Here is a 57671-nt window from a genome sequence, read left to right as displayed (position 1 = left end):
GACCCCGCCGCAGGACGACACGGGCCACGAGGGTGGCGCCGACGTCGTGATCGACGCGGTCGGCCGACCCGAGACCTGGAAGCAGGCCTTCTACGCACGCGACCTGGCCGGCACCGTCGTCCTCGTCGGCGTGCCCACGCCGGACATGACGATCCCCGAGATCCCGCTCATCGACGTCTTCGGCCGGGGCGGCTCGCTCAAGTCCTCCTGGTACGGCGACTGCCTGCCCTCGCGCGACTTCCCGATGCTGGTCGACCTCTACCAGCAGGGCCGGCTCGACCTCGACGCCTTCGTGACCGAGGAGATCGGCATCGGCGACGTCGAGGCGGCGTTCGAGAAGATGCACCACGCCCCCGACGGGCAGAGCGTCCTCCGCTCGGTGGTGGTGCTCTGATGACCGGGCCGCGTGGCGTGCGGGTCGACCACGGCGTGGTCTCGGGCACGTTCTCACTCGACGGTGAGACCTACGACGTCGACAACAACGTGTGGGTGATCGGCGACGACGAGCAGTGCCTCGTCATCGACGCACCGCACGACGTCGACGCGATCCTCGAGGTCGTCGGCGGGCGGACCGTGAAGGCGATCGTGTGCACGCACGCGCACGACGACCACGTGCGGGTGGCGCCGGAGCTGCGCCGCCGCACCGGGGCGCCGGTGCTGCTGCACCCCGACGACCGTCCGCTGTGGGAGCTCACCCACGGAGGCGACGAGGAGGGCGCCGAGCTCTGGGACGTCGACCTCGCCGACGGCCAGACGCTCACGATCGGCGGGGCGGCGGTCACGGTGATCCACACGCCGGGCCACGCCCCCGGCGCGGTGTGCCTCTACGTCCACGACCTCGGCTGCGTCTTCACCGGCGACACGCTCTTCCAGGGCGGACCCGGGGCGACCGGTCGGTCCTACTCCGACGAGGACCTGATCAAGGAGTCCATCCGGTCGCGGCTCCTCGAGCTGCCCGACGAGACGGTCGTGCACACCGGGCACGGACCCGACACCACCATCGGGGCCGAGCGGGAGGGGCTCGCCGGCTGAGGTCCGGCGCCGCCGGCAGGGGTCCGGCGCCGCCGGGGGTCAGGCGGCCCGCCACTGCTGCCGGCGGGCCTGCCTCACCTCGTCGAGGTGCTCTGCCTCGGCCACCAGCTGGTGGGATGCCGGATGGTCGACGGGTGTGCCGAAGAAGTGTCGCCGGACCCAGCGCCAGTAGGGCGAGGTGTGGTGCAGCACGAGCGGGTCCTTCCGGGCGCGCGAGGCCCGGCGCCACCGCGCGGGCTCGGACGTGCACTCGAGCCCGCGCGGGACGTACCACCCGGTGGCCCTCAGGTCGACGTGCGCCGGGTAGCGCCGACCGCCCCGGTCGCGCGCCCCGTCGTCGCGCATCGGCTCGACCACCTCACCGCTCTCGGTGTCGTGGACGGTGCTGCCCAGCCCGGCGAGGCCGAGCAGGTGCTGCATCATGCTCACCCTCGGGCTCGTGCGGCCGGTCTCCCACCTCGCGACGACCGACTGGGACACCCCGATCAGGGCCGCCAGCCCGCGCTGCGACACGTCCAGGATCCGCCTGATGCGGCGCACGAGCCCGGGCACCCCGCCGTCGAACGGGCCCATCAGGTACCACTCCACCTCCTCCTCGGTCCACTGGCACTCGGGGTCCCACTCGTCCATCGTCCGCATCACTCAGCCCCTTCCATCGGTCGTGGACGTCCTCTCGCCCTCGGTCCTGCCATCCCAGTCGTAGGCACCGACAACCGGCGACCGCTCCTCCACAGGCCAGGTCCGTCCACCCTGCGCCCCCTGCCGCACTGGCACCTGAGTCGCGGGGAGACTCAGTCGCCAAGGCGGCGCGGGTGGGTGTGCGGGGCCGCCTCCGCGGGGCCGACCTGACACCTGAGTCGCGGAGAGACTCAGGTGCCAGTGCCGGGGAGGGTGGGGGAGCGAGGAGCGGGCGGGCGCCCCAGGGCGTGCCACCATGGCCGGATGCGCTCGCGTCCGGCAACCCGTCTGGCGAGCCTCGGTGTCACCCTCGCCCTGGCCGCCTCGCTGGCCGCCTGCGACGGGGCGGGTCCGGGGGAGGACGAGGAGCGCTCTGCCGGGAGCCCGGCTGCGACGAGCACGCCCCCGGTGCCACCGACCGCCTCCGAGGAGCTCGGGCTGGTGGAGGGCTGGGGGCCGGACCGGGCCGAGCTCGACCGGGCGGCGCGGATCGTCGGCCGGATGCGCCTGCCCGACCTCGCCGGACAGGTGATCGTCGCCGACTGGGCCGGGACGGCGGCGCCCGTGCGGATGGTGCGCGACCTCCACCTCGGCGGGGTCATCGCCTTCAGCGCCAACGTCGCCTCCGCCGCCCAGGTGAGGTCGGTCAACCGGACGCTCACCCGGCAGGTCCCCCGGACGTGGCCGCTCTTCCTCGGCGTCGACCAGGAGGGTGGGGTCGTCGAGCGGCTGCGCGGTGCCGCGACACGCTTTCCTGCCTTCATGAGCACCGGCGCCGCGGACGACGCCTCGCTGACCGAGCAGGCGTACGCCGCCGCCGCGGCGGAGCTGCGCGGGCTCGGGTTCACCGCCGACTTCGCGCCGGTCGCCGACGTCACCTCCGGGCCGGGCGACCCGACGATCGGGTCGCGCTCGGCCTCGTCGCGACCGGTCAGCGTGGCCGAGCAGGTCGTCGCGACCGCCGACGGGTTCAGCTCGGCCGGCGTGCTGCCGGTGATCAAGCACTTCCCGGGCCACGGGTCGGTGCCCGCCGACAGCCACCTCAGCCTGCCGGTGCAGACGAAGTCGCTGGCCGAGCTGAGGGGCACCGACCTCGTCCCCTTCGCGCGCAGCGTCGAGGCCGGGCTGCCCGCGGTCATGGTGGGGCACCTCGACGTGCGCGCCGTGGACCCGCGCGTCCCGTCGTCGCTGTCGCGCAAGGTCGTCACCGGCCTGCTGCGCGGCGATCTCGGGTTCGAAGGGCTCGTGGTCACCGACTCGCTCCAGATGGCCGCGGTGACGCGCGGCCGCGACCCGGGGCGGACCGCCGTGCAGGCGATGCGCGCCGGCTCCGACGTCCTGCTCATGCCACCGTCGCCGGCCACCGCCCGGGCCGCGCTGGTCCGCGCCGTCCGCCGCGACGACCTGCCCCGCCGGCGCCTGGAACAGGCGGCGGCACGGCAGATCGCCCTGCTGAGGCACCTCGCCGACGTGGGAGCCGAAGGGGGCGGGGAAGCGCCCCCCAGCACCGCGCGGGCCGCCTCACGACGCCTGTCGGCCGCCGCGGTGACCCTCACCGACGGGGCGTGCTCGGGACGTCTGGTCGGCGACACGGTGCACGCGTACGGAGACGCGAGCGCGGTGGGCGCGTTCACCACGGCCGCGCGGGCAGCGGGCATCACGGTGCTGGCGCGCCGCTCGCCGCCGGCCGCGCTGGCCACCGCGGAGCCGCGCCCGGAGCGCAGGAAGAAGGAGCGCAAGCGCTCCTTCAGGAAACGGGTGCGCGCCTGGAAGGCGGCCGAGGCGAGGCGCACGAAGCGGCTCGACGCCTGGACCGCCCGCGAGGACGCCCGCCTCGCGGCGGGCACGCAGGTGGGCTTCACCGGCTACCGCGACGCCCCCGTCGACGGTGAGGTCGCGGTGGCCACCGACAGCCCGTGGGTGCTCGGCCGCGTGAGTGCCCCGACGCGGCTGGCCACCTACGGGGACACACCCGCGGCGATGGAGGTGCTGGTCGACGTGCTGACCGGCACGCAGCCCGCGAAGGGCCGGTTGCCGGTGGTGGTGCAGGGCGTGGCGCGCGAGGGCTGCTGAGCCCGCCCGCCGCCTGGCACCTGGCTCAGAACGGCTGGACGAGCAGGGCGGTGCCCTGCCCCGACACGCGCGTGAGCACCAGCGTGGCCTCGTCGTCGCCCTTGAGGGCCAGCCGCTTGCGCAGCTCCTCGGGCACGACCTGCACCCCGCGCTTCTTGATCGTCAGCCGCCCGATGCCGCGCTCCTGCAGGGCCGCCCGCAGCTGCTTCTCGCGGTAGGGGAGGTGCTCGACCACCCGGTAGCTGCGCGCGAACGGCGTGTGGAACGACGCGTCGCTGGTGACGTAGGCGATGTGCGGGTCGACCAGCCCGCCCCCGACGCCGGCGGCGACCGCGGTGACCAGCCCGGCGCGGATGACGGCGCCGTCGGGCTCGTAGAGGAACGCGCCGACCTCCCGGACCTCGGTGCCGGCCTCGCCCTCGGCGGGCGAGTCCTCGTCGGTGAGGCTGGCGAGCCCGCCGTCACCGATGACGGTGGCGCGACGGCCGGTGGTGGCCAGGTCGGGGGACCACAGCACGGCCTCCTTGACGTCGCCGGCGTCGCTGACCCACTCGGCCTCCACGCCCGCGGGCACGAGGTCGTGGTCGATGCCGGGCGCGACCTTGACGAGCGCGCGGCGCTGCAGCAGGTCGAGCACCCACGACCAGGGCGGGGTCCACCCCTCGACGTCGAAGATCCGGCCGCGGCCCCCGCGTCGCGCGGGGTCGGCGAAGGCGACGTCGAACGCCCGCGGGTCGATCGCGGTGGCGTCGCCCACCTGGACGGCTCCGGGGAGGCCGAGGGCCTCGAGGTTGGCCCGCGCCATCGCCACCCGGACCGGGTCCTGGTCGATGCCGCCCGCGACCAGCCCGGCCCGGGCGAAGGCGAGGAGGTCGCCGCCGATGCCACAGCCCAGGTCGACGACGCTGCCGCCGGGGATCGCGGCGGCGAGCCGGGCCGCCCGGTGGTCGGCGACCCGCGCCCGCGTCGCCTGCTCGAGCGCGTCCGGGGTGAAGAACATGTGCTGGGCGGCGTCGCCGAACTTCGCGATGGCCCGCTCCCGCAGCTGCGCCTGGGTCGTGGCCGCGGCCGCCTTCTCGGGGTCGGGCTCGAGGCGGCGGACCGCGGCGGTGACCCGCACCGGGTCGCCCCGGTGGTCGGCCCACGCCTGCGTGGCGGTGGCGAGCAGACGGGCGCCGTCGGGCGTGCGCAACCAGTCCAGCGTCTCGATCTCCACCCCGTCATCCTGTCAGCGGCGGGACCGGCTAGCACTCGTGCGGGCAGAGTGCTAGCGTCTGCATTGGCACTCTCGCCTTGAGAATGCCAACGCTCGTGAGCCAGGCACGACCCCCGCGACGGCGTGCCGCGGTCCGCGAGCCCACGTCCTGGGAGCCCCGGGCAGAAATTGGTCCGGGCTCCTGAAGATCTCTTGTTTTGAGAAAGTGGAGGTTGATCCGAAGTGTCGGTCAACATCAAGCCCCTCGAGGACCGCATCGTCGTCCAGACCCTCGAAGCCGAGCAGACCACCGCCTCCGGCCTGGTCATCCCGGACACGGCCAAGGAGAAGCCCCAGGAGGGCGAGGTCGTGGCGATCGGTCCCGGTCGCATCGACGACAACGGCAACCGCGTCCCGCTCGACGTCGCCGTGGGTGACAAGGTCATCTACAGCAAGTACGGCGGCACCGAGGTCAAGTACGCCGGCCAGGAGTACCTGATCCTGTCTGCCCGCGACATCCTCGCCGTCGTCTCCTGATTCCCCTTCGCCCGGCACGTCATGGCTGCCGGTCGCTCCGGCGACCAGCGGCCATGACGTCCGGGCGAACCCCTTTCACCTGTTCCTAGGAGCACAGCAATGCCCAAGATCCTGGAGTTCGACGAGAACGCCCGCCGCGCCCTCGAGCGCGGTGTCGACGCCCTCGCCAACGCCGTCAAGGTGACGCTCGGCCCCAAGGGCCGCTACGTCGTCCTCGACAAGAAGTGGGGCGCCCCCACCATCACCAACGACGGCGTGACCGTCGCTCGCGAGATCGAGCTCGACGACCCGTTTGAGAACCTCGGTGCCCAGCTCACCAAGGAGGTGGCCACCAAGACCAACGACATCGCCGGTGACGGCACCACCACCGCCACCGTCCTGGCCCAGGCCATGGTCCACGAGGGCCTGCGCGCCGTCGCGGCCGGCGCCAACCCGATGGGCCTCAAGCGTGGCATGGACGCCGCGGCCGAGGCCGTCGGCGACGCGCTGCGCGAGGCCGCCCGCGAGGTCGAGACCCGCGAGGACATGGCGTCCGTCGCGACCATCTCCAGCCGCGACAGCCACATCGGCGACCTGCTCGCCCAGGCCTTCGACAAGGTCGGCAAGGACGGCGTGATCACGGTCGAGGAGTCCAACACCATGGGCACCGACCTCGAGTTCACCGAGGGCATGCAGTTCGACAAGGGCTACATCTCGGCCTACTTCGTCACCGACCCGGAGTCGATGGAGACCGTCCTCGACGACCCCTACATCCTGCTCCACCAGGGCAAGATCTCCGCGATCCAGGAGCTGCTCCCGCTGCTGGAGAAGGTCATCGGCACCGGCAAGCCGCTCTTCATCCTCGCCGAGGACGTCGAGGGCGAGGCGCTGTCGACGCTGGTCGTCAACAAGATCCGCGGCACCTTCAACGTCGCCGCGGTGAAGAGCCCGGCCTTCGGCGACCGCCGCAAGGCGATGATGCAGGACATCGCGATCCTGACCGGCGGCCAGGTCGTCGCCCCCGAGGTCGGCCTCAAGCTCGACCAGGTGGGCCTCGAGGTCCTCGGCCAGGCGCGTCGCGTGGTCATCACCAAGGACCACACCACGATCGTCGACGGCGCCGGCGACAGCACCGCTGTCGAGGGCCGCGTCAACCAGATCAAGGCCGAGATCGAGAACACCGACTCCGACTGGGACCGCGAGAAGCTCCAGGAGCGCCTCGCCAAGCTCGCCGGTGGTGTCTGCGTGATCCGCGTCGGCGCCGCCACCGAGGTGGAGCTGAAGGAGAAGAAGCACCGCATCGAGGACGCCGTCTCCGCGACGCGCGCCGCGATCGAGGAGGGCATCGTCCCCGGCGGTGGCTCCGCGCTCATCCACGCCGTGTCGGTGCTCGAGGACAACCTCGGCCTGACCGGCGACGAGGCCGCCGGTGTCCGCGTGGTCCGCAAGGCCGCCGACGAGCCGCTGCGCTGGATCGCCGAGAACGGCGGCATCAACGGCTACGTCGTGACCACCAAGGTCCGCGAGCTCGGTGTCGGCAACGGCTACAACGCCGCGACCGAGGAGTACGGCGACCTGGTCGCCCAGGGCGTCCTCGACCCGGTCAAGGTCACCCGCTCGGCGCTGGTCAACGCGACCTCGATCGCCGCCATGCTGCTCACGACGGAGACGCTCATCGTGGACAAGCCCGAGGAGGAGGAGCCGGCCGCCGCCGGACAGGGTCACGGCCACGGCCACTGATCCACCTCGTCCCACCTGCACGACCCGACAGGCCCGCACCGGACTCCGGTGCGGGCCTGTCGCCGTCCCCGGGCCGGGCCGGCCCAGAGGGTCAGTGACCCCAGATCGTGCGGAAGGGCGTCGTGCAGTCGACGTCGAGGCGGATCGGCTCGACGGTGTTGAGCCGGTAGACCCGGTAGCGGTCGCACGCGGTGCCCACGAACTCGTACTTGCGGATCAGCGACCGCTCGACGGGCCGGGTGCCCTGCTCGTCCCACGCGTTGATGTGCGCCGCCTCGACGAACCACGTGGGTGGGTTCGGCCCGGTCAGCACCGCCCGGAGCTGCGCGAGGTCCGGGTCGCGCGTGCGCATCGGCAGCGACCAGAGGTACGGGTAGGGCGACGGGGCGCCGCTCGCCCACTGGATGTCGGCCCGGCCGCCGTAGACCAGCACCCGGTCGCCGGGCCGCGCGGCCGCGGCGATCGCCTCGCCCGTGCGCACCTCGACCGGCACCCGGCCGCGCACCCACGCGCCCGTCCAGACCAGGAGCGCGACCACGCTGGAGACGACCAGGACGCCCACGGTCACCGGCGTCGCCCAGCGCCGCACCCGATCGTCGACCTGGTCGTCGGCCTGGTCGTGGGCGGCCAGGGCGGCCACGGCGAGCACGAGGCCGGGGATGGGCACGAAGAGGTACGGCGCCCAGAAGCTCCCGCTCAGCGCGACCCCGAGCAGATCGGCCCCGATCGTCGCCGCGATCGCGACGACCACCACCGGGTCGCGCCGCAGCAGCCCGCGCAGGCGCAGGGCGAGCAGCACGAGCACGAGCACCATGCCCGTGCCGACGAACACGAGAAGCACGTCCACGCCGCGGCTCACCGTGGCGGGGGAGTCCTGCGCGGCGAGGACCTGGCTGGCGTCGGAGCGGAACGTCACGACCGTGTACCAGAGCTCGTCCAGGCGTACGCCCGCCCCGACCGCCCAGACCACGACACCCGCCACCGGGACCGCCGCGCCCGCGACGGCGGACGCCGCGCACCGCAGCCCGGCGCGCGCGTCGAGCCGCCCGGCCACCAGCGACCCGACGAGCAGCACGGCCCCGAACACCAGGCCGCCGACGATGCTCTGCTTCATCCCGACCGCGAGCATCGCCAGCAGGCCCGCGAGGAACGCGTCGCGGCTCGACACGCGGCGCACGGCCCGCAGGGCGAGCCAGCACGAGCCCATCACCAGCGGGATGCCGAAGAGCTCGCCCTTGGCGCCGACGGGATCGATGTCGGCGTTGCTGACGAGCGCGGCCGCCGCCACAGCCGTCCAGCCGGCCACCCGCCGCACGGCGGACGGGTCGCGCACCCCCGCCCGGGCCGCCACCTCGCGGGCGGCGGCCGCCGCGGCCAGCACGAGCAGCGCGCACCCGACGGCACCCACCAGCCGGTGGGCGTACGCCCCCCCGACCGCGTCGACGGCCCGCATCAACGCGATGACCACCGGCGGCCGGTCGACCCAGTAGCGGCCGTAGACCGAGTCGGCCTCGGGCTGCCAGCTCTCGGCCACCATGAGGAAGCCCGCCTCGTCGGGGCGCAGAGGCCAGAGCAGCGAGGGGAACCGCGCGAGGAAGGCCAGCGCAGCCGCCGCCCAGACCATGCGCCCCGAGCGCCACGTGTCTCCCCCCACGCCCACACTGTCCCAGAGTCGTCGCCCCCGCCCGTAGAATGGAGGTGTGGAGATCCCGGAGAAGTTCGCTGCGCTCGGCCTCACCTACGACGACGTGCTGCTGCTGCCGGGGGAGTCCGACCTCGCCCCGAGCGACATCGACACCACGACGCGGCTCACCCGCGAGATCTCCATCCGGGTGCCGCTCATCAGCGCCGCGATGGACACCGTGACCGAGGCGCGGATGGCGATCGCGATGGCCCGCGAGGGCGGCATCGGCGTGCTCCACCGCAACCTCTCGATCGACGACCAGGCCCGGCAGGTCGACCTGGTCAAGCGCACCCAGACGGGCATCATCTCCAACCCCGTCACCATCGGCCCCGAGGCGACGCTCGAGGAGCTCGACCGCATCTGTGGCGAGTACCGCGTCTCGGGCCTGCCCGTGGTCGACCTCGACAACCGGCTGCTCGGCATCATCACCAACCGCGACCTGCGCTTCACCCCGGTGGCGGAGTGGGCGACCACCAAGGTCGACGAGGTGATGACGCGCGAGGGCCTGATCACCGGCCACGTCGGCATCTCCCGCGACGAGGCCACCACGCTGCTGCGGGCCCACAAGCGCGAGCGGCTGCCGCTCGTCGACGACGACGGCCGACTCGGCGGGCTCATCACGGTCAAGGACTTCGTCAAGGGCGAGCAGTTCCCCCACGCGTCCTACGACGCCGACGGCCGGCTGCTGGTCGGCGCGGCCATCGGCTACTTCGGCGACGCCTGGGAGCGCGCCACCACCCTGGTCGAGGCCGGCGTCGACGTGCTCGTCGCCGACACCGCGCACGGGCACGTGCACCTGCTGCTCGACATGGTGCGTCGCCTCAAGTCCGACCCGGCGACCAAGCACGTCCAGGTCATCGGCGGCAACGTCGCCACCCGCGAGGGCGCCCAGGCGTTCGTCGACGCAGGCGCCGACGCCGTCAAGGTCGGTGTGGGACCCGGCTCCATCTGCACCACCCGGGTCGTCACCGGCGTCGGCGTCCCCCAGGTGACCGCGGTCTACGAGGCGTCGCTGGCCACCAAGCCGGCCGGCGTGCCGCTGATCGCCGACGGCGGCATGAAGCACTCCGGCGAGATCGCCAAGGCGCTGGTCGCCGGCGCCGACGCGGTCATGGTCGGCTCGATGCTGGCCGGCTGCGAGGAGTCGCCCGGCGACGTCGTCTTCGTCAACGGCAAGCAGTTCAAGTCCTACCGCGGCATGGGCTCGCTCGGCGCGATGAGCAGCCGCGGCAAGAAGTCCTACTCCAAGGACCGCTACTTCCAGGCCGAGGTCGCCAGCGACGACAAGATCGTCCCGGAGGGCATCGAGGGCCAGGTCGCCTACCGCGGCCCGCTGTCCGCGGTCGCGCACCAGCTCGTCGGCGGGCTCACCCAGTCGATGTTCTACGTCGGCGCCCGCACGATCCCCGAGCTGCAGGACAAGGGCCGCTTCGTGCGCATCACCTCGGCCTCGCTCAAGGAGAGCCACCCCCACGGCGTGCAGATGACCGTCGAGGCGCCCAACTACACCGGCGCCTGAACGCGTCCCTCCCGGCCCTTCCGCAAAGCGGTCGTGCGGGCTTACGTTGGCTCGCGTCAGGGGATCGGGCCCCACGACGACGATGTGATCCATCGCCCTTGGGCGCTCGATCCCGATTTCTCTCGGGAGGAGCGCTTCAGTGCGCAGAAATTTCCTGGTCGCGACCGGCTGTGCCGGGCTGCTGGCCGTCGTCACCCCAGCCCTGTCCGTCGCCGCACCAGCCGGCGACGACACCGTCACGCCGTCGCAGCAGGAGGCCCTCGACCTGGGCATCCAGGTGGCCCCCAAGGACTCCGACGCCGCCGCGCTGACGGCCCGGACCAACCCCAACCCCTACCTGGCCAACCTGCCCGACCTCACCGACGCCAACTACTTCGCCTGGAACAAGGTGATGCACGAGCGCGCCGAGCGGCGTGCCGACTCCGCCAAGCTGGCGGCCAACCGCCGCGCCGCCTTCGGCGCCAAGGCCGGCGCCGTCAACGCCCGCGCGGTGCCCACCCCCTTCGTCCACGACGAGGAGGAGCCCGCCGGCCGGTCGGGGTCCAACGACACCCACCCCAACGCCGAGCCGATCCCCGGCTTCGGCACGGCGGCGGCCCGCATGCCCGCCGTACGCATCCTGGGCGAGCTCGCCGCCCCTGCGGCGGTCACCCCGCGCACGGTGACCACCACCGAGGACCAGGGCTCCATCCCGCTCGCCACGTCCACCGGCATCGCCGGCAACGGCGCGTCGGTCACCGACTCGGTGCTCGGTGACGGCCCCCACGGCCCGGTCGCCTCGGGCGGCTCGGGCAGCAACGACTTCGACTTCTACTCCGTCCAGGTCGGGGCCGGCGAGACGTTGACGGCCAACACCGAGGGCAGCGCCGCCGGCACCGACACGATCCTCGTCGTCTGGGCCGCCGACGGCACGCCGCTCGTGGCCGACGACGACAGCGGCACGGGCCTGCTCAGCTCGCTGTCCTACAAGCCCGAGACGGCCGGCACCTACTACGTGATGGTCGGCGGCTACGCCTTCGACCCGCTCCCGGCCGACCCGTTCGACTCCGGCAGCGGGGCCGGCGGTGCCGACACCGGCGCCTACCGCGTCTCGATCGCGAGCCGCACGCTCGACGCCGACTTCTACTCCCTGCGGCTGCGCCCGGGCGACGTCATCGGCTCCAGCGCGCAGGGCGGCGCCACCGGTCTCAAGGTGCGTACGCCCTCGGGCGAGGAGCGCGTGGGAGGCGTGGGCACGGACGCCTCGTCGCTCTACCCGCCCACCTCGCCGCTGATCGGTGGCGGCAACACCACCATCGCCTACGTCGCCGAGGAGGCCGGCTGGTACTCCGTGCAGGTCAGCGGGGGCACCGGCGCCTACGACGTGACGGTGGAGGGCTACCGCCCCGGCACCCAGGGTGACCGCGGCCGCCAGCAGACGGTCCTGCTCGACTTCGCGCCCGGCCGGGTCAACACCGGCACCTGGGGCGGCCCCGGCACGCGCTCGGTGTCGCCGTTCTCCTCGTTCGTCCCGCTGTGGGGCATCGCGCGCGCCGACGCGCGCCGCCTGGAGAACCGGATCGTCAACCAGGTCCGTCGCAACCTGCAGGACGAGATCGCCGGCACCAACCCGGCCGTCAACGTGCAGGTGCTCAACGCCCGTGACAACCAGGAGCTGATCGGGCAGGAGAACGTCTCGCGCATCTACATCGCCGGCACGATCGCCGAGACCGGCATCAACACGATCGGCATCGCGCAGTACATCGACCCGGGCAACTTCGGGCACCAGGACGAGGCCATCGTCCTGCTCGACGTGCTGAGCAACCCGGCCGGGCCGGCGTCGTCGCTGAACACCTACATCAACGCCAGCAGCGACCGGTTCACGTTCGTCTCCAACGCGGTGGCCAACGTGACCGCGCACGAGGTCGGGCACACGATCGGCAACTACCACACCGACAACGCCAACGAGATCCACAACATGATGGACTCCGGCGGTGCCAACTTCGGGCAGAACCTCTACGGGGTCGGCCCGGACAACGTGGGCGGCACGGCCGACGACGAGAACATCCAGTTCCAGACCGACACCTACTCGCCGGTCGAGGGCTTCACCGGCCTCGAGGACACCGAGAACGTGACCTCCTGGGCCTACGCGGGTCGCTGACCCGCAGCGCACCGATCGGCGGCGCGGTCGTCCCCACCCGGGGCGGCCGCGCCGTCGTACGTCCGGCGCGGGATCGCCGATAGGCTGGCCCGGTGAGCGAGATCGAGATCGGCCGAGCGAAGCGCGGACGCCGCGCCTACTCCTTCGACGACATCGCGATCGTGCCCTCGCGGCGCACGCGCGACCCCGAGGAGGTCAGCACCGCCTGGCAGATCGACGCCTACCGCTTCGACATCCCCGTCCTGGCGGCGCCGATGGACTCGGTGATGTCGCCCTCCACCGCCATCGCGCTGGGGCAGATGGGCGGGCTGGGGGTGCTCAACCTCGAGGGCCTGTGGACCCGCTACGACGACCCCAGCGGCCTGCTCGAGGAGGTGGCCGCCCTCCAGGGTCCCGAGGCGACCCGGCGGATGCAGGAGATCTACACCGAGCCGATCAAGCCCGATCTCATCACCGCCCGGCTCGAGGAGGTGCGCGCCGCGGGCGTGCCCGTCGCGGGCTCCCTGTCGCCGCAGCGCACCAAGGACCACGTCAAGGCGGTCGTCGACGCCGGCGTCGACATGTTCGTCATCCGCGGCACCACCGTCTCCGCCGAGCACGTGAGCAGCAAGTCCGAGCCGCTCAACCTCAAGGAGTTCATCTACGAGCTCGACGTCCCCGTCATCGTCGGCGGGTGCGCGACCTACCAGGCCGCGCTGCACCTCATGCGCACCGGCGCCGCCGGCGTCCTGGTGGGCTTCGGCGGCGGGGCGGCCCACACCACCCGCACCGTCCTCGGCGTCGCGGTGCCGATGGCCAGCGCGGTCGCCGACGTCGCCGCGGCCCGCCGCGACTACCTCGACGAGTCGGGCGGGCGCTACGTCCACGTCATCGCCGACGGCTCCATCGGCAGCTCGGGCGACATCGCCAAGGCGATCGCCTGCGGTGCCGACGCCGTGATGATCGGCTCCCCGCTGGCCCGCGCGAGCGAGGCCCCCGGCCTCGGCTTCCACTGGGGGAGCGAGGCCACCCACGCCGAGCTGCCCCGCGGGCAGCGGGTCGGCTTCGAGCCCGTCGGGTCGCTGCACGAGATCATGTTCGGCCCCTCGCGCGTCGCCGACGGCACGATGAACCTGATCGGCGCCCTGCGCCGGGCGATGGCGACCACCGGCTACACCGAGCTCAAGGAGTTCCAGCGCATCGAGGTCGTCGTCCAGCACTGACCCGTTCGGTGGCGCCTGCGACACTGGAACCATGCCGCTCGCCAAGGCCCTCGACGCCGACCAGCGTGCCGACGCGCTCGACCAGCTCGGCTCGGGCGAGCTCGACGTGCTGGTCGTGGGCGGAGGGATCGTCGGCGTCGGAGCCGCGCTCGACGCGGTGACGCGCGGGCTCAAGGTCGGCCTGGTCGAGCAGCGCGACCTCGCCTCGGGCACCTCGTCGCGCTCCTCCAAGCTGGTGCACGGCGGGCTGCGCTACCTGGAGATGTTCGACTTCGCGCTGGTCAAGGAGGCGCTCGAGGAGCGCGGTCTCCTGCTCACCCGGCTCGCGCCCCACCTCGTGCGGCCGGTGCCGTTCCTCTACCCCCTCGAGCACGCGTGGGAGCGGCCCTACGTCGGCGCCGGCGTCGCGCTCTACGACGCCATGGCGATGGCCGGCAAGTACGACATGGGCGTGCCGAAGCACAAGCACGTCTTCCGCAGGCAGCTGGCGCGGATCGCGCCCGACGTGCGCACCGACGACCTGCACGGCGCGATCCGCTACTACGACTGCCAGGTCGACGACGCGCGGCTGGTGATGACCATCGCCCGGACCGCCGCCAACAACGGCGCCCACGTGGCGACGCGGACCAAGGTGACCGGATTCCTGCGCGACGGCGAGGGCGACGACGCCCGCGTGGTCGGCGTACGCGCCCGCGACCTCGAGGGCCAGCGCGACCTCGAGATCCGGGCCCGGGTGGTGATCAACGCCGCCGGCGTGTGGACCGACGAGGTGCAGGACCTGCTCGGCGGCCGGGCGCAGCTCGACGTCGACGCCAGCAAGGGCATCCACGTGGTCGTGCCCAAGGACCGGATCCGGTCCGAGTGCGGCTTCATCACCAAGACCGAGAAGTCGGTGCTCTTCATCATCCCGTGGGACCAGTTCTGGATCATCGGCACCACCGACACCGCGTGGGACCTCGACCTGGCCCACCCCGCGGCGAGCAAGAGCGACATCGACTACCTGCTCGAGCACGCCAACCGCCTGCTCAAGGACCCCCTCGACCACCGCGACGTCGTCGGCGTCTACGCCGGGCTCCGCCCGCTGCTCAAGCCGATGCGCAAGGACGGCGAGATGGGGGAGACCACCAAGCTCTCCCGCGAGCACACGGTCGCCAACCCCGTGCCGGGCCTCGTGCTCGTCGCGGGCGGCAAGCTCACCACCTACCGGGTGATGGCCCGCGACGCCGTCGACCACGCGATCCGCGACTTCGACACCACCCCCGCCTCGATCACCGACCGGGTGCCGCTGATGGGGGCGTGGGGTCACGAGGCGCGCACCAACCAGCGCGTGGCCCTCAGCCGTGCGTCGGGCCTGGCCGTCGGGGTGGTGGACCACCTGCTCGGCCGCTACGGCGGCCTGGTCGACGAGCTGCTGGCGCTCATCCACCAGCGGCCCGAGCTGGGCGAGCCGCTGCCGGGTGCCGAGCACTACCTGCGCGCGGAGGTGCTCTACGCCGTGACCCACGAGGGCGCGCGCCACCTCGACGACGTGCTGGCCCGGCGTACGCGCGTGTCGATCGAGACCTTCGACCGTGGGATCGGGGCCGCCCGTCCGGCCGCGGAGCTGATGGCCGAGGCGCTCGGCTGGGACCGGGCCCAGCTCGACGACGAGGTCGACCACTACCTGCGGCGCGTCGAGGCGGAGCGGCAGAGCCAGCTCATGCCGACCGACCAGGAGGCCGACGAGGCGCGGGTCAAGGCGCCCGACATCGTCTGAGCAGTCGGGCTGAGACGTCGGGCGACGTCGGGAGGCGGCACGTCCCGACGCGGAAGTGACCGACCAGTAGCGGGCGCTTCGGGGGGCGATCTACGCTTCAGGGATGACCGAGCAGACGCCCGCCCGCGGCCCCGTCACCGAGGGCCCGGCGGACCCCGAGCACGACGCCACCGCCACCTACGGCCTCGACCGCTCCTACGTCGCCAGCCTGACCCGGCGCCTGGTCAGCACGACCGGGGAGACGGCCGCCGTGGTGTCCCCGATCGGCGGCACGCCGCTGGCGCACGTGCCCCGGTCGAGCCCGGCCGACGTGGCCGAGGCCTTCGCCCGCGCCCGCCGCGCGCAGGTGTCCTGGGCGGCCACCTCCATCGACGAGCGGGCCGCGGCACTGCTGCGGCTGCACGACCTGCTGCTCGACCGGCAGGAGGAGCTCATCGACCTCGTCGTGTGGGAGTCGGGCAAGGCCCGCAAGGACGCCTACCTCGAGGTCGCGCACCTCGCGCTGACCGCGCGCTACTACGCGCGCACCGCCCACGAGCACCTCGACACCCGGCGGGTGGCCGGCATGTTCCCGCTGCTGACCCGGGCCGAGGTCAATCGGGTGCCCAAGGGCGTCGTCGGCATCATCTCGCCGTGGAACTACCCCCTCACGATGGCGCTGTGCGACGGCATCCCGGCCCTCCTCGCCGGCAACGCGGTCGTGTCCAAGCCCGACGCGCAGACCGTGCTGACCGCCCTCCTCGCCGCCCAGCTGCTCGAGGAGGCGGGCTTCCCGCCCGAGACCTGGCAGGTCGTCGCGGGTCCCGGCGCGGAGGTCGGCGGCGCGATCGTCGCCCACGCCGACTACGTCTGCTTCACCGGCTCCACGGCCACCGGGCGGATCATCGCCAAGGGGTGCGCCGAGCGGCTCATCGGCTGCTCGCTCGAGCTCGGCGGCAAGAACCCGATGCTCGTGCTCCGTGACGCCGACGTGCACCGCGCCGCGGAGGGCGCCACCCGCGCCGTCTTCTCCAACGCCGGCCAGCTGTGCGTGTCGATGGAGCGGCTCTTCGTCGCCGACCAGGTCTACGACCGCTTCGTCGACGCGTTCGTCGGGCGCACCGAGGCGATGACCCTCGGCGCCAGCCAGGACTGGTCGGTCGACATCGGCTCACTGATCTCCCAGGCGCAGCTCGACACCGTGACCGCCCACGTCGAGGACGCCGTCGCCAAGGGCGCCCGGGTGCTGACCGGGGGCCGGCACCGCCCCGACCTCGGCCCCTTCGTCTTCGAGCCCACCATCCTCGAGGGCGTCACCGCCGACATGACCTGCTTCGGCAAGGAGACCTTCGGCCCGGTCGTCTCGCTCTACCGCTTCCACGGCGAGGACGAGGCCGTGGAGCGCGCCAACGACGGCACCTACGGCCTCAACGCCTCGGTGTGGACCCGCGACACCGCCCGCGGGCGGGCGATCGCGCGGCGCATCGCCTGCGGCACGGTCAACGTCAACGAGGCCTACGGCGCGACGTTCGGCTCGCTCGGGGCGCCGATGGGCGGCATGCGCGAGTCGGGCCTCGGCCGCCGTCAGGGCGCCGAGGGCATCCACCGCTACACCGAGGCGCAGTCGGTCGGGACGCAGCGGCTGGTGCCGATCGCGCCGATGTTCGGCATGTCGGAGGAGACCAACGCCACGGTGATGACGCTCGCGCTGCGCCTGCTGAACAAGCTCGGCCGCGCATGAGCACCACGCCGGTCACCCACTACGACGTCGTCGTCGTGGGGTCCGGCTTCGGAGGCTCGGTCACGGCCCTGCGGCTGACCGAGAAGGGCCACCGGGTCGGCGTGCTGGAGGCGGGCGCCCGCTTCGCCGACGACGACTTCCCGGCGACGTCGTTCGACGCCAGGCGGTGGCTGTTCGCCCCCGCCGCCGGGATGTACGGCATCCAGCGCATCGACATGGTCAAGGACTGCCTGATCCTGGCCGGGGCCGGTGTGGGCGGCGGGTCGCTGGTCTACGCCAACACGCTCTACGAGCCGCTCGACGCGTTCTACACCGACCCGTCGTGGGCACGGATCACCGACTGGCGCAGCGAGCTCGCCCCCTACTACGACCAGGCCAAGCGGATGCTGGGCGTGGTGGAGAACCCCCTCCACACGCCCTCCGACGAGGTGATGCAGCAGGTCGCCGAGGACATGGGCGTCGGCCACACCTTCCGCCACACCCCGGTCGGGGTGTTCTTCGGCGGCCCCGACGCAGCGCCCGGCGAGGAGGTGGCCGACCCGTTCTTCGGGGGAGCCGGGCCGGCCCGCAACGCCTGCCTCAACTGCGGCGAGTGCATGACCGGCTGCCGCCACAACGCCAAGAACACGCTGGTCAAGAACTACCTCCACCTCGCCGAGCAGGCGGGTGCCGTCGTCCACCCGCTGACCACCGTGACGCGCGTACGCCCCCGCGACGGCGGCGGCTACGAGGTCACCGCGCGGTGGACCAAGGCCAAGCTGTCGCGTCGCACGGCCACCCGCACGTTCACCGCCGACCAGGTGGTGTTCGCCGCGGCGTCGCTCGGCACCCAGAAGCTGCTGCACCGGCTCAAGGGCGAGGGGCACCTGCCGCACATCAGCGACCGGCTCGGCGTGCTGACCCGCACCAACTCCGAGGCGATCCTGGGCGCCGTGGCGCGCGACCGCTCGGTCGACTACACCCGCGGCGTGGCGATCACGTCGTCGTTCCACCCCGACGAGGTGACCCACGTCGAGCCGGTGCGCTACGGCCGCGGCTCCAACGCGATGGCGCTGCTGCAGTCCGTGCTGGCCGAGGAGGTGCCGGGCACGTCGCGGGTGCGCACCTGGCTGCGCGAGCTGTGGGCCCAGCGCCGCCACGCGCTCGAGTTCTACGACTTCAAGCACTGGTCCGAGCGCGCCGTCATCGCGCTGGTGATGCAGTCGCTCGACAACTCGATCACCACCGTCGGCGTCCGCGGCCGCTTCGGGTGGCGGATGAGCAGCAGGCAGGGCCACGGCGCTCCCAACCCCACCTACATCCCGGTCGGCCACGAGGCCGTGCGCCGGGTCGCCGACCTCATCGGGGGCACGCCCGGGGGCACCATCGGCGAGCCGTTCAACCGCCCGATGACCGCGCACTTCATCGGCGGCTGCACCATCGGCGACTCCCCGATGACCGGGGTGGTCGACCCGTGGCAGCGGCTCTACGGCCACGACGGCCTGCACGTCGTCGACGGGTCGGCCATCTCGGCCAACCTGGGCGTCAACCCGTCGCTGACGATCACCGCCCAGGCCGAGCGCGCGATGGCGTTCTGGCCCAACAAGGGGGAGGCCGACCCGCGGCCGGCCCTGGGCTCGGCCTATCGCCGCCTCGCCCCCGTCGAGCCGAAGAACCCGGTGGTCCCCGAGGCCGCCCCCGGCGCCCTGCGCCTGCCCATCGTGGGCGTCAGCTGACTCCTCCGTAACCCGCACCCGAGGGCGTCGTTGGGCGGGGTACGGAGTCCGGCAGCACGCTCCCTCCCAAGGGCCGGGCTCCGAAGCTCCAGGGCCCGGTCACCCTCCCTCCCCGATCGGGCCCTGGAGCGACTCCCGGGGGCCCGCGCCGATAGACTTCACGCGTGACGCAGCCTGGAGAGCACGACCTGGTCCTCGTCGTCGACTTCGGGGCGCAGTACGCCCAGCTCATCGCGCGGCGGGTCCGCGAGGCGCGGGTCTACTCCGAGATCGTGCCGCACACGATGCCGGTCGCCGAGATGCTGGCGCGCAAGCCCAAGGCGATCATCCTGTCCGGCGGCCCGGCGAGCGTCTACTCCGACGGCGCACCCGGCATCGACGACGACGTCTTCACGGCCGGCGTCCCGGTGTTCGGCATGTGCTACGGCTTCCAGCTCATGGCCAAGGGCCTCGGCGGCGAGGTCGCCCACACCGGGGCGCGCGAGTACGGACGTACGCCGGTCAGCGTCAGCGAGCCGGGCACCCTCCTCGAGGGCATCCCCGCCGAGCACCGGGTCTGGATGTCGCACGGCGACTCCGTCGCCCGGGCGCCCGAGGGCTTCACCGTGCTGGCCTCGACCGCCGACACCCCTGTGGCCGCCTTCGAGGACGTCGGCCGCGGCCTCGCCGGTGTGCAGTGGCACCCGGAGGTGCTGCACTCCGAGCACGGCCAGAAGGTGCTCGAGCACTTCCTGCACCACATCGCCGGCGCCCGCCAGACCTGGACGATGCTCAACATCGCCGAGGAGCAGATCGAGCGGGTGCGCGAGCAGATCGGCGACACCGGAGTGGCGATCTGCGGCCTGTCCGGCGGCGTCGACTCCGCCGTGGCAGCGGCCATCGTGCAGCGCGCGATCGGCGACCGGCTCCACTGCGTCTTCGTCGACCACGGCCTGCTCCGCGAGGGCGAGGCCGAGCAGGTGGAGCGCGACTTCGTCGCCGCCACCGGCGTCAACCTCCACGTCCACGACGCGCGCGAGACGTTCCTCTCCGCCCTCGCCGGCGTCACCGACCCGGAGGAGAAGCGCAAGATCATCGGCCGCGAGTTCATCCGCGCCTTCGAGGCCGCCGAGGTGCAGGTGCTGGGCGAGGCGGCCGAGTCCGGCGACAAGGTCGGCTTCCTCGTGCAGGGCACCCTCTACCCCGACGTGGTCGAGTCTGGCGGCGGCGCCGGCACCTCCAACATCAAGTCGCACCACAACGTCGGCGGCCTGCCCGAGGACCTCGAGTTCGAGCTCGTCGAGCCGCTGCGCACCCTCTTCAAGGACGAGGTGCGCCTCGTCGGCGAGCAGCTCGGCCTGCCGGCCGACATGGTCTGGCGCCAGCCCTTCCCCGGCCCCGGTCTCGGCATCCGCATCATCGGCGAGGTGACCGCCGAGCGCCTCGACATCCTGCGCCGCGCCGACGCGATCGCCCGCCAGGAGCTGACCCGGGCCGGCATGGACCGCGACATCTGGCAGATGCCGGTCGTGCTGCTCGCCGACGTCCGCTCGGTCGGCGTCCAGGGCGACGGCCGCACCTACGGCCACCCCGTCGTGATCCGCCCGGTCACCTCCGAGGACGCGATGACCGCCGACTGGGCCCGCCTGCCCTACGAGGTGATGGAGCGCATCTCCACCCGCATCACCAACGAGGTGGCCGAGGTCAACCGGGTCACGCTCGACATCACCTCCAAGCCCCCGGGCACCATCGAGTGGGAGTGAGGCCAGCGCCTCGGTGACGGCACGAGCCGTGCTCCCCAGGACCTTCCGCGGGGTGGTCGCGCGGAGCCGCGCGCGGGTCTAGGTTGCTGAGGGCCGCACTGGATCACCGCCGACACTCGGGAGGCACCCGTGTCCGACACCCTGATCGACGCCAACTGGCTCGACTACCTCCTGGTCGCGATCTACTTCGGCTTCGTCCTCGGCATCGGGGTGATGGCCCGGCGGTCGGTGTCGGACTCGATCGACTTCTTCCTGTCCGGGCGGTCGCTGCCGGCGTGGGTGACCGGCCTGGCGTTCATCTCGGCCAACCTCGGCGCCGTCGAGATCATGGGCATGTCGGCCAACGGCGCCCAGCTGGGCCTGCCGACGTTCCACTACTTCTGGGTCGGGGCCGTCCCGGCGATGCTCTTCCTCGGCGTCGTGATGATGCCGTTCTACTACGGCTCCAAGGTCCGCTCGGTGCCGGAGTTCATGTTCCGGCGCTTCGGGACCGGCGCCCACCTGGTCAACGCGATCAGCTTCGCGGTCGCCCAGCTGCTGATCGCGGGCGTCAACCTCGCGCTGCTGGCGGGCATCGTGCGCGCCCTGCTCGGTTGGCCGATCTGGGTCTCGCTGATCGTGGCCGGCGCGGTGGTGCTGTCGTACATCACCCTGGGCGGCCTGAGCGCGGCGATCTACAACGAGGTGCTGCAGTTCTTCGTCATCGTCGCCTCGCTGACCCCGCTCACGCTGATCGGCCTGCACCGCGTCGGCGGCTGGAGCGGCCTGACCGACAAGATCACCGCGGCCTCGGCGGGCGCGTCGTCGGCGTCCGACGCGCCACCGGCCTCGGAACAGCTGAACGCCTGGCCGGGCCAGGCGCTCTCCGGCTTCGACTCCCCGCTCCTGTCGGTCATCGGCATCGTCTTCGGGCTCGGCTTCGTGCTGTCCTTCGGCTACTGGACGACCAACTTCGTCGAGGTGCAGCGCGCGATGGCCTCCGACTCGATCTCGGCGTCCCGCAAGACCCCGATCATCGGTGCCTTCCCCAAGATGTTCGTGCCGTTCATCGTCATCGTGCCGGGCATGGTCTCGGCCGTCCTGGTCACCGAGATGATCGACCTCAAGAACGGCGGCAGTCCCGAGGGCGGGGCGTCGGGGGAGGGGGTCGCCTACAACGACGCGCTCCTGCTCCTGATGCGCGACGTGCTCCCCAACGGGCTGCTGGGCCTGGCGATCGCCGGCCTGCTCGCGGCGTTCATGGCCGGCATGGCCGCCAACATCTCGGCGTTCAACACCGTGTTCTCCTACGACCTGTGGCAGCGCTACATCCGCAAGAACCACAGCGACGACTACTACCTCCGGATCGGCCGGCTGGCCACCGTGGGCGCGACGGTCATCGCGATCTTCACCGCCCAGATCGCGCTCGGCTACGACAACGTCATGAACTACCTCCAGACGCTGTTCGGGTTCTTCAACGCGCCGCTCTTCGCCACCTTCATCCTGGGCATGTTCTGGAAGCGGATGACCCCGACCGCCGGCTGGGTGGGCCTGGTGGCCGGCACGCTCTCGGCGATCGCGGTCGACCGCACCGCGGCGGCCGGCGTCTTCGAGCTGGCGGGCCAGGGGACGGCGTTCCTCGCTGCGTCGGTCGCCTTCGTGGTCGACATCGTGCTCAGCGTCGTGGTGTCGCTGGTGACCAAGCCCAAACCGGCCGAGGAGCTCCGCGGCCTGGTCTACTCCGAGACGCCCCGCGCTGACCGCACCGACCCGAACGAGGCGTCGTACCCCTGGTACCGGCGCACCGCACCGCTCGCCGGCATCGCGCTCGCGATGGTCATCGTCCTCAACTTCGTCTTCTGAGAGGGAGCGCCATGTCCACCACGACGCCCGAGACCGACGGCAAGCCCAGGAAGGCGGGCCTCTTCGACATCCGCAACATCATCGGCGGCCTGTTGGCGCTGTACGGCGTGATCCTCGCGCTGGCCGGGCTCCTCGGTGAGCACGAGCCGGAGAAGACCGGCGGGATCAACGCCAACCTCTGGACCGGCCTGGCCCTGCTGGCGGTGGGGCTGGGCTTCCTGGCGTGGGCGCGGCTGCGGCCCATCGTCGTCCCCGCCGACGTCGACCGCCCCGACGACGACCCGACCCGCCCGGCGCCGCAGCGCAAGCGCCCCCCAGCACACTGACCCGGGTCTAGGGTCGGCGCATGGAGAGCCTGGCGCCCGGACTCGACCGCCTCGTGGGAGGGCTCACGGGCGAGCTCGACGCGCGGCTCGCGGACGTCGACGCCGCACTGGCCCAGCACTACCCGGGCGAGCGGGCGGGGCGCCAGCCGGTGCACACCGTGTACGTCCCGGCCGACCGCTTCCACGCCGGCCTGGTCGCCGAGCACGGCGCCGCGGCGCTGCGTGCGGTCGACGCGCACGAGGAGCGACTGCTGGCGCTCGTCGGCGGCGACGACGACCTGGTGTCGCGGGTGCGCGACAAGCTGGCCCGCGAGCCCGTCGAGGACCTCCGGATCGACCTCGAGGACGGCTACGGCACCCGGCCCGACGCCGAGGAGGACGCCGACGCCCGCCGCGCGGCCGGCGAGCTGCGCGCGGCGCTCGACGCGGGCGCCGCGGCGCCGTTCACCGGCATCCGGTTCAAGGGCCTCGAGGCCCCCACCCGCAGCCGCGGGGTGCGCACGCTCGCGCTGTTCGTCTCCCGCCTCGTCGAGGACGGACCACTGCCCGACACGTTCGTCGTCACGCTGCCCAAGGTGACCGCGGTCGAGCAGGTCGAGGCGCTCGTGCACGCCGCCGGCCGGCTCGAGTCGGGTCTCGGCCTGGCCGACGGCGCGCTGCGCTTCGAGATCCAGGTGGAGACGCCGCAGTCGATCCTGGGGCCCGACGGCAGCGCGCTGGTGGCGCGGATGGTGCACGCCTCCGCGGGCCGCTGCATCGGGCTGCACTACGGCACCTACGACTACTCCGCGGCGTGCGGCATCGCGGCGGCCCACCAGAGCATGGAGCACCCGGTGGCCGACCACGCCAAGGCGGTGATGCAGGCCGCGGCGGCCGGCACCGGCGTACGCCTCTCCGACGGCTCCACCAACGTGCTGCCGGTCGGCGGGCCCGACGAGGTGGCCGCCGCCTGGGCCACCCACCTGCGGCTCGTGCGCCGCTCGCTGGCGCGCGGCTACTACCAGGGGTGGGACCTCCACCCGGCCCAGCTGCCGACCCGCTTCGCGGCGACGTTCGGGTTCTACCGCGAGGGCCTGGACGCCGCGGCGGGCAGGCTGCGCACCTACGTCGAGCGCCGCGACTCCGGCGTCCTGGACGAGCCGGCCACCGCACGCGCCCTCGCCGACTTCCTGCTGCGCGGGGTCGACTGCGGTGCGCTGTCGCCCGACGAGGTGGGCGCCGGCACCGGCCTGGACGCCGGCCGGCTCGCCGGGCTGGCGCACCGCGCCGTGGAGGGTCGCGCGTGACGGCGACGACGAGATCACCGGGAGCAGGGGCAGGAGCAGGAATGGGAATCGTGCTGGGACCGAACCGCTACGGCAAGGCCGAGTCGCGCGTGGTGCGGATCGTGCGCGACACCGCGCGCCACGAGATCCGCGACCTCACCGTGTCGACGTCGCTGCACGGCGACTTCGCGGCCGCGCACACCGACGGCGACCAGTCGCAGGTGCTGCCGACCGACACGCAGAAGAACACCGCGTTCGCCCTCGCCAAGCGTCACGGCGTGTCCTCGCCCGAGGACTACGCGATCGCGCTCGGCGCCCGGCTGCTCGAGGCCACCCCGGCCGCCGAGGGCGCGGTCGTGCGGGTCGAGGAGCACGCCTGGGACCGGATCCCCGTCGACGGCCACGGCCACGACCACGCGTTCGTGCGGCGCGGCGGCGAGGTGCGCACCGTCGTGGCCGAGCTCTCGTCGCCCGGCACCACGGTGACGTCCGGGCTGGAGGACCTGGTGGTGCTCAAGTCGACCGGCTCGGAGTTCAAGGGCTTCCTCCGCGACGACTACACGACGCTGCCGGACGCCGACGACCGCATCCTCGCCACGGCCCTGCGTGCCGGGTGGCGCCACCGCGACGGCGCGCAGGTCGACTGGAACGCGACCTACGACGCGGTGCGTGCCCTGCTGCTGTCGACCTTCGCGACGACCTACAGCCGCGCGCTGCAGGAGACCCTCTACGCCATGGGGCGCGCGGTGCTCGAGGCGCACGAGGAGATCGCCGCGATCTCGTTCGCGGCCCCCAACAAGCACCACGTCCTCGTCGACCTCGAGCCCTTCGGGTTGGACAACCCCGGCGAGGTCTTCCACGCGGCCGACCGCCCCTACGGGCTCATCGAGGCCACCGTCGTGCGGGAGGGGGCGTGATGGACCTCGACGCCTTCAACGCCGCGCCGCAGGGGGACGCCCGCGCGGTGCTGCTCACCTGCCTCGACGCCCCGCGCTGGGCCGACCGCGTGCTGGCCGGGCGGCCCTACGCCGACCTCGGCGAGGTGGAGGCGGCGATGCTCGCCGCGTCGGCCACCATCGACGACGCCGACCTCGACGCCGCGCTGGCCCGGCACCCCCGGATCGGCGAGCGCGCCGACGCCGTCCGGCACGACGCGGCCCACTCCACCCGCGAGCAGTCCGGCGTCGACCGCGACGACGCCGACCTCGCCCGCCGCCTGGAGGAGGGCAACCGCGCCTACGAGGAGCGCTTCGGCCGGGTCTTCATCGTGCGCGCGGCGGGCCGCAGCGGCCCGGAGATCCTCGAGCACCTGCGCCGGCGCCTCGACAACAGCGAGGAGCTCGAGCGGGCCGCGACCGTCGACCAGCTCACCCAGATCGCGGTGCTGCGGCTGCGCGAGCAGCTGGCGAGGACGGTGGCCTGATGGCGTCACTGAGCACCCACGTCCTCGACACCTCCGCGGGCCGCCCGGCCGCGGGCGTCCGCGTCACGCTGGAGGCGGCCGACGGCGCGGTCCTCGCCTCGGCGGTGACCGACGGCGACGGACGTGTCGGCGACCTCGCCAGCGACCTGCCCACGGGCGAGGCCCGGATCCGCTTCGACACCGGCGCCTGGTTCGCCGCGGCGGGCGTCGAGGCGTTCTACCCCGAGGTCGTGGTGACCTTCGCCGTCGGCGCCGACGAGCACTACCACGTCCCGCTCCTGCTCAACCCCTACGGCTACTCCACCTACCGTGGCAGCTGAGCTGCTGGTCCGCGCCGGCCGCGCGGTCGTCGGGGGCAGCGAGCGGTCGGTCTCCGTACGCGTCCGCGACGGCGTCGTCGTCGACGTCGGTGCCCGCGACGCCGACGCCGCGGGCGCCACCGAGGTCGTGCTGGCCGACGACGAGGTGCTGCTGCCCGGCTTGGTGGACACCCACGTCCACGTCAACGAGCCCGGCCGCACCGACTGGGAGGGCTTCGCCAGCGCCACCCGCGCGGCGGCGGCCGGGGGAGTCACCACGATCGTCGACATGCCGCTCAACAGCATCCCGCCGACCACGACGCTCGCAGCCCTGGAGGCCAAGCGCGCGGTCGCGGCCGGGCAGACGTGGGTGGACGTCGGCTTCTGGGGCGGTGCCGTGCCCGGCAACCTCGCCGACCTGGCCGCGATGCACGAGGCCGGCGTGTTCGGCTTCAAGTGCTTCCTGCTCGACTCGGGGGTCGAGGAGTTCGGCCACCTCTCGCCGGCCGAGCTCGCGGCGGCGATGGGCGAGACCGCGCGCCTCGGCTCGCTGCTCGTGGTGCACGCCGAGGACGCCGACGAGGTGGCCGAGTGCGCGCACGGCACCGCCTACCGCGGCTTCCTCGACAGCCGGCCCGACGCGGCCGAGGAGCGCGCGGTCGCGCTCGTCGTCGAGACCGCCCGCCGCACCGGCGCCCGGGCGCACGTCGTGCACCTCAGCGCCTCGGGCGCCGTGCCGGGCCTGCGGGCGGCGCGGGCCGCCTGCGTCGACGTGTCGGTGGAGACGTGTCCCCACTACCTGCACTTCGACGCCGCCGCGGTCGACGACGGCGCCACCGAGCTCAAGTGCTGCCCGCCGATCCGGGGCGCGGTCAACCGCGACGCCCTCTGGCGGGCGCTGGTCGACGGCGACATCGACCTCGTCGTCACCGACCACTCGCCGTGCACCGCCGACCTCAAGGTCCGCGACACCGGCGACTTCGCGGCTGCCTGGGGCGGGATCGCCTCGCTCCAGCTCGGCCTGCCGGTCGTGTGGACCGGCGCCCGGGAGCGGCGCGTCCCCCTCGCCGACGTGGTGGGCTGGATGTCCACCGCTCCCGCCCGCCGGGTCGGGCTCGCCGGCAAGGGCGAGATCGCGGTGGGAGCCGACGCCGACCTGTGCGTCTTCGCGCCCGACGAGACGTGGGTCGTCGACCCGGCGGCGCTGCACCACAAGAACCCGGTCACGCCCTACGCCGGGCGTACGCTCACCGGCACGGTGCGGGCGACCTGGCTGCGCGGGCGACCGGTCGACCCGGCCGCCCCGTCGCGCGGACGACTGCTGAGGAGAGGGGAGCGGGCATGACCTACTGGGTGCCGAGGGGCGGGCTGCCGGGGCAGGCCGAGCTGACCACCGGGCAGTCGGGCCGGGCGGTCTTCACCGAGGCCTACGCCGTGCTGCCGCGCGGCACGATGAGCGACATCGTCACCAGCCGGCTGCCCCACTGGGACGACACCCGGCTGTGGGTGCTGGCCCGGCCGCTGTCCGGCTTCGCCGAGACCTTCTCGTGGTACGTCGTGGAGGTGGCGCCGGGCGGGGGCACCGAGCGCCCCGACGACGACTCCGACGCCGAGTCGGTGCTCTTCGTCGTGGGTGGCGAGGCGCTGCTGACGATCGACAGCGCGAGCCACCCGCTGGTCGCCGGCAGCTACGCCTTCGTGCCTCCCGGTGCCCGCTGGACGCTGCGCAACGACGGCAGGGCGGCCGCGACCTTCCACTGGATCCGCAAGGCCTACGAGCGCGTCGACGGCGTCGAGGTGCCCGAGGCGTTCGTCGTCCACGAGGACGACGTGGCCGCCGAGCCGATGCCCGACACCGACGGCGCGTGGGGCACCCAGCGCTTCGTCGACCCCCTCGACGTGCGCCACGACATGCACGTCAACATCGTCGGCTTCGAGCCGGGCGGTGCGATCCCGTTCCCGGAGACGCACGTGATGGAGCACGGCCTCTACGTCCTCGAGGGCAAGGCGGTCTACCTGCTCAACCAGGACTGGGTCGAGGTGCAGGAGGGCGACTTCATGTGGCTGCGCGCGTTCTGCCCGCAGGCCTGCTACGCCGGCGGCCCGGGACGGTTCCGCTACCTGCTCTACAAGGACGTCAACCGGCACCCGCGGCTGCGCCCGTCCTCTCCCGCGATGTGACCCGGGTCACGTAGCATGGCGGCGGCAGGTCGTCGTTCGGCATGGACAACCGGCGGCCCGTGACTCCCGAACCATGCGACCGCACCGCGCCACGCAGCACCACGGGGAGGAACGTGCCTGAGCCGCACATCACCGTCAACGGGCGCCCGCGCCCGCTCGCCGGCACGCCCACCCACACCAACGCGCTCGACTTCCTGCGCGGCTGCGGGCTGACCGGCGCGAAGGAGGGCTGCGCCGAGGGCGAGTGCGGTGCCTGCGCCGTCCTGGTCGCCAGGCCCGACGGGCCGCGCAGCCGGTGGACGCCGGTCAACGCCTGTCTGGTCCCCGCGCTCGCGCTCGACGGCCAGGAGGTGCTCACCGCCGAGGGCCTCGGCCGGCCCGACGACCTGCACCCCGTCCAGTCCGAGCTGGCGGTGCGCGGCGGCTCGCAGTGCGGCTACTGCACCCCCGGGTTCGCCTGCTCGATGGCCGCTGAGTACTACCGCCCCGACCGCGAGGAGGGCACCGGCGGGTTCGACCTGCACGCCATCGCCGGCAACCTGTGCCGCTGCACCGGCTACCGGCCGATCCGCGACGCCGCCCTCGCTCTCGGCAGCCCCGAGCCGGGCGACCCTCTCGCGCAGCGGCAGGCCGCCCCCGCGCCCGACCCGGTGCCGACCCGCGTCGACGGGTTCGCCCGTCCCGCCGACCTCGCCGACGCGCTCGCGCTGCTGGCCGAGCACCCCGACGCGATCGTCGTCGCCGGGTCCACCGACTGGGGGGTGGAGGCCAACCTGCGCGGCCGCCGGGCCGCCCACCTCATCGCGATCGACCGGCTGCCCGAGCTGCGCGGGATCGCCACCGACGGCCCGGTCGAGATCGGCGCCGCACTGACCCTGAGCGAGGTCGCGGCCGCGCTCGGCGACACCGTCCCGCTGCTCGCCGAGCTCTGGCCGCAGTTCGCCTCGCCGCTCATCCGCAACGGCGCCACCATCGGCGGCAACCTCGCGACCGCGTCGCCGATCGGCGACCTCGCCCCCGCCCTCCTCGCGCTCGACGCGACCCTCGTGCTCGCGTCCGTCGACGGCGAGCGAGAGGTCGCGCTGGCGGAGTTCTTTCCCGGCTACCGCGAGACCGTCCTGCGGCCCGGCGAGCTGATCCGGTGCGTACGCGTGCCGACGCCGCTCGCGCCGCACGCCACCTTCCGCAAGGTCGCCAAGCGCCGCGTCGACGACATCTCCAGCGTGGCGGTCGCCGCCGCGCTCGAGGTCGTCGACGGCGCCGTCGTGCGGGCCCGCATCGGCCTCGGCGGGGTGGCCGCCACCCCGCTGCGGGCGCGCGCGACCGAGGCCGCCCTGGAGGGCAGGCCGTGGTCGGCGGAGACCGTCGAGGCCGCGGCCGTCGTGCTGGCCGGGGAGGGCACGCCCATCGACGACCAGCGCGCGAGTGCCGCCTACCGCGCGGCGATGCTGGGCAACGCGCTGCGAGCCTGGTGGGCGGATGGGTGGGCGGAGCGATGAGCGAGCTGTCCCGGCGCCCCGACGACGCGGTCGTCGGGCTGTCGCTGCCCCACGAGAGCGCCGCCCTGCACGTCACCGGCCACGCCCTCTACACCGACGACCTGGTGCACCGCACGCCCCACGTGCTGCACGCCCACCCGGTCTGCTCGCCGCACCCGCACGCCCGGGTCGTCCGGCTCGACCCCGCGCCGGCGCTGGAGGTGGCGGGCGTGGTGCGGGTGCTGACCGCCGCCGACGTGCCCGGCACCAACGACGCCGGCGTCAAGCACGACGAGCCGCTGTTCCCCGAGATCGCGATGTTCGTCGGGCACGCGGTCTGCTGGGTGCTGGGGGAGACGATCGAGGCCGCCCGCCTCGGCGCGGCCGCCGTGGAGGTCGACTACGAGCCGCTCCCCGCGATCGTGGCGCTCACCGAGGCGATCGAGGCCGGGAGCTTCCAGGGCGGCCAGCCGGTCGTCGCGCGCGGCGACGTCGAGCAGGGTCTCGCGGGGGCCGCCCACGTCTTCAGCGGCGTGAGCGAGATGAGCGGCCAGGAGCACTTCTACCTTGAGACCCACGCCTCGCTCGCACTCGTCGACGAGGGCGGGCAGGTGTTCGTGCAGAGCAGCACCCAGCACCCGAGCGAGACGCAGGAGATCGTGGCCCACGTGCTGGGCCTCGACAGCCACCACGTCACCGTCCAGTGCCTGCGGATGGGCGGCGGATTCGGCGGCAAGGAGATGCAGCCGCACGGCTTCGCCGCGGTCGCGGCGCTCGGGGCTGTCCTCACCGGACGGCCGGTGCGCCTGCGGCTAAGCCGCACCCACGACATGACGATGACCGGCAAGCGGCACGGCTTCCACGCCCAGTGGCGCGTCGGCTTCGACGCCGACGGCCGGCTCGCCGCGCTGGAGGCGACGCTGACCTCCGACGGCGGCTGGAGCCTCGACCTCAGCGAGCCCGTGCTGGCCCGCGCGCTGTGCCACGTCGACAACGCCTACTGGATCCCCGACGTGCGCCTCTTCGGCCGGGTGGCCCGCACTCACAAGACCTCCCAGACCGCCTTCCGCGGCTTCGGCGGGCCCCAGGGGATGCTGGTGATCGAGGACATCCTCGGCCGCTGCGCGCCCCTGCTCGGGATCGACCCCGCCGAGCTGCGCCGCCGCAACCTCTACGTCGAGGGCCAGGCCACCCCCTACGGCCAGCCGGTGCGCCACCCCGAGCGGCTCGCCGCCGCCTGGGACCAGGTGATCGCCTCCGGCGACGTCGTACGCCGGCGCGCGGAGGTCGCGGCCTTCAACGCCGCCCACCCGCACCGCAAGCGCGGGCTGGCGATCACGCCGGTCAAGTTCGGCATCTCCTTCAACTTCACCGCCTTCAACCAGGCGGGGGCGCTGGTGCACGTCTACAAGGACGGGTCGGTGCTGATCAACCACGGCGGCACCGAGATGGGCCAGGGCCTGCACACCAAGATGCTGCAGGTCGCGGCCACCGCCCTCGGCGTGCCCCTCGACCGGGTGCGGGTCGCGCCCACCCGCACCGACAAGGTGCCCAACACGTCCGCGACCGCGGCGAGCTCGAGCACCGACCTCAACGGCGGCGCGGTGAAGGACGCGTGCGAGCAGATCCTGGCCCGCCTGCGCGAGGTCGACGCGGGCCGCGGCCTGCCCTGGGAGGAGGTCGTGCGTGAGGCCTACTTCAGCCGGGTGCAGCTCTGGGCCGCCGGCTTCTACCGCACCGAGGGCATCCACTGGGACTCCACGCTGATGCAGGGCCACCCGTTCAAGTACTTCGCCTACGGCGTCGCGGCCGCAGAGGTCGAGGTCGACGGCTTCACCGGCGCCCACCGCACCCGACGCGTCGACATCGTGCACGACGTCGGCGACAGCCTGTCCCCGCTCGTCGACCTCGGCCAGGTGGAGGGCGGCTTCGCGCAGGGAGTGGGCTGGCTGACCCTGGAGGACCTGCGCTGGGACGAGTCGCACGGACCGGCCCGCGGCCGGCTGACCACGCAGTCGGCCAGCACCTACAAGCTGCCGAGCCTCGGCGAGCTGCCCGACGAGCTCCACGTCGCGCTCCTCGAGCACGCCGCCGAGACGGGAGCGGTCTACGGCTCCAAGGCGGTCGGCGAGCCGCCGGTGATGCTGGCCTTCGCGGTGCGCGAGGCGCTGCGCGCGGCCGCCGCCGCGTTCGGCCCGGAGGGCACGAGCGTCGAGCTCGCCTCGCCGGCCACGCCCGAGGCGGTGTTCTGGGCCGCGGAGCGTGCCCGGGCCGCGGCCCCCGGCCACGTCGCCGAGGGCCTGCCCGGCGTCGTGCCCGACCGGCCCGACCCGGAGGCGCCGCCCCTGCACCCCCGCTCCGAGCAGGCCGCCCACGCGGCCGGGGAGGCGTGACGTGCACTGGCTGGCAGCGGTCGGACGCCTCCGCGACGAGCGACGGGCCGGCGTGCTCGTGACGGTCGCCGGCGTGCGCGGCCACGCGCCCCGCGACCCGGGCGCCAAGATGGTGGTGTCCGCCGACGGCGCGTGGGGCAGCGTCGGTGGCGGCAACCTCGAGGAGACGGCGCTGGCGCGGGCGCGGGCGATGCTGGCCGAGGGCGCCGCGGAGCCCGAGCAGCTCGTCCTGGGCCTCACCGACAAGGCACGCACCGACCACGGACGCCAGTGCTGCGGCGGCGAGGTCACCCTGCTGCTCGAGCCGCTGCCGGTGGTGGGGTCGGTGGCGGTCGTCGGCGTCGGTCACGTCGGCCTCCAGCTCGCCCGCGTCCTGGCGGCCCACGACCTCGACCTCCACCTCGTCGACTCGCGCGCCGCCCAGCTGGCCGAGGAGCGCCTGGCGCTGCCGGGCGACGGCGAGGCGCGGGTGCGGGTGCACCACGCGCCCGTCCCCGAGCTGGTGCTCGGCACGCTCCCGGCCGGCACCCACGTGCTGGTGATGACCCACGACCACGCCGAGGACTTCGCGCTCTGCGACGAGGCCCTGCGGTGCACCCACCTCGGCTCGATCGGGCTGATCGGCTCGGCCGCCAAGTGGTCCCGCTTCCGCACGGCCCTCGCGCGGGAGGGGCACGACGAGGCGGCCCTGGCGCGCATCCGCTGTCCGATCGGCCGGCCGGCAGCGGTGTCCCCGGCAGCGGTGTCCAAGGCGCCCGCCGCCATCGCCGTCTCGGTCGCCGCGGAGCTGCTCGACCTCCTCGCCGCCGACCGCGCCCGGGCCCGCGCGTGAGCCCCGGCCCGCCGGCCGCCGGCCCGACGGCCGCCGAGGTCGTCTACCGCGCCCGCGCCTTCGACGCCCCCGACGACCCGTTCGCCGCGGCCGGGCCCGCGTTCCGCTATGACGACGACCTCGGCCTCGCCGTCTCGGGCGAGGGGGTCATCGTCGACCGCGGTCCCTTCGCCGAGGTCGCCGCGACCCGCCCGGGCGCGCCGGTGATCGACCTGCGGGCCGGGATCCTGCTGCCCGGCCTCGTCGACACGCACGTCCACTTCCCCCAGGTGCGGGTGATCGGTGCCCTCGGCATGCCGCTGCTGGAGTGGCTCGAGCGCTGCGCCCTGCCGGAGGAGGTGCGCCTCGCCTCGACGACCTACGCCGCCACCGTCGCCCAGGAGCTGGTCGCCGGGCTGATCGCCGCCGGGACGACGACGTCGCTGGTGTTCGGCTCGCACTTCGCCCCCGCGGTGGACGCCATGTTCGCGGAGGCCGAGCGGTTCGGGCTGCGGGTGACGAGCGGGCTGGTGGTCAGCGACCGGATCCTGCCCGAGCCGCTCCTCACCACGCCCGAGCGCGCCCGCGACGACGCCGTCCGGCTGGCGGCGGACTGGCACGGGCGGGGCCGGCTGCGCTACGCCGTCACGCCCCGGTTCGCGCTGTCCGCCTCCGACGCGATCCTGGCGGCGTGCGCCGACGTGCTCGCCGCCGTCGACGGGGCGTTCTTCACCTCCCACGTCAACGAGAACAACGCCGAGATCGCCACCGTGGCCGCCCAGTTCCCGCACCGCGCCAACTACGTCGACACCTACGACCACCACGGGCTGCTGGGCGGGCCGGCCGTGCTCGCGCACGACGTGCACCCCACCGACGCCGAGCTCGCCGTCCTGGCGGCCCGGCGCACGGCGGTCGCCTACTGCCCGACGAGCAACTCGGCCCTGGGCTCAGGGATGTTCTCCCTGCGGCGCCACGTCGCGGCGGGGGTGCGCGTCGCCCTCGGCAGCGACGTCGGCGCGGGCACCGGCTTCTCGATCTTCAAGGAGGGCCTGCAGGCCTACTTCCTGCAGCACCTCCTCGGCGCCGACGGGCTGCAGCTCGCCGCCGGGCACCTGCTGCACCTGAGCACCGCGGCGGGCGCCGCCGCGCTCGGGCTCGGCGACGTCACCGGCGACCTCAGCCCCGGCAAGCAGTTCGACGCGATCTGCCTGCGGCCGCGGGTCGGCACCGCGCTCGACATCGGGCTGCGCCACGCCGGGTCGCCGGAGGAGGCCCTCGGCAAGATCTTCGCGCTGGCCCACGACGCCGACGTCGCCGACGTGTGGGTGGGCGGCGACCAGGTCGCCAGCGGCGGGTTCGTGCGGCCGGTCAGCCGCCCCGCGCCAGCAGCACGTCGTACGCCTGCAGGGTGAGGAAGTCGGGAAAGTCGTCCCCGAGCGCGCAGTCGACGAACAGCCGGCGGGCGTCGTCGTCGACCGCACCGCCGAGGGCGTCGAACTCCTCGGCGACCAGTCGCTCGACGAGCTCGCGGGTGATCGTCTCGCCGGAGTCGAGGGTGGCGTCGTTGTGGACCCACTGCCACACCTGCGAGCGCGAGATCTCGGCCGTGGCCGCGTCCTCCATGAGGTGGTCGATGCCGGCGGCGCCGTTGCCGGAGAGCCAGGCGTGGAGGTACTGCATGCCGACCCGCACATTGCCGCGCAGGCCCGCCTCGGTGCGCTCGCCGGGCGTCGCGGCCACCGCGAGGAGGTCGGCCGGCCGCACCGAGACGTCGTCGCGGAGCACGTCGAGCTGGTTGTCACGCCCGTCGAGGACCCCGTCGAAGACCTCAGCGCACACCGGCACCAGGTCGGGGTGCGCCACCCACGACCCGTCAAAGCCGGCCCGCGCCTCGCGGGTCTTGTCCTCGCGCACCTTGGCGAAGGCGCGCGCGTTGACCTCGGGGTCGCGGCGGCTCGGGATGAACGCCGCCATCCCGCCGATGGCGAAGGCGCCGCGGCGGTGGCAGGTGCGCACCAGCAGGTCGCTGTAGGCGGTCATCATCGGCGCCGCCATGGTCACCGCGTTGCGGTCGGGCAGGGTGAAGGCGGGGCCTGCGTCGCGGAAGTACTTGATGATGCTGAACAGGTAGTCCCAGCGGCCCGCGTTGAGCCCGGCGGCGTGGTCGCGCAGCTCGTGGAGGATCTCGTCCATCTCGAACGCCGCCGGGATGGTCTCGATGAGGACGGTCGCGCGGACGGAGCCGTGCGGCACCCCGAGCTCGGCCTGGGCGTGGGTGAAGACGTCGTTCCACAGCCGGGCCTCGAGGTGGGACTCCAGCTTGGGCAGGTAGTAGTAGGGACCGCTCCCTGCCGCGAGCAGCTCCCGGGCGTTGTGGAAGAAGTGCAGGCCGAAGTCGACCAGCGCCGCGACGACCGGGCGGCCGTCGGCGGTGAGGTGGGCCTCATCGAAGTGCCACCCACGCGGGCGGGGGAGGGCCACCGGCGCGCTCGCGGGGTCGGCGACGGCGTACTGCCGGCCCTCCGGCGACGTGTACGACAGCCGCCCGCGGACGGCGTCGCGCAGGGTCAGCTGGCCGCCGACGACGTTGCGCCAGTGGGGGGTGTTGGCGTCCTCGAGGTCGGCCAGCCACACCCGGGCGCCGGAGTTGAGGGCGTTGATCGCCATCTTGGGGTCGGTGGGACCGGTGATCTCCACGCGGCGGTCGCGCAGGTCGTCGGGCACCGGGGCGACCCGCCAGTCCGAGCTGCGCACCTCGGCGGTCTCGGGGAGGAAGTCGAGGCGGCCGGTGCGGGCGACTTCCGCGCGGCGGGTGCGGCGCGCGGCGAGCAGCTCGTCGCGGCGCTCGTGGAAGCGGGCGTCGAGGCCGGCCACGAAGTCCAGCGCCTCGGGCGTGAGGACCTCCTCGGACCTCGGCACGGGTGGGGCGGACACGTCCAGGCCGGTCATGGCGCCACGCTAGCCGTCGGCGAGGCCGGGTGGTCCGGTCCGGCGGGCGCTCGTCCTGCCGGGTTTGGTAACGAACGGGCAACAGCGGCCCCAGCCGTCTGGACGTGACCTCCGTCACTCCATATGTTGCGTGGAACAACATATGCATGGACGTCCGGCGCTCCGGCGGGTCGACGTGCGAGATCGCTAGGAGGCGGTTCGTGTGAAGCGAAAGCACAGTCTGGTCCTCGTTCCCCTGCTCGGCGCCGCCATGGCGCTGACCGCCTGCGGCAGCGAGGACAGCAGCTCGGGCAACGACAGCAGCGACGACAGCAGCAGCGAGAGCAGCACCGAGGCGACCGGCAAGGTCGGCGTGATCCTTCCCGACACCGAGTCCTCGGTGCGGTGGGAGAGCGCGGACCGTCCCGCCCTCGAGGCCGCCTTCGAGGAGGCCGGCGTCGACTACGACATCCAGAACGCCGAGAACGACGCCGAGCGGATGACCCAGATCGCCGACACCATGATCGGCAACGGCGTGACGGTCCTCGCGATCGTCAACCTCGACTCCGAGTCCGGGGCAGCCATCCAGGAGAAGGCCAAGTCCCAGGGTGTCGCCACCATCGACTACGACCGCCTCACGCTCGGCGGCTCGGCGGAGTACTACGTGTCCTTCGACAACACCGTCGTCGGCGAGCTGCAGGGCCAGGGCCTCGCGGACTGCCTCGGTGACAAGAAGGCCAACATCGTCTACCTCAACGGCTCGCCCACCGACAACAACGCCACCCTCTTCGCCGAGGGCGCGCACAGCGTGCTGGACGAGATGGACAGCTACACGGTCGTCGGCGAGCAGGCGGTCCCGGAGTGGGACAACGAGGAGGCCGCCACGATCTTCCAGCAGCTCTACACCGCTGCGGACGGCAAGGTCGACGGCGTGCTCGCGGCCAACGACGGGCTCGGCGGCGCCGCGATCAGCATCCTCGAGGGCAACGGCCAGGCCGGCAAGGTGCCGGTGACCGGTCAGGACGCCACGGTCGAGGGCCTGCAGAACATCCTCGCCGGCACGCAGTGCATGACGGTCTACAAGTCCGCCACGCAGGAGGCGCAGGCGCTCGCCGACGTCGCCATCGCGCTCGCCAACGGCGAGGAGGCCGACACCACGGGCACCACGGTGGACTCCTCCGACGACAGCGAGGTCCCCTCGATCCTGCTCGAGCCGCAGGCCATCACCAAGGACAACATCACCGACGTGATCGAGGACGGCGGCCAGAAGGCCGAGGACATCTGCACGGGCAAGTTCGCCGACCTGTGCGCCGAGGCCGGCATCTCCTGACCCGTCCGACGCCAACGGTGTCCGAGCCGCACCCGGCTCGGGCACCGTTGCGTCCCCGCAAACAACAAACCTCGTCCCGATCGGAGTAGGTCAATGCCGGAACCGCTGCTCGAGCTGCGCGGCGTGAACAAGAGCTTCGGCGTGGTGCACGTGCTGCACGACGTCGACTTCGCCGTCCACCCCGGACAGGTCACCGCCCTGGTCGGCGACAACGGCGCGGGCAAGTCGACCCTCGTCAAGATCATCGCGGGCATCTACGGCCGCGACAGCGGTGACTACCTCTTCGAGGACCGCAAGGTCGAGGTGCACGGCCCCCGCGACGTGGCCGCGCTGGGCGTCGAGGTCGTCTACCAGGACCTCGCGCTGTGCGACAACCTCGACATCGTCCAGAACATGTTCCTGGGCCGCGAGGAGGTCAAGGGCTTCGGCCTCGACGAGGTGACGATGGAGTCGCGCGCCCGCGAGACGCTGTCGTCGCTCTCGGTGCGCACCGTGAAGTCGGTGCGCCAGAGCGTGGCGAGCCTGTCGGGTGGTCAGCGCCAGACGGTGGCGATCGCCAAGGCCGTGCTGTGGAACTCCAAGATCGTCCTGCTCGACGAGCCGACCGCGGCGCTGGGCGTGGCGCAGACCCGCCAGGTGCTCGACCTGGTGCGGCGCCTCGCCGACCGGGGCCTCGGCGTGGTGCTGATCTCGCACAACCTGGGCGACGTCTTCGAGGTCGCCGACCGGATCACCGCGCTCTACCTCGGCCGGGTGGCCGCCGACGTCTCGGTGAAGGACGTGACCCACAGCCAGGTGGTCGAGCTGATCACCGCCGGACGCTCCGGCAGCCTCGGCATCTCCGAGAACCCCGCGACCGCGACCGTCTGAGAAGGACCGGAGACCACACCATGACCGATTCAGGCACCGCCACCGACGCCGGCCCCTCGGCGACCGAGCCCACCCCCCACGCCGGCTTCGCCGACGACGACGTCCAGGCCGTCACGATCGCCGACTCGGCCCGCGACTACGTCAACCGGCTGCGCGGCGGCGACATGGGCTCGCTGCCCGCGATCTTGGGCCTCATCGTCCTCTTCGTCGTCTTCTCCTCGCTCAACGACCGGTTCCTCACGACCTACAACATGGCCAACCTGGTCGTGCAGGCCGGCTCGATCATCGTGCTGGCGATGGGCATCGTCTTCGTGCTGCTGCTCGGGGAGATCGACCTGTCGGCCGGTGTCGCCGGCGGCGCCTCGGCGACGATCATCGCGCTGATGCTCATCGACTACGACTGGACGTGGTGGCTGGCCACCCTCGCCGGCGTCGCCGTCGGAGCGGTGATCGGCTTCGCCATCGGCGCGCTCGTGTCGGGGCTCGGCATCCCGTCGTTCGTCGTCACCCTCGCGTTCTTCCTGGCGCTGCAGGCGGTGCCGCTGCGGCTGATCGGCTCGGGCGGCTCGCTGCGCTTCAACGACGAGGTGCTGCGCGGGCTGTCGATCAAGAACGTCCCGGTCACCGCCGGCTGGATCGCGGCGGTGCTCATCGTGGTCGGCTTCGCCACGGTCTCGCTGTGGCGCTACCGCTCGCTCGCCTCCAGGGGCCTGGTCCACCGCCCGCTCGGGCTGGTGGTGATCCGCATCGTCTTGCTCGGGGCGATCGTCCTCGGCCTGACCGCCCTGCTGAGCGCCAACCGCGCACCCAACCCGGCGCTGTTCACCATCAGCGGCATCCCGTGGGTCGCCCCGGTCGTGATCGCGCTGCTGCTCTTCTGGACCTTCGTGCTGACCAAGACCCGCTTCGGTCGCCACCTCTACGCCGTCGGCGGCAACGCCGAGGCCGCCCGCCGCGCGGGCATCAACGTGCGCCGGGTGAAGATCGCCGCGTTCGTCATCTGCTCCTCGATGGCCGCGATCAGCGGCATGCTCGCGGCGTCCTACACCGGCAAGGTCTCGCCGGGCTCCGGCGGCGGCAACGAGCTGCTCTACGCCGTGGGTGCCGCTGTCATCGGCGGCACCAGCCTCTTCGGTGGACGCGGCCGGGCGATGGACGCCGTGATCGGCGGCCTGGTGATCGCCACCATCCCCAACGGCCTGGGCCTGCTCAACCAGGCGAGCTACATCAACTTCCTCGTCACCGGCGGCGTGCTGCTGCTCGCCGCGAGCGTCGACGCCGTGTCCCGGCGCCGCCGCTCGTCCGCGGGCGTGTAGGGCCGGGCATGACCACGCGTCGGCGCCCGGGCCTGGGCACCAACCAGGAGCTCGCGCGTCGCCACAACCTCGGCACCGTGCTGCGCCACGTCCACGGCGCCGGCCAGCTCTCGCGTGCCGAGCTGACCGGGCGGATGGGCCTCAACCGCAGCACGATCGCGGCGCTCGTCAACGAGCTCGAGGCGCTCGGCGTCACCGAGCGGGCGCTCCCGCCCGAGGACGCCCCGCGCCAGGGCGCCGGTCGTCCGTCCGCGGGCGTGCGGATCGCCGCCCACGGCCCGTTCGTGATCGCCGTGGACCTCGGGGTCGACCGCGCGGTCGTGGCGCGGATCGGCCTGGGCGGACGGGTGCTGGCCCGCTCGCAGGCCCCGGTGCACAGCGACGGCGAGGCGTGGCAGGTGGGCGCAGCGGTCGCCGGGCTGATCCGGTGCGTGGTCGAGGAGGTCCCCGACACCGCCCCGATGGTCGGCATCGGGATCAGCGTGCCCGGTCTCGTGCGCAGCAACGACGGCCTCATCCGGCTGGCCCCCAACCTGGGCTGGCACGACGTCTCGTTCGGCGGGATCGTGCTGGCCGCCCTGGGCCTCGACGTCCCCGTCTCGATCGCCAACGACGCCGACCTGGGCGCCCTCGCCGAGCACGTGCGCGGGGTGGCCGTCGGGGTGGACGACCTCATCTACGTCTCGGGCAACGTCGGCGTCGGCGCCGGTGTCATCACCGGCGGGGTCCGGCTGGAGGGCGCGGGCGGCTACGCCGGCGAGGTGGGCCACCTGCGCTTCAACCCCGCCGGACGCGAGTGCCACTGCGGCAACCGGGGCTGCTGGGAGACCGAGGTCGGCGCCCACGCGATCGCCGAGGCGATCCACTGCCCGGCCGACCGGGTGGCCCAGCTCGGCGAGGTGCTCGACGGGTTCGGCGAGCCGTCGGCTGCGCTGCGCCAGACCGGGACGGCGCTGGGGCACGGGCTGGCCAGCATCGTCAACGTGTTCAACCCCCGCCAGGTCGTGCTGGGCGGCTACTTCCGCTCGCTCTACGCCTTGGTCGGCCCTCAGGTCCAGGCCGGGCTCGCCGACCGGGCGCTGCCGGCGCCGCTGGAGTCGGTGACGCTGACCCTGCCGGGGCTCGGCTGCGACTCGTCGCTGCTGGGGGCCGCGGAGATCGCCCTGGAGCCGCTGTTCGTGGACCCGGTCGCCGCCCTCTCCACGGCGCTGGTCGGGGTCGGCGCGCGACTCGCGGGCTGACGGCGGCGCCGGGGCCGGGCCCGGGCGGCGGAGCCGATAGCCTCCTCGCGATGTCCCGCGCCAGCCTGCTCACCGCCTGCCTGCTCGTCGTCGCGCCCGCGCTGACCGCCTGCATCAACGACGAGCCGACGATCGCGCTGCTCGTCGCCGACGGCACCGACTCCTCCTCGCGCGCGGTCGACGTCGAGCGCTTCACCGACCGGGTCGAGGCCACCTGCGACGAGTGCCGGGTGCGCGTCTACGACGCGGAGGGCGACGCCGAGACCCAGAAGAGCCAGGCCCGCCAGGCGGAGGCGTCCTCGGCGGGTGCCGCGGTCGTGGTGCCGGTCGACCCCGACGGGCTCGGCACGCTGACCGGCGGCGACCTGCCGGTCGTCTCGCTCGGCGAGCTGGTGCCGGGCTCCGAGCGCTTCGTCGGCCTGGAGAGCGGCGCGCTGCCGACCCAGTCCGGCAGCGACCTGGAGGCCGCTCGCGAGGTGGTCCGGGGCGAGGAGCGGTCGATGGCCTACGTCCCGACCCGGCAGATGAGCGAGCGTGCCGCCGACCTGGCTGTCGCGTTCCTCGCCGGCGAGCCCGTGGAGGGCGGGGTGGAGGTCGACGGCGTCGAGTCGTGGCTCTACCCCGACAGCGAGGTCACCGTCGACACGCTCACCTCGGTGCTGGTCGCCGACGGCGTGCTCACCCTCGACGAGCTGTGCAGCGGCGACACGAGCAAGCGGTGTGCGAGGCTGGGGCTGAGATGATGGCGCCGCGATGATCGAGATCCTCACCCCTGCCCAGGTCGACCGCGCCCGCCGCACCGGCGCGCTCGTCGGCGAGATCCTGCAGACCCTCCGGTCGCGCTGCGAGGTCGGCACCAACCTGCTCGACCTCGACCGCTGGACGGCCGAGATGATCCGCGCCGCGGGTGCCGAGTCGTGCTACGTCGACTACGCCCCCTCCTTCGGCAGCGGACCCTTCGCTCACTACGTCTGCACGTCGGTCAACGACGCCGTGCTGCACGGCCGCCCGCGCGACCAGCGGATCGCCGACGGCGACCTGGTCAGCCTCGACCTCGCCGTGCGCCTGGACGGCGTCGCGGCCGACTCCGCGATCAGCTTCGTGGTGGGGCAGGGCCGCCCGCCCGGCAGCGTCGAGCTGATCGAGACGACCGAGCGCGCGCTGGCGGCGGGGATCGCCGCGGCGGGCCCCGGCGCCCGGATCGGCGACATCTCGCACGCCATCGGCACCGTGCTCACCGAGGCCGGCTACCCCATCAACATGCAGTTCGGCGGCCACGGCATCGGCACCACGATGCACCAGGACCCCCACGTCGCCAACGACGGCCGCGCGGGACGGGGCTACCAGCTGCGTCCGGGCCTGCTGCTGGCGCTCGAGCCGTGGATCATGGCCGACACCGACGAGCTGGTCACCGACGAGGACGGCTGGACGCTGCGCAGCGCCACCGGCTGCCTGACGGCCCACAGCGAGCACACCGTCGCCATCACCGACGACGGCGCAGAGGTCCTCACCCGCGCGCGCTGAGCCTCAGTGCACCGTCTCGAGCGGTGCCTCCGCCTCGGCGGGCGAGAGCGGGGCGTCCTCCCTGTCGAGCCGGCTGGGCCACCAGATCTTCCCGCCGAGGTCGAGGTTGAGCGCGGTCACCAGGACCGAGCGGACCACCAGGGTGTCGAGCATGACTCCCAGCGCGACGGCGACGCCGAGCTCGGCGAGGAACACCAGCGGCAGCGAGCCGAGCACGAGGAACGTCGCCGCGAGCACGATGCCGGCCGAGGTGATCACGCCGCCGGTCGAGGCCAGGGCGATCAACGAGCCGCGACGGGTGCCGTGCTGCTCGGTCTCCTCCCGCACCCGGGTCATCAGGAAGATGTTGTAGTCGATGCCGAGCGCCACCAGGAACACGAAGGCGAACAGCGGGAACCCTGGGTCGGATCCGGCGAAGCCGAAGACGTACTCGAACAGCAGCGCCGAGATGCCGAGCGCCGCGCCGAAGGACAGCACCACGGTCGCGATCAGGATGAGCGGCGCCACCAGTGCGCGGAGCAGCCCGATGAGGATGACCAGCACCACCAGCAGGACGAGCGGCATGATCACCCAGCTGTCGCGCTCGGAGGCGATCTTGGTGTCGAGGAAGAATGCCGAGCCGCCGCCCACGAGCGCGTCGGCGCCGTCGACCGCGTGCGCGACGTCGCGCGACTCCTCGACGACGTCGGAGGCGGCGGTGGAGGAGATGTCGGCCTCGATCGTGGCCTCGAACCAGGCGCGGCCGTCGGACAGGGGCTGCACCTCGCCGGGGGCGCCGAGGCCGTCGATGCCCGCGAGGGCGTCGATCACGGCGGGGGCGCGGTCGGCGTCGGTGACGACCTGGAGGGTGTTGGAGTTGTCGGACAGGCCGTGGTCCTCGAGGAGCCTCTGCCCCTTGATGGAGTCGAACTCCTGGGTGTAGGTGTCCTCGGTCGACAGGCCCGAGGCGTCGAGCCGGAACAGCCCGAGGCACGCCAGCAGCAGCAGGCCCGTGGTGGTCACCCACACCCGGCGCGGGTGGTGGCTGATCCGGCGCCCGACGCGGGCCCAGAGGCCGTCGGCGGTCGGCTCGGGGCTGCCGAACGCCGGGCGCTTGGGCCAGAAGACCCAGCGGCCGCAGATCACCAGCAGCGCGGGCAGCAGCGTGAGCATCACGATCATCGTCACCGCGACGCCGATGGCGTTGACCGGGCCGAGCCCGGCGGTCGAGTTGAGCTCGGCGAAGGACAGGCACAGCATGCCGACCGCGACCGTGGCCGCGCTGGCGAGGATCGCCGGTGCGGCGCGGTGCAGCGCGACGGCCATCGCCTCGTGGCGGTCGGCGTGCCGGCGCAGCTCCTCGCGGTAGCGGGCGACGAGCAGGAGGGCGTAGTCGGTGCCGGCGCCGATCACCAGGATGCTCAAGATGGCCTGGCTCTGGCCGTTGACCGTGAGGCCGGCGTCCCTGGCCAGCAGGTAGACCACCCCGGTCGCGATCGTGTTGGCGACGACCGCGCAGATGATCGGCAGCAGCCACAGCACCGGGCTGCGGTAGGTGAAGAGCAGGATCACCACGACGACGCTGAGGGTGATCAGGATCAGGTTGGTGTCGATGCCCTCGAACGCCTCGGCCGAGTCGGCCGCCTGCCCGCCGTAGCCGGCCAGGTGCACCTCGCCGCCGTCGAGCTGGGCGATGTCACGGATCTCGTCGGCCGCCTCGGGGATGGCGTTCCAGCCGTCGCTGCCGAAGTTGAGCACGAGGTAGAGGTAGGCGACCTCGCCGTCCTCGGAGACGAGCGTCGGCACCGGAGCGCCCCCGGCGGCCGCGGCCTCGGCGGCGGCCGGCGTCAGCACGCCGTCACCGGTCACGCCGTCGAGCTCGGCGATCTCCGCGCCGTCGGACTCCAGCTGCGCGAGGTCGTCGTCGGTGAGCCCGCCGTCGCGCTGGTAGACCACCAGCGTCGGGATGTCGTTGGGGTCCACCGACTGCGAGAGCTCGTCGAGCACTCGCGTCGACTCCGCCGACTCGGGGAGCCACGACGACGCCTCGTTGTTCTGGACGTCGGCCAGCTGGCTCGAGAACATCCCCATGAACCCGGTGATGGCCACCGCGGCGGCGAGGACGATCCACTTCGTGATGCGGCCCGTCAATGACCCTGCGATCCGTCGATGCATGCGTTCCAGAACAACAGCGGTCGCCGCGCCTGTGCATCCGTAATACCCCTGAGGTCTAGACCAGGTCGATCCCGGGGTCGGCTCCGGGGCTCACCCCCTTGCCCGGCGTCCCGGACGGTCGTCAGCGCGTCTGGAGCTGGAACGGCGCCCGGGTGTCCATCGACCCGCGGCGGGGAGCGACGGCGTACTCCATCGAGCCGTCGACGCCGAGCCGGACGACCGCCCAGCGGTCGGCCTGGTAGGTCACCACGAGCACGTGCTCGGCGTCCTCCCACACCTCGTCGAAGTAGGTCGCGGACCGGTCGTCGCGGGCGGAGGCGAACGAGCGGACCACCGACCCGTCAGCGGTCGAGAGGATGTCGAGGGCACGGGGGCCGAAGCCGTCGGCGTACGCCGGGGTGCCGAGGACGCGGCGGTTGTCGGGCGAGATGTCGGAGAGCTGGTTGTCGCAGGTGCGCCACCGCAGCCGCGACCCGCGCAGCATGGCGCTGCAGGAGCCGGTGTCGCTGAGGGAGGTGATGCCGCCGACCCAGCGTCCCCGTGCGGTGGAGGTCAGGCGCAGCCGCGGAACGCGGTCGGCGATGCCGTGCGAGGAGGTGCGCCAGGCGCGGGCACCGTTGACGTAGACCGTGCAGCCGTGGCCCGTCGCGTCCTCCTTGCAGTCCTCGCCGACCACCGCGACGGCCCGGCCCCGGCCCGCGATCGGGACCGCGCGGAACGACAGCACCCGGTCGCCCGCGTCGTCGATCGACCACACCCTGCCCGCCCGGCCCGAGAAGGCGACCGCCCGGCCCTGCGCCGAGACGGCCAGCCCGTAGCCGGTGCGCCACTCGCGCCGCCCGGGGGAGCCGTCGGCGTCGATCCACCTCGTCGTGGTCGCACCACCGCCGATGGACTGCACGACGTAGCCGGACCCCATCGGCGCGATCTCGACGACCCTGTTGTCCACCGGCGTCCGGGTGCCGTCGGCGCCGTGGATGACGGTCCGGCCCGCCCGCCGCTCGCTCCACGCGACAGCGGGTGGCGCGCCCTGGTCGAGCCCCCGGACGTCGAGGACCGTCCGTGGAGCGGCACGCTCAGCGCTCGCCGCGGTGGGAGCGGCGAGGGCGAGGCCCAGGGACAGGCCCAGCGCGAGGGCGGTGCAGAGGGACGGGCGCAAGGAGGTCGTCATGATGAGGAGACGTCCGGGCGGGGCCGGAGGTTGTCTGCCCCGCTCAGCCGGAGTAGAGGCCGTCGACCACGTCGGCGTACTTGGTGCGCACGACGCGGCGCTTGAGCTTGAGGGTCGGGGTGAGCTCCTCGGACTCGGCCGTCCACTCGTCGGCCAGCAGCTCCCACGCCTTGACCTGCTCGGGCCGCGAGAGCCGCTCGTTGGCCTTGTCCACCGCCGCCTGCGCCATCGCCCGGATCTCGGGCCGCGACGACAGGTCGGCGAGGTCGGTGAACTCGAGGCCCAGCTTCTGCGCGACGAGCGGGGCGATCTCCCCGTCGAGGGTGAGGATCGCGACGACGTAGGCGCGGTCGTCGCCGATGGCCATCGCGTGGCCGATGATCGGCGACTCCTTGAGGTAGTTCTCGATGTTGGAGGGCGCGATGTTCTTGCCCGCCGAGGTGATGATCAGCTCCTTCTTGCGGTCGACGACGGAGTAGAAGCCGTCCTCGTCGACGGTGCCGATGTCGCCGGTGTGCACCCACCCGTCCTCGTCGAGGAGGGTGCGGGTGGCCGCCTCCTGCTTGTAGTAGCCGGGGGTGTTGACCGGGCCCCGGCAGAGGATCTCGCCGTCCTCGGCGAGCCGCACCTCGATGCCCGGGTTGGGCCGCCCGACGGTGCCGAGCTTGAACGCGTCGGGCCCGTTGGAGGTGAAGGCGCCCGTGGTCTCGGTCATGCCGTAGACGTCGTAGACGCGCAGGCCGAGACCGCCCATGAACTTCGCGACCTCCAGGGGCATCGGCGCCGCGGCACTCGCGGCCCACGTCACCTGGTCGAGGCCGAGCAGCAGGCGGAGGAAGGCGAGGATCGCCTCGTCGGCCTTGGCGAAGGCCTCCTCGACCTCGGGCGTCATCTGGTTGCCGTACTCGTGGGCCTGCGTCCACGCGAGCCCGGCCGCCATCGCGTCGGTGACGAGCTTCTGGTTGGCGGGGTCGGGGTCCTCGGCGAGCTTGGCCGAGATGCCGGTCTTGATCTTCTCCCACACGCGCGGCACGCCGAAGAAGGCGGTCGGGTGCACCTCGCCGAGCGCGCCGAGCAGGCCGGCGGGGTCGGGGATGGCGTGCACGTGGCTGCCGAGGAACGGGGGAGCGTACGTCGCGAGGATCCGCTCGGCGATGTGCGCGAGCGGGAGGTAGCTGATCGTGCGCTGCGGGCCGTGCAGGCCGCCGGCGTCGAGGGTGGAGACGGCCTCGTACATGACGTTGTGGTGGGTGAGCACCACGCCCTTGGGGTTGCCGGTCGTGCCGGAGGTGTAGAGGAACGTCGCGGGCAGGTCGGGGGTGATCTGCTCTATCCGCGCGTCGACCGCGCCGGTGTCCGCGCCGCGGGCCAGCAGCTCCTCCCAGGTCATCACGCGCGGGTCGTCGACCCGGTCGGCGTCGGCGAGCATGACCACGTGGCGGATCGAGTCGACCCGGTCGAGGGCCGGCTCCCAGCGCTGGTAGCGGTCGTGGTCCTCGAGCACCACGACGACGGGCCGCGCCTCGCCGGCGATGAAGGCGACCTGCTCCTGCGCGAGGGTGTTGTAGATCGACATGGGCACGGCCGCCGCCGTCATCGCGCCGTAGTCGGCCAGCGTGTGCGCCGTGCGGTTGGCGGCCATGATCGCCACCGGGTCGCCGGCCTGCACGCCGAGGTCGATCAGCGCGGCGGCCACCTGCCGGGTGAGCTCCCACGTCTCGCCCCAGGTGATGGTGGACCAGGTCTGGCCCTCGGGCACGTCGAAGCGGTCGGAGAACGCGGGGAGGTCGGGGTTCTCCTCGGCGGCCCGGCGCACGGTGGCCGGCATGTGCAGGCCGACGATGCGGGACTCGTACTCCTCGCGGGCGGCAAGGACGTCGAGGTCGGTCTGGGTCGCGGTCATTCCGGCTCCTCGGGTGCGTGTGGCGGGGGTCACATCATGGTCGAGCGGACCTCGGCTGGCTAGGGTTCGTGGCGTGTACTCCGACCACGCCCCCTGCGCCGTCTGCGGCTCCGAGGTGCGGCTGCGGCCCCACCCGGGCACCGACGGCCCGTCCACGGACGCACCGGCCGGCCCCTCCGACGGCGTGGTCGGTGGCGGCGACCCGACCGTCGACCTGCGCGAGTGCACCAACGGGGACTGCCCAACCCGGCGGGCCGACGGGCCCGACGCCTGAGGCGTGGACGACGGGCCGGCTGGGTACCTGAGCGGCATGCCGACCTCAGTGGGAGATCCTCCGTCCGCCGCCGCGAGCCTGATGTACGGCGTCGGGCTGGGCGGGTTCGTCGACGGGATCGTGCTGCACCAGATCCTCCAGTGGCACCACATGGTCAGCGCCACCGGCGACTACCCGGTCACCACCGTCGCGGGCCTGGAGGTCAACACCCTCGCCGACGGCTTCTTCCACCTGGTCACGTGGTTCGTCGTGGTGGGGGCGTCGATCGTCACCCTCGCGCAGTGGCGGCAGGGACGGCTCCCGCCGAGCTGGCGCTTCCACGTCGGCGGGCTGCTCGCCGGGTGGGGCGGCTTCAACCTCGTCGAGGGACTCGTCGACCACCAGCTCCTCGGCGTGCACCACGTGCGCGACGACCTCGGCGGTCCGCTCGCCTGGGACCTCGGCTTCCTCGCCTTCGGCGCGCTGCTGGTCGCGGCCGGCTGGGCCCTGATGCGCGCGGGCTCACGTGAGCTCGAGGACCGGGCGTGGACGCCTACGTCCGTGGCGGGAGCCGGTGGAGCGTGACGTCGCGGAGCTCCCCGTCGGCGACGCTCGCGGTCAGGTAGGTGCAGTGCGGTTGGCGGCGTCGGTCGGTGGGGGAGCCGGGGTTGAGCAGCCGCAGGCCGGTCGGGGCGACGGTGTCCCACGGGATGTGGCTGTGGCCGAAGACGAGCACGTCGAGGTCGGCGTACGCCGCCGCCATCCGCTCCTCGCGGCCCTTGGCCTGGCCGGTCTCGTGCACCACCCCGAGGCGTACGCCCTCGAGCTCGACCCGCGCCACCTCGGGCAGCCGCTCGCGCAGCGGGCCGTGGTCGTTGTTGCCCCAGCACGCGACGAGCCGCGCCGAGCGCGCCTCGAGCTCGTCGAGCAGCCCGACATCGACCCAGTCGCCGGCGTGCACGACGACGTCCGCCTCCTCGACCGCGCGCCACACCTCGGCCGGCAGGTCGCGGGCGCGCTTGGGGACGTGGGTGTCGGCGAGGAGGAGCAGCCGGGTGACCATGGCCCCAGTCAACTGCACGCGGGTGGGTACCTTCGAGGCATGACCCCCGATCAGAACACCACCGACGACATGGTCGCCGAGTCCGCGCTGCAGCTGTGGTCAGCGGCGCAGACCGACTTCGACCCCTTCGAGGTTGCTCCGTCCGAGTGGCCGGAGACGACCGTGCCGGTCCGCGACGTCGACATCGCCGTCGACACCCGCCTCGAGGTCGACGACGTGCGCCCGGCGCTCGAGCGGCTCGACGGCGTGAAGGTCGTGCTCGGCCGGGATGCCGGGACACTCAGCGTGCTGCGGGTGGTGCCGGAGGAGACTCCGCTGTAGCGGCAGGCCAGCCGTCAGGCGTGGCGCACGACCAGACGGCCGCCGTCGACCTCCCAGCGCTGGTCGAGCCGGACGTTGGCCAGCAGGCGCCGGTCGTGCGAGACCAGCAGGAGCGCGCCGTCGTACGACGCCAACGCGTCCTCGAGCTGCTCGATGGCCGGCAGGTCGAGGTGGTTGGTCGGCTCGTCGAGGACCAGCAGGTTGACCCCGCGCGCCTGCAACAGCGCCATGGACGCACGGGTGCGCTCGCCGGGGGACAGGCGCGCGACCAGGCTGGCGACCTGGTCGGCCTTGAGGCCGAACTTGGCGAGCAGCGTGCGCACCTCGGCCTGCGTCATCTCGGGGACGACGGCCTCGAAGGCGTCGCCGAGCGGCAGGTCCTCCGCCAGGCCCGTGCGGGCCTGGTCGATGACGCCGATGGACACCGAGGCACCCAGCGAGGCGGTGCCGGTGTCGGGCGCCGTGCGCCCGAGCAGCAGGCGCAGGAGCGTGGTCTTGCCCGCCCCGTTGGGGCCGGTGATGCCGATCCGGTCGCCCGCGTCGACCTGCGCGGAGACGGGCCCGAGGCGGAAGTCGCCGAAGCTCTTGGTCGCCTCGTTGAGCGTGGCCACGACCGCGCTGGAGCGCGGGGCGGCGGCGATGTCGAACTGCAGGACCCACTCCTTGCGTGGCTCCTCCACCTCGTCGAGCCGCGCGATGCGCGACTCCATCTGGCGCACCTTCTGGGCCTGCTTCTCCGACGACTCGGTGGCGGCCCGGCGCCGGATCTTGTCGTTGTCGGGGCTCTTGCGCATCGCGTTGCGCACCCCCTGCGAGCTCCACTCGCGCTGGGTGCGCGCCCGCTGCACGAGGTCGGCGCGGGTCGAGGCGTACTGCTCGTAGGCCTCCCGCGCGTGGCGGCGGGCGACGGCGCGTTCCTCCAGGAACGCCTCGTAGCCGCCGTCGTAGACGCTGACCCTGCCCTGGGCGAGGTCGAGCTCGACGATCCGGGTGACGCAGCGCGCGAGGAACTCGCGGTCGTGCGAGACCAGCACCACGCCACCGCGCAGCCCCTGCACGAACGCCTCCAGCCGCGCCAGCCCGTCGAGGTCGAGGTCGTTGGTCGGCTCGTCGAGCAGCACGATGTCGAAGCGGCTGAGCAGCAGCGCGGCCAGCGCCGCGCGGGCGGCCTGTCCACCGGAGAGCGTGGTCATCAGGGCGTCGGGGCCGACGTCGAGGCCGAGGTCGGCCAGCACCGGGCCGATCCGGTCCTCGAGGTCCGGTGCCCCGCTCGCCAGCCACCGGTCGAACGCCACCGCGTAGGCGTCGTCGGCCTCGGGCTCGCCCGAGCCGAGCGCCACCGCGGCCGCCTCCATCGCTGCGGTCGCCTCGGCCGCACCCGTGCGCCGAGCGAGGTAGTGGGCGATCGTCTCCCCGGGCACGCGCTCGTGCTCCTGGGGCAGCCATCCGACGAAGGCGTCGCGCGGCGCGCACTCCACGGAGCCGGCCATCGGCGGCACCGTCCCGCTGAGCAGCGACAGGAGCGTCGACTTACCGGCGCCGTTGGCGCCGACCACGCCGATCACGTCGCCCGGCGCGACGGTGAGGTCGAGGCCCTCGAAGAGCACCCGGTGGCCGTGCCCGCCGGCGAGGTCCTTCGCGACGAGGGTGGCGTTCACGCCGAGGAGCCTACGGCCGGGCTCAGGCGCCGTCCTCGACCAGGGTCGTGGCGGGCAGCCAGTCGGCGCCGAGGAGCTGGGCGAGGTCGGCGAGGCCGCTGGTGTCGCCGCCCACCGTGTCGGAGGCCGCGGCGATGCGCTCGACCATGACCTTGCCGACCTGCTCCTCGACCGTGCCCTCGGCGTAGGCGATGTGCCACGGGGAGACCTGGTGGTCGCGGTGGGTGCGACCGGTCACCTGCCGGCCGGCGATGCCCGAGAAGCGGGCCTGGTGGAAGACCCCGACCCGCGGCTCGGTGCTCGCCTGACGGCCCCCGTCCAGGGTCTCGCCGGCGTGCAGGCTGATCGAGGCGACCGTGGTGAAGACGCAGACCTTGGCCTGCCCGGTCTGGAACCGGATCCGCTCGGCCTCGGGGTCGAACCGGTCGCGGCCGTAGATCGTGGCGACCTCGATGCCGCTGTCGCGCAGCCGGTCGGCGATCGGGTCGGCGGCAGTGCCGACGAACTCGACCGAGCACGCCACCTGTCGCTCGGCCCGGACCTGCTGGGCGATCCAGTCGACCGTCGAGTCGACCCGGATCAGCCCGGCCTTCTGCCGGAACCGCAGCAGCGCGGCCCGCCCCTTGGCGACGTTGCGGCCGCGGCGCGCGATGTCCATCTCGCGACAGAACTCGCCCCACTCCGCCTCGTACGCCGCGCGCTCCGCTGGCGTGAGCGCCACCGGCATGCCGGAGATCGGCACCGGACCCCACGGCGCGGCGCGGTGCAGCATCGCCGCCGGGCTCGCGTCGTCGAGCCACCCCCGCACCAGCGCGAGGTCCGCCGCGCGCCGCGCCGGGTCGGTGGTCCACGTCGCCCCGTAGCGTCCCTGCTCCACCCCGACGCCGTGGCGCTCGAGCGCGGTGGCGAAGGCGTCCCCGGGTCGGGTCGCCGAGGCCCACTCCCGCATCGGCTCCCCGAGCACCTGCGCGTACGCCGGGGCGAGGTAGGGCAGCTCCAGCGGCGTGTGCCCGGGCGTCGCGGTGGTGGCGATGACGAACGGCGCCCGGTCGTGCGGCTTCCCGTGGCCGGAGATCCGCGCCCAGAGCTTCCACCGCTTCGTCGTCGTGCGGCGCAGGGCGTGGGCCTCGTCGGCGATGATCACGTCCCAGTCGTGGCCCGTGACCTTGTCCAGCCGGTCCCACGTGATCACGACCCACTCGAGGCCGCCGTCGCCCAGTGCGGTGATCGTGCGGCACCAGTGGCCGATCGTGATCGCCGCGGGCCGGTCGGCCACGACCAGCACCCGCCGCGCACCACGCAGGTCGCCGACGGCCTGCGCGCCGAGGACCGCGGAGATGGTCTTGCCGACGCCCGGCTCGTCGGCGAGCAGGAACTGCCGCCCGCCCGCCTCGGCGCGCGCCGCGATGGCGTCGGCCGCCTCGAACTGGATCCGCCGCGGCTCGAGGGTGTCGCTCGGCTCGGGGGCGGGCGTCGGGTCGTCGGGGTTGAGCGTGTTCTCGATGAACCGGCCGAGGGTGTGGGGACCCGGCGCGTAGGGCTCGAGGTGCGCGGGCAGCGCGCGCCCGACGTACAGGTGGGTCTTCACGGCCGGGTGCCACGCGGCGCCGTCGACCTGCGTGCCGTAGGGGACGTCGAGCACCCACACCCGCTCGCCCGGCCCGGCGACCGGGAGCGGCCTCTGCTGCGTACGTGCGCCGCCGCGGCGCGAGGGTGCGCTGCGTCGACGAGCACCGGATCGTCGAGGGCTGGCCACCCCGGGACGCTATCGGGGTCTCCCTCATGAGCAGCCGCGCCCCGCCCGTAGGGTGGCGGCGCCCGTCTCGGGGCCCACCTGGACGCCGACCCCGGCACGTCCTGTCGTCAGTGAAGGAACTCCATGTGCCGAGTGCTCGCCTACATCGGGCCGGAGACGCCGCTCGAGAGCCTGCTGCTCACGCCGTCGAACAGCCTGGTCAACCAGGCCCTCGACCCTGAGCACTACCCCGACCTCCAGCTGGCGGGCTGGGGGTTCGCGGCCTGGAGCGAGCACCTGCTCAACCCGGAGGACCCCTTCCACTACCGCCGGCCCATGGCGGCGTTCTACGACGACAACGCGCCGCACATCGTCCCCAGCCTGCGGGCCAACACGATGCTCGCCCACGTGCGCGCGGCCAGCTATGACTCGGCGGCCGTGATCGTCGACGAGAACTGCCACCCCTTCGCGTTCGACGAGACTCCCTGGGCCATCGCCCAGAACGGCGACCTGCCCAGCTGGATGCTGCTGCAGAGGGAGCTGCTGAAGCACTGCGAGGACAGGTACCTGACCCAGATGCGAGGCACCACGGACACGGAGTTCCTCTACGTGCTGCTGCTCTCGCTGCTCGACGGCGACACCGACAAGGACGTCCAGCGCGCGATCGAGGAGATGGTGGGCCTCATCGCCCAGGCGATGAAGGACCTCGACCTGCCCGCCCTGACCAAGCTGAAGATGGCGCTGGTGTCGCCGAGTCGGATCATCGGGGTCAACGTCGGTCTCGGGCACCAGGGCGAGACCCACCCGGCCGGCGACTGGAAGGTGCTGCGGGAGTCCGGTCCGGGCACGGACGACTTCGCCCTCTCGATGCTCCTCGAGCCGATGTACCTGCTCGTCGGCCGCCACGTGCCGCGCGACGACACCGCCTACGACTTCGAGGCGTGCGACGAGGAGGAGGCGACGGCCGCAATCTTCGCCTCCGAGGCGCTGACCGAGGACGCCGACGGCTGGTCGCACGTCGAGTTCGGCCAGATCGTGTTCCTCGAGAGGACCGACGGGCGCATCACCCGCACCGTCAACACGCTGTCGGTGTAGGCGGGTCGACCAGGAGCGCGGCTCAGTCGTCCTTGGGCATGACGATCCACCCGATGACGTACGCGAGCTCGCCCGCGCCCACGAGGCCGAAGATCACGAAGCCGAGGCGGACCAGGCCCCGAGGGATCCCGAACCTGTCTGCCAGGCCGGCGCAGACTCCGGCGATCCATCGGCCTTCGCTGGGGCGTACCAATCGCGACGTAGACATAGCCATCCTTTGACCGGCCCGAGGTCGGGAGCTGCACGAGGGCTCGTCATCCTTCCAGAAGCGACCGGGATGCGACAGCAGCGACAGCTTCCTCGGGGCGGTCGTACCTCAGGAACACGCAGCCGGTGGTCGAGGATGCCGTCTTCGTCAAGCTCAGCCTGGCGGGGGCGACGCGGTCGCCGAACAGTCGACGGCCGGCGCCTGCCAAGGTCGGGACGACGACGAGCTCGAGACGATCCACGAGGTCTGCTGCGAGCAGGGTCCTGGCGAGCGTGATGCTGCCGTGGACTCCGATGTCGCCACCGGGTCGCTTCTTCAGCCGCTTGACATATTCCGGGACCGGGACGTCGACCGCGACGGCCCGGTCCCAGGCTCCGTCCAGGGGGCGGGAGCTGAAGACGTGCTTGGTGGTGGTGTTGATGAAGTCTGCGAAGGGCTGCACGTCCGACGTCGGCCAGTGGTCGGACCAGTAGTCGTAGGTGCCGCGCCCGAGGAGGACGTCGTCTTGGCGATGGATGACCTCAGCGAGGTTGAGGAACACCTCCTCATCGGCCTCGAACATCCAGTCGCCCGGTTCCTCGGCGACGCCGTCGAGGGAGAGCAGGGTGTACAGGGTCAGGGCGCGCATCGGGCCTCCTCGTGGGTCTCACCCCTACGTCGGATGGACGCGACTGATCTCGACATCCGTGCGTCGCCTTGTTGTCGCCGACAGGGGCGGCGCATTGACGCGTCGCGGGGGAGGGGTGTCTATTGGTGGGGCCGGCTCGGCGGCCCGATGTCAGGGAGCAGACGATGACTGCAGCGACGTACCTCGACGGCAACTTCGCGCCGGTGGCCACTGAGGTGACCGCCACGGATCTCGAGGTCACGGGCGCGGTGCCACCGGACCTGGCGGGCAGGTACATCCGCACCGGGCCGAACCCGTTCGCGGCGCAGGCCGACACGTACCACTGGTTCGCGGGCGACGGGATGGTGCACGGCGTCGACCTGCACGGCGGCCGGCCGCGTTGGTACCGCAACCGCTGGGTGCGCAGCCCCGAGGCGAGCGCGCGCCTGGGTGCGTCTCCCGTGCCCCATGCGGAGGGCGGGTGGTATCCCGGCTCGGGCAACACCAGCGTGTTCGCCCACGCCGGCCGGATCCTGGCCGTGACCGAGGGGTCGCTGCCCTACGAGCTGACGGGCGAGCTGGAGACGGTCGCCACCCGCAACTTCGGTGGCCCCCTGCCTGGCGGCATCAACGCTCACCCCAAGTTCGACCCGGGCACCGGTGAGATGCACGTGATGACCTACGGCTTCGACGACCCCGCGTTGCGCTATCACGTGATCGACCCTGCCGGAGAGCTCCTCAGGACTGTCGACGTCGACCTGCCGGCTCCGGTCATGCTCCACGACATGGGCCTGACCGCCTCCCGGGTGGTGCTCTTCGACCTGCCCGTGCTCTTCGACCTGGAGCTCGCTCTCCAGAGCGTCGCCCTGCCCTTCCGCTGGCGCCCCGACAACGGGGCTCGGGTCGGGCTCCTGCCCCGGGCCGGCACCGGGTCCGACGTCGTGTGGATCGACGTCGAGCCGTGCTTCGTCTACCACCCCCTCAACGCCTTCGACGACGGTGATCGAGTGATCATCGACCTGGTGGTGCACGACCATGCGTTCGCCGACGACGGGGAGCCGTTGGCCGATCGCCCCCGTCTGGAGCGCTGGACGATCGACCCGCGGGCACGCAAGGTCCTCACCGAGACGATCGACGACCGTGGCACGGAGTTCCCCCGCGGGGACGAACGACTCGTTGGCAGTCGCCACCGCTACGGCTACACGATCGGCGCATCCTCGGTGCGCGACCTCGGCGCCCTGGGTGATGACCCTCGGACCACTGTGCGCAAGCACGACCTCGTCGGCGGCACCACCGTCGAGGTGGACCTGGGCTCCGGCCGCATCGCCGGCGAGATGGCGTTCGTCCCGGCCGGCAGCGCGGCGGGCGAGGACGACGGGTGGCTCATGGGCTACGTGTACGACGCCGCGCGCGGCGCCAGCGACCTGGTCATCCTCGATGCCCACGACTTCGGGCACCCGGTCGCCACGGTCCATCTGCCGGTCCGGGTGCCGCAGGGATTCCACGGGAACTGGATCCCCGACTCCGCCCTCGCCTGAGCAGTCGGATCCGCTCCCGAGCCGCCTCGTCGTGACCCGGCCATCGACGCGCCGTACCGCATCCGCGTGGGCTCATTGGCCTGTCGTACGCCCGCAACGTGACCTGTACTGATGTTGGGCGCGCCGATTGGCGGCGGTGTGACGCTCATCGGAGAGGGCTTCTGGCAGAGCGCGAACAGCGCATGCAGCGGGGCTCACCTCACTGCGTTGCAGTGCCCTTGCCTGTGGGCAGAGCGGGTGCCGTGATCGATCGAGGTGGGCGTGCCGGTCAGATCAGCACGGTCAATAGCGGACTCATGGTCCCGGGCGACGGTGTAGAGACACTTCGGCGGTCCCGGATGGCGATTCGGGGCGGGGAACGTGCCACGCGGGACCCTCGCTGCGACCCCCGTTGCTCTCAAGGTATAGCCGGTCGGGGGGCTTGCCGCAAGGGCCCGGCGTTGCCTCAGAATCAGCCGCTGGACTGGGCCTGGGGCGCCCGCTGAAGGAGGATTCATGCACGACGTGATCATCGTGGGGGGCGGGTCGACCGGGATGATGCTCGCCATCGAGCTGCGGCTGCACGACATCAACACGCTCGTACTCGAGCGAGACGCTGAGCCGACACGAATGGTGCGGTCGCTCGGGCTGCACATGCGAAGCATCGAGATCATGGCGATGCGCGGACTGCTCGATCGCTTCCTGGACCAGGGACAGGTCTACCCGCTCAGCGGCATGTTCGCCGGCATCACCAAGCCACTTCCCCGCGAGCTTGAGTCGCGGCACGCGCACATTCTCGGCATCCCGCAGCCCACCACCGATCGACTGTTGGCCGACCGCGCCGTCGAGCTCGGCGCTGAGGTCCGGCGCGAGTGCGACGTCGTCGGAGTCCATCAGGACGATGAGGATGTCACCGTCGAACTCGCCGACGGCACCCGCCTGGGGGCGGCATACGTCATCGGGTGCGACGGCGGGCGCAGCACAGTTCGGCGGCAGCTCGGCATCGACTTCTCCGGGGAGCCGCCGCGGCAGGAGTGGCTGCTCGTCGAGGCCGAGGTCGACGCGACCGAGGACGAGCTGGCCGAGGCCAGGGAGGCAGGCAAGGCGCGGGGCCTCTTGTTCGGGCCGGCGCCGCACGAAGTCGGGGTGCAGCGCTTCGTCTTGACGACCGCGGCGCCCGTCGAGGACCGCAGCGTCCCGCCCACATTGAAGGAGTTCACCGATCGCGTCCGTGAGATGACAGGTACCGACCTTGGCATCACCGTGGCCCGCTCGGTGTCCCGGTTCGGGGACGGCACGCGTCTGGCCGAGCGCTACCGCGTCGGTCGCATCTTTCTCGCTGGCGACGCTGCCCACGTGCATGCCCCTGTGGGCGGGCAGGGCCTCAACCTCGGCCTCCAGGACGCCGTCAACCTCGGCTGGAAGCTCGTCGGAGCCGTCCGCGGCTGGGGGGCTGACGGACTGCTCGAGACCTACGAGGCCGAGCGACGACCCGTGGCCGAGGACACGCTCGCCAGCACGCGGGCGCAGAGCGAACTGGTGTGGCCCAATGGTGACGTGTCGGCGGTGCGGCGGCTGCTCGAGGAGCTCATGGCGATCGACCAGGTCAACCTCTCCCTCACCGAGAAGACCACCGGCACGGGCATCCGCTACGAATGCGGCGATGGGCACGACCTCCTGGGCAAGCGGATGCCGGACGTCGAACTGGAGGGCAACTGGCTGTACGACCGGATGCACCGCGGGCGCGGTGTGCTCCTCAGCCACAAGGGGGCGCTTACCGTGGACGGCTGGGGTGATCGGGTGGACGTGGTCTCGCAACGGCTCGCTGGTCCTGAAAAGCACGAGCACGTGACAGAGTCGACCTTGATCCGCCCGGATGGGCATGTGGCGTGGGTCGGCGAAGATCAGGCGGGGCTCCGGGCCGCCCTGACGCGATGGTTCGGATCAAGCGCAAACTGACGCGGTGGGACGTGGGTAGCCCAGACAGGACTCGTGGCGTGGTGAGGGCCGCGGTTCGCAGGACATGGGAATCGCACAAGCCGAAGCC

48 protein-coding genes (1 of these 48 running past the window's edge) are annotated in these 57671 nt (G+C 72.9%); 36 read left to right on the top strand and 12 right to left on the bottom strand.

The window, feature by feature from the left end:
* Both AC4H2S_RS13105 and AC4H2S_RS13100 read left to right on the top strand, forming a co-directional pair.
* A protein-coding gene (locus tag AC4H2S_RS13105) for an S-(hydroxymethyl)mycothiol dehydrogenase (protein ID WP_491497428.1) crosses the window boundary here: on the top strand, positions 1-394 show its end. It extends 737 nt beyond the left edge of the window; the window shows 394 of its 1131 coding nt (coding positions 738-1131); its start codon lies beyond the left edge, outside the window; it ends in the stop codon at positions 392-394.
* On the top strand, positions 394-1032 hold the full coding sequence (locus AC4H2S_RS13100) for an MBL fold metallo-hydrolase (RefSeq protein WP_491497427.1): 639 nt from the start codon (positions 394-396) through the stop codon (positions 1030-1032). The genes AC4H2S_RS13105 and AC4H2S_RS13100 overlap by 1 nt, the downstream gene beginning before the upstream one ends.
* A gap of 39 nt (positions 1033-1071) precedes the next feature.
* Here AC4H2S_RS13100 and AC4H2S_RS13095 read toward each other — a convergent pair whose 3' ends face one another.
* Positions 1072-1671: a helix-turn-helix domain-containing protein gene (locus tag AC4H2S_RS13095; RefSeq protein WP_491497426.1), complete on the bottom strand. Its 600-nt coding sequence runs from the start codon at positions 1669-1671 to the stop codon at positions 1072-1074.
* Positions 1672-1974: 303 nt separating this feature from the next.
* On the opposite strand from AC4H2S_RS13095, the gene AC4H2S_RS13090 reads away from it, so the two are divergent.
* Positions 1975-3783 carry a glycoside hydrolase family 3 N-terminal domain-containing protein gene (locus AC4H2S_RS13090; protein ID WP_491497425.1) on the top strand — a complete coding sequence of 603 codons (1809 nt, stop codon included), beginning with the start codon at positions 1975-1977 and terminating at the stop codon, positions 3781-3783.
* Positions 3784-3808: 25 nt separating this feature from the next.
* Here the strand turns inward: AC4H2S_RS13090 and AC4H2S_RS13085 are convergent, their stop codons facing one another.
* Positions 3809-4999 carry a class I SAM-dependent methyltransferase gene (locus AC4H2S_RS13085; RefSeq protein ID WP_491497424.1) on the bottom strand — a complete coding sequence of 397 codons (1191 nt, stop codon included), beginning with the start codon at positions 4997-4999 and terminating at the stop codon, positions 3809-3811.
* Positions 5000-5221: 222 nt separating this feature from the next.
* Between AC4H2S_RS13085 and groES the strand changes: the two genes are divergently transcribed.
* Together groES and groL are read left to right on the top strand one after the other, a co-directional pair.
* Entirely contained in the window at positions 5222-5515 is a 294-nt protein-coding gene (groES, locus tag AC4H2S_RS13080; RefSeq protein WP_056605525.1) for a co-chaperone GroES, read from the top strand.
* 99 nt (positions 5516-5614) lie between these two features.
* Positions 5615-7234, top strand: a complete 1620-nt coding sequence (gene groL / locus AC4H2S_RS13075; RefSeq protein WP_491497423.1) for a chaperonin GroEL — start codon at positions 5615-5617, stop codon at positions 7232-7234.
* 91 nt (positions 7235-7325) lie between these two features.
* Here groL and AC4H2S_RS13070 read toward each other — a convergent pair whose 3' ends face one another.
* Positions 7326-8888 (bottom strand): hypothetical protein, encoded by a 1563-nt coding sequence (locus AC4H2S_RS13070; RefSeq protein WP_491497422.1) that lies wholly within the window; start codon positions 8886-8888, stop codon positions 7326-7328.
* Between the two features lie 46 nt (positions 8889-8934).
* Between AC4H2S_RS13070 and guaB the strand changes: the two genes are divergently transcribed.
* The 19 genes from guaB to AC4H2S_RS12975 all read left to right on the top strand — a co-directional run bounded on the left by guaB (position 8935) and on the right by AC4H2S_RS12975 (position 34142).
* Positions 8935-10437 (top strand): IMP dehydrogenase, encoded by a 1503-nt coding sequence (gene guaB, locus AC4H2S_RS13065; protein WP_491497421.1) that lies wholly within the window; start codon positions 8935-8937, stop codon positions 10435-10437.
* Between the two features lie 139 nt (positions 10438-10576).
* Positions 10577-12577: a pre-peptidase C-terminal domain-containing protein gene (locus AC4H2S_RS13060; protein WP_491497420.1), complete on the top strand. Its 2001-nt coding sequence runs from the start codon at positions 10577-10579 to the stop codon at positions 12575-12577.
* Positions 12578-12669: 92 nt separating this feature from the next.
* On the top strand, positions 12670-13779 hold the full coding sequence (locus tag AC4H2S_RS13055; protein WP_491497419.1) for a GuaB3 family IMP dehydrogenase-related protein: 1110 nt from the start codon (positions 12670-12672) through the stop codon (positions 13777-13779).
* A 31-nt stretch (positions 13780-13810) separates the two neighbouring features.
* The gene (locus tag AC4H2S_RS13050; RefSeq protein ID WP_491497418.1) at positions 13811-15535 is read left to right on the top strand and encodes a glycerol-3-phosphate dehydrogenase/oxidase; all 1725 of its coding nucleotides are present in this window, start codon (positions 13811-13813) and stop codon (positions 15533-15535) included.
* Positions 15536-15638: 103 nt separating this feature from the next.
* Entirely contained in the window at positions 15639-17255 is a 1617-nt protein-coding gene (locus tag AC4H2S_RS13045; RefSeq protein ID WP_491497417.1) for a succinic semialdehyde dehydrogenase, read from the top strand.
* On the top strand, positions 17252-18970 hold the full coding sequence (locus tag AC4H2S_RS13040; protein ID WP_491497416.1) for a GMC oxidoreductase: 1719 nt from the start codon (positions 17252-17254) through the stop codon (positions 18968-18970). Before AC4H2S_RS13045 ends, AC4H2S_RS13040 begins: the two co-directional genes overlap by 4 nt.
* A 164-nt stretch (positions 18971-19134) precedes the next feature.
* Positions 19135-20712, top strand: coding sequence for a glutamine-hydrolyzing GMP synthase (gene guaA / locus AC4H2S_RS13035; RefSeq protein ID WP_491497415.1), 1578 nt, complete (start codon positions 19135-19137; stop codon positions 20710-20712).
* Between the two features lie 129 nt (positions 20713-20841).
* Entirely contained in the window at positions 20842-22554 is a 1713-nt protein-coding gene (locus AC4H2S_RS13030; protein ID WP_491497414.1) for a sodium:solute symporter family protein, read from the top strand.
* 11 nt (positions 22555-22565) lie between these two features.
* A complete protein-coding gene (locus AC4H2S_RS13025; protein WP_491497413.1) occupies positions 22566-22880 on the top strand; it encodes a hypothetical protein in 315 nt (104 codons plus the stop codon).
* Positions 22881-22900: 20 nt separating this feature from the next.
* Positions 22901-24166: a DUF6986 family protein gene (locus AC4H2S_RS13020; RefSeq protein WP_491497412.1), complete on the top strand. Its 1266-nt coding sequence runs from the start codon at positions 22901-22903 to the stop codon at positions 24164-24166.
* Positions 24167-24207: 41 nt separating this feature from the next.
* Complete coding sequence (pucL, locus tag AC4H2S_RS13015; protein ID WP_491497411.1) at positions 24208-25062, top strand: factor-independent urate hydroxylase; 855 nt, start codon at positions 24208-24210, stop codon at positions 25060-25062.
* Positions 25062-25568: a 2-oxo-4-hydroxy-4-carboxy-5-ureidoimidazoline decarboxylase gene (gene uraD, locus AC4H2S_RS13010; protein WP_491497410.1), complete on the top strand. Its 507-nt coding sequence runs from the start codon at positions 25062-25064 to the stop codon at positions 25566-25568. Before pucL ends, uraD begins: the two co-directional genes overlap by 1 nt.
* On the top strand, positions 25568-25888 hold the full coding sequence (uraH, locus tag AC4H2S_RS13005; protein ID WP_491497409.1) for a hydroxyisourate hydrolase: 321 nt from the start codon (positions 25568-25570) through the stop codon (positions 25886-25888). The genes uraD and uraH overlap by 1 nt, the downstream gene beginning before the upstream one ends.
* Positions 25878-27212: an allantoinase AllB gene (allB, locus tag AC4H2S_RS13000; RefSeq protein WP_491497408.1), complete on the top strand. Its 1335-nt coding sequence runs from the start codon at positions 25878-25880 to the stop codon at positions 27210-27212. Before uraH ends, allB begins: the two co-directional genes overlap by 11 nt.
* On the top strand, positions 27209-28048 hold the full coding sequence (locus tag AC4H2S_RS12995) for a bifunctional allantoicase/(S)-ureidoglycine aminohydrolase (RefSeq protein WP_491497407.1): 840 nt from the start codon (positions 27209-27211) through the stop codon (positions 28046-28048). The genes allB and AC4H2S_RS12995 overlap by 4 nt, the downstream gene beginning before the upstream one ends.
* A gap of 113 nt (positions 28049-28161) precedes the next feature.
* On the top strand, positions 28162-29547 hold the full coding sequence (locus AC4H2S_RS12990) for a xanthine dehydrogenase small subunit (protein WP_491497406.1): 1386 nt from the start codon (positions 28162-28164) through the stop codon (positions 29545-29547).
* Positions 29544-31919, top strand: a complete 2376-nt coding sequence (gene xdhB, locus AC4H2S_RS12985; RefSeq protein ID WP_491497405.1) for a xanthine dehydrogenase molybdopterin binding subunit — start codon at positions 29544-29546, stop codon at positions 31917-31919. The genes AC4H2S_RS12990 and xdhB overlap by 4 nt, the downstream gene beginning before the upstream one ends.
* 1 nt (position 31920) lies before the next feature.
* Positions 31921-32751, top strand: a complete 831-nt coding sequence (gene xdhC / locus AC4H2S_RS12980; RefSeq protein ID WP_491497404.1) for a xanthine dehydrogenase accessory protein XdhC — start codon at positions 31921-31923, stop codon at positions 32749-32751.
* Complete coding sequence (locus AC4H2S_RS12975; protein ID WP_491497403.1) at positions 32748-34142, top strand: guanine deaminase; 1395 nt, start codon at positions 32748-32750, stop codon at positions 34140-34142. Before xdhC ends, AC4H2S_RS12975 begins: the two co-directional genes overlap by 4 nt.
* On the opposite strand, the gene aceB is transcribed toward AC4H2S_RS12975, so the two are convergent.
* Positions 34099-35679, bottom strand: coding sequence for a malate synthase A (gene aceB, locus AC4H2S_RS12970; protein ID WP_491497402.1), 1581 nt, complete (start codon positions 35677-35679; stop codon positions 34099-34101). The genes AC4H2S_RS12975 and aceB overlap by 44 nt on opposite strands.
* Before the next feature lie 202 nt (positions 35680-35881).
* Between aceB and AC4H2S_RS12965 the strand changes: the two genes are divergently transcribed.
* The 6 genes from AC4H2S_RS12965 to map all read left to right on the top strand — a co-directional run bounded on the left by AC4H2S_RS12965 (position 35882) and on the right by map (position 41939).
* Positions 35882-36988 (top strand): sugar ABC transporter substrate-binding protein, encoded by a 1107-nt coding sequence (locus tag AC4H2S_RS12965; protein ID WP_491497401.1) that lies wholly within the window; start codon positions 35882-35884, stop codon positions 36986-36988.
* Positions 36989-37081: 93 nt separating this feature from the next.
* On the top strand, positions 37082-37858 hold the full coding sequence (locus AC4H2S_RS12960; RefSeq protein WP_491497400.1) for an ATP-binding cassette domain-containing protein: 777 nt from the start codon (positions 37082-37084) through the stop codon (positions 37856-37858).
* A 20-nt stretch (positions 37859-37878) separates the two neighbouring features.
* On the top strand, positions 37879-39174 hold the full coding sequence (locus AC4H2S_RS12955; protein ID WP_491497399.1) for a sugar ABC transporter permease: 1296 nt from the start codon (positions 37879-37881) through the stop codon (positions 39172-39174).
* 8 nt (positions 39175-39182) lie between these two features.
* On the top strand, positions 39183-40415 hold the full coding sequence (locus AC4H2S_RS12950; RefSeq protein ID WP_491497398.1) for an ROK family protein: 1233 nt from the start codon (positions 39183-39185) through the stop codon (positions 40413-40415).
* A gap of 50 nt (positions 40416-40465) precedes the next feature.
* Positions 40466-41158 carry a hypothetical protein gene (locus tag AC4H2S_RS12945; RefSeq protein ID WP_491497397.1) on the top strand — a complete coding sequence of 231 codons (693 nt, stop codon included), beginning with the start codon at positions 40466-40468 and terminating at the stop codon, positions 41156-41158.
* A 10-nt stretch (positions 41159-41168) separates the two neighbouring features.
* Complete coding sequence (gene map, locus AC4H2S_RS12940) at positions 41169-41939, top strand: type I methionyl aminopeptidase (protein WP_491497396.1); 771 nt, start codon at positions 41169-41171, stop codon at positions 41937-41939.
* A 3-nt stretch (positions 41940-41942) separates the two neighbouring features.
* On the opposite strand, the gene AC4H2S_RS12935 is transcribed toward map, so the two are convergent.
* The 3 genes from AC4H2S_RS12935 to AC4H2S_RS12925 form a co-directional block, all read right to left on the bottom strand.
* A complete protein-coding gene (locus tag AC4H2S_RS12935; RefSeq protein WP_491497395.1) occupies positions 41943-44093 on the bottom strand; it encodes an MMPL family transporter in 2151 nt (716 codons plus the stop codon).
* Between the two features lie 121 nt (positions 44094-44214).
* Positions 44215-45264, bottom strand: coding sequence for a hypothetical protein (locus AC4H2S_RS12930; RefSeq protein ID WP_491497394.1), 1050 nt, complete (start codon positions 45262-45264; stop codon positions 44215-44217).
* A 43-nt stretch (positions 45265-45307) separates the two neighbouring features.
* Positions 45308-47167 carry an AMP-dependent synthetase/ligase gene (locus AC4H2S_RS12925; protein WP_491497393.1) on the bottom strand — a complete coding sequence of 620 codons (1860 nt, stop codon included), beginning with the start codon at positions 47165-47167 and terminating at the stop codon, positions 45308-45310.
* A 73-nt stretch (positions 47168-47240) separates the two neighbouring features.
* Between AC4H2S_RS12925 and AC4H2S_RS12920 the strand changes: the two genes are divergently transcribed.
* Both AC4H2S_RS12920 and AC4H2S_RS12915 read left to right on the top strand, forming a co-directional pair.
* A complete protein-coding gene (locus AC4H2S_RS12920; protein WP_491497392.1) occupies positions 47241-47441 on the top strand; it encodes a hypothetical protein in 201 nt (66 codons plus the stop codon).
* A gap of 48 nt (positions 47442-47489) precedes the next feature.
* Positions 47490-48005: a DUF2243 domain-containing protein gene (locus AC4H2S_RS12915; protein ID WP_491497391.1), complete on the top strand. Its 516-nt coding sequence runs from the start codon at positions 47490-47492 to the stop codon at positions 48003-48005.
* Here AC4H2S_RS12915 and AC4H2S_RS12910 read toward each other — a convergent pair.
* Entirely contained in the window at positions 47974-48483 is a 510-nt protein-coding gene (locus AC4H2S_RS12910) for a metallophosphoesterase family protein (protein WP_491497390.1), read from the bottom strand. The two genes, AC4H2S_RS12915 and AC4H2S_RS12910, sit on opposite strands and share 32 nt — an antisense overlap.
* A gap of 39 nt (positions 48484-48522) precedes the next feature.
* Between AC4H2S_RS12910 and AC4H2S_RS12905 the strand changes: the two genes are divergently transcribed.
* Positions 48523-48804 (top strand): hypothetical protein, encoded by a 282-nt coding sequence (locus AC4H2S_RS12905; protein WP_491497389.1) that lies wholly within the window; start codon positions 48523-48525, stop codon positions 48802-48804.
* A 14-nt stretch (positions 48805-48818) separates the two neighbouring features.
* Here the strand turns inward: AC4H2S_RS12905 and AC4H2S_RS12900 are convergent, their stop codons facing one another.
* Together AC4H2S_RS12900 and AC4H2S_RS12895 are read right to left on the bottom strand one after the other, a co-directional pair.
* Positions 48819-50462: an ABC-F family ATP-binding cassette domain-containing protein gene (locus AC4H2S_RS12900; RefSeq protein ID WP_491497388.1), complete on the bottom strand. Its 1644-nt coding sequence runs from the start codon at positions 50460-50462 to the stop codon at positions 48819-48821.
* A 22-nt stretch (positions 50463-50484) separates the two neighbouring features.
* A complete protein-coding gene (locus AC4H2S_RS12895; RefSeq protein ID WP_491497387.1) occupies positions 50485-52104 on the bottom strand; it encodes a DEAD/DEAH box helicase in 1620 nt (539 codons plus the stop codon).
* A 237-nt stretch (positions 52105-52341) separates the two neighbouring features.
* Between AC4H2S_RS12895 and AC4H2S_RS12890 the strand changes: the two genes are divergently transcribed.
* A complete protein-coding gene (locus AC4H2S_RS12890; protein WP_491497386.1) occupies positions 52342-53292 on the top strand; it encodes a class II glutamine amidotransferase in 951 nt (316 codons plus the stop codon).
* Positions 53293-53314: 22 nt separating this feature from the next.
* On the opposite strand, the gene AC4H2S_RS12885 is transcribed toward AC4H2S_RS12890, so the two are convergent.
* Positions 53315-53500 carry a PspC domain-containing protein gene (locus AC4H2S_RS12885; protein WP_491497385.1) on the bottom strand — a complete coding sequence of 62 codons (186 nt, stop codon included), beginning with the start codon at positions 53498-53500 and terminating at the stop codon, positions 53315-53317.
* A gap of 46 nt (positions 53501-53546) precedes the next feature.
* Complete coding sequence (locus tag AC4H2S_RS12880) at positions 53547-54128, bottom strand: dihydrofolate reductase family protein (protein WP_491497384.1); 582 nt, start codon at positions 54126-54128, stop codon at positions 53547-53549.
* Positions 54129-54292: 164 nt separating this feature from the next.
* Between AC4H2S_RS12880 and AC4H2S_RS12875 the strand changes: the two genes are divergently transcribed.
* A complete protein-coding gene (locus AC4H2S_RS12875) occupies positions 54293-55645 on the top strand; it encodes a carotenoid oxygenase family protein (RefSeq protein ID WP_491497383.1) in 1353 nt (450 codons plus the stop codon).
* Positions 55646-56140: 495 nt separating this feature from the next.
* A complete protein-coding gene (locus tag AC4H2S_RS12870; protein ID WP_491497382.1) occupies positions 56141-57583 on the top strand; it encodes an FAD-dependent monooxygenase in 1443 nt (480 codons plus the stop codon).
* The last annotated feature ends 88 nt before the right edge of the window (positions 57584-57671 follow it).

This window comes from Nocardioides sp. Z13_37, from assembly GCF_058355585.1.
Note: the sequence above shows the minus strand (reverse complement) of the source record. Positions and strands in the feature narration are given on the sequence as shown.

Excerpts from the sequence above, each read along its gene's own strand:
- AC4H2S_RS13100 (WP_491497427.1), top strand. The coding sequence starts at position 394 with ATGACCGGGCCGCGTGGCGTGCGGGTCGACCACGGCGTGGTCTCGGGC.
- AC4H2S_RS12875 (WP_491497383.1), top strand. The coding sequence starts at position 54,293 with ATGACTGCAGCGACGTACCTCGACGGCAACTTCGCGCCGGTGGCCACT.
- AC4H2S_RS12905 (WP_491497389.1), top strand. The coding sequence starts at position 48,523 with ATGACCCCCGATCAGAACACCACCGACGACATGGTCGCCGAGTCCGCG.
- AC4H2S_RS13050 (WP_491497418.1), top strand. The coding sequence starts at position 13,811 with ATGCCGCTCGCCAAGGCCCTCGACGCCGACCAGCGTGCCGACGCGCTC.
- AC4H2S_RS12950 (WP_491497398.1), top strand. The coding sequence starts at position 39,183 with ATGACCACGCGTCGGCGCCCGGGCCTGGGCACCAACCAGGAGCTCGCG.
- uraD (WP_491497410.1), top strand. The coding sequence starts at position 25,062 with ATGGACCTCGACGCCTTCAACGCCGCGCCGCAGGGGGACGCCCGCGCG.
- AC4H2S_RS12885 (WP_491497385.1), bottom strand. The coding sequence starts at position 53,500 with ATGTCTACGTCGCGATTGGTACGCCCCAGCGAAGGCCGATGGATCGCC.
- AC4H2S_RS12925 (WP_491497393.1), bottom strand. The coding sequence starts at position 47,167 with ATGACCGCGACCCAGACCGACCTCGACGTCCTTGCCGCCCGCGAGGAG.
- AC4H2S_RS12870 (WP_491497382.1), top strand. The coding sequence starts at position 56,141 with ATGCACGACGTGATCATCGTGGGGGGCGGGTCGACCGGGATGATGCTC.
- AC4H2S_RS12935 (WP_491497395.1), bottom strand. The coding sequence starts at position 44,093 with ATGCATCGACGGATCGCAGGGTCATTGACGGGCCGCATCACGAAGTGG.
- AC4H2S_RS13020 (WP_491497412.1), top strand. The coding sequence starts at position 22,901 with ATGGAGAGCCTGGCGCCCGGACTCGACCGCCTCGTGGGAGGGCTCACG.
- groL (WP_491497423.1), top strand. The coding sequence starts at position 5,615 with ATGCCCAAGATCCTGGAGTTCGACGAGAACGCCCGCCGCGCCCTCGAG.
- uraH (WP_491497409.1), top strand. The coding sequence starts at position 25,568 with ATGGCGTCACTGAGCACCCACGTCCTCGACACCTCCGCGGGCCGCCCG.
- AC4H2S_RS13045 (WP_491497417.1), top strand. The coding sequence starts at position 15,639 with ATGACCGAGCAGACGCCCGCCCGCGGCCCCGTCACCGAGGGCCCGGCG.
- AC4H2S_RS12890 (WP_491497386.1), top strand. The coding sequence starts at position 52,342 with ATGTGCCGAGTGCTCGCCTACATCGGGCCGGAGACGCCGCTCGAGAGC.
- xdhB (WP_491497405.1), top strand. The coding sequence starts at position 29,544 with ATGAGCGAGCTGTCCCGGCGCCCCGACGACGCGGTCGTCGGGCTGTCG.
- AC4H2S_RS12880 (WP_491497384.1), bottom strand. The coding sequence starts at position 54,128 with ATGCGCGCCCTGACCCTGTACACCCTGCTCTCCCTCGACGGCGTCGCC.
- AC4H2S_RS13040 (WP_491497416.1), top strand. The coding sequence starts at position 17,252 with ATGAGCACCACGCCGGTCACCCACTACGACGTCGTCGTCGTGGGGTCC.
- pucL (WP_491497411.1), top strand. The coding sequence starts at position 24,208 with ATGGGAATCGTGCTGGGACCGAACCGCTACGGCAAGGCCGAGTCGCGC.
- AC4H2S_RS12960 (WP_491497400.1), top strand. The coding sequence starts at position 37,082 with ATGCCGGAACCGCTGCTCGAGCTGCGCGGCGTGAACAAGAGCTTCGGC.
- AC4H2S_RS12955 (WP_491497399.1), top strand. The coding sequence starts at position 37,879 with ATGACCGATTCAGGCACCGCCACCGACGCCGGCCCCTCGGCGACCGAG.
- map (WP_491497396.1), top strand. The coding sequence starts at position 41,169 with ATGATCGAGATCCTCACCCCTGCCCAGGTCGACCGCGCCCGCCGCACC.
- AC4H2S_RS13025 (WP_491497413.1), top strand. The coding sequence starts at position 22,566 with ATGTCCACCACGACGCCCGAGACCGACGGCAAGCCCAGGAAGGCGGGC.
- AC4H2S_RS12995 (WP_491497407.1), top strand. The coding sequence starts at position 27,209 with ATGACCTACTGGGTGCCGAGGGGCGGGCTGCCGGGGCAGGCCGAGCTG.
- aceB (WP_491497402.1), bottom strand. The coding sequence starts at position 35,679 with ATGACCGGCCTGGACGTGTCCGCCCCACCCGTGCCGAGGTCCGAGGAG.
- AC4H2S_RS12945 (WP_491497397.1), top strand. The coding sequence starts at position 40,466 with ATGTCCCGCGCCAGCCTGCTCACCGCCTGCCTGCTCGTCGTCGCGCCC.
- AC4H2S_RS13090 (WP_491497425.1), top strand. The coding sequence starts at position 1,975 with ATGCGCTCGCGTCCGGCAACCCGTCTGGCGAGCCTCGGTGTCACCCTC.
- AC4H2S_RS13095 (WP_491497426.1), bottom strand. The coding sequence starts at position 1,671 with ATGCGGACGATGGACGAGTGGGACCCCGAGTGCCAGTGGACCGAGGAG.
- AC4H2S_RS12910 (WP_491497390.1), bottom strand. The coding sequence starts at position 48,483 with ATGGTCACCCGGCTGCTCCTCCTCGCCGACACCCACGTCCCCAAGCGC.
- AC4H2S_RS12930 (WP_491497394.1), bottom strand. The coding sequence starts at position 45,264 with ATGACGACCTCCTTGCGCCCGTCCCTCTGCACCGCCCTCGCGCTGGGC.